At 71.0% G+C, this 57,341-nt stretch carries 50 protein-coding genes (1 of these 50 running past the window's edge); 26 read left to right on the plus strand and 24 right to left on the minus strand.

Annotated elements, in window-relative coordinates:
- The first annotated feature begins 73 nt into the window (after nt 1-73).
- Nucleotides 74-1,003, plus strand: a complete 930-nt coding sequence (locus BMY07_RS03025; protein WP_177215403.1) for a sensor histidine kinase — start codon at nt 74-76, stop codon at nt 1,001-1,003.
- A gap of 88 nt (nt 1,004-1,091) precedes the next feature.
- Here BMY07_RS03025 and BMY07_RS35820 read toward each other — a convergent pair whose 3' ends face one another.
- Nucleotides 1,092-2,279, minus strand: coding sequence for a cytochrome P450 (locus tag BMY07_RS35820; protein ID WP_092774965.1), 1,188 nt, complete (start codon nt 2,277-2,279; stop codon nt 1,092-1,094).
- 145 nt (nt 2,280-2,424) lie between these two features.
- On the opposite strand from BMY07_RS35820, the gene BMY07_RS03035 reads away from it, so the two are divergent.
- Genes BMY07_RS03035 through BMY07_RS03045 form a run of 3 tightly spaced genes read left to right on the plus strand, consistent with a single transcriptional unit; the run spans nt 2,425 to nt 5,400 of the window.
- Complete coding sequence (locus BMY07_RS03035) at nt 2,425-3,162, plus strand: class I SAM-dependent methyltransferase (protein WP_092774819.1); 738 nt, start codon at nt 2,425-2,427, stop codon at nt 3,160-3,162.
- Complete coding sequence (locus BMY07_RS03040) at nt 3,155-4,198, plus strand: cysteine synthase family protein (RefSeq protein ID WP_092774820.1); 1,044 nt, start codon at nt 3,155-3,157, stop codon at nt 4,196-4,198. The genes BMY07_RS03035 and BMY07_RS03040 overlap by 8 nt, the downstream gene beginning before the upstream one ends.
- Entirely contained in the window at nt 4,195-5,400 is a 1,206-nt protein-coding gene (locus tag BMY07_RS03045; RefSeq protein WP_092774821.1) for an ATP-grasp domain-containing protein, read from the plus strand. Before BMY07_RS03040 ends, BMY07_RS03045 begins: the two co-directional genes overlap by 4 nt.
- Here the strand turns inward: BMY07_RS03045 and BMY07_RS03050 are convergent.
- The 3 genes from BMY07_RS03050 to BMY07_RS03060 form a co-directional block, all read right to left on the minus strand.
- Nucleotides 5,387-6,487, minus strand: a complete 1,101-nt coding sequence (locus BMY07_RS03050; protein ID WP_245782161.1) for an ABC transporter substrate-binding protein — start codon at nt 6,485-6,487, stop codon at nt 5,387-5,389. The two genes, BMY07_RS03045 and BMY07_RS03050, sit on opposite strands and share 14 nt — an antisense overlap.
- An 86-nt stretch (nt 6,488-6,573) precedes the next feature.
- Complete coding sequence (locus BMY07_RS03055) at nt 6,574-7,578, minus strand: ABC transporter ATP-binding protein (protein WP_092774822.1); 1,005 nt, start codon at nt 7,576-7,578, stop codon at nt 6,574-6,576.
- Nucleotides 7,575-8,612 (minus strand): FecCD family ABC transporter permease, encoded by a 1,038-nt coding sequence (locus tag BMY07_RS03060; protein ID WP_245782162.1) that lies wholly within the window; start codon nt 8,610-8,612, stop codon nt 7,575-7,577. The genes BMY07_RS03055 and BMY07_RS03060 overlap by 4 nt, the downstream gene beginning before the upstream one ends.
- A 127-nt stretch (nt 8,613-8,739) precedes the next feature.
- Between BMY07_RS03060 and BMY07_RS03065 the strand changes: the two genes are divergently transcribed.
- Nucleotides 8,740-9,528, plus strand: a complete 789-nt coding sequence (locus BMY07_RS03065; RefSeq protein ID WP_092774824.1) for a class I SAM-dependent DNA methyltransferase — start codon at nt 8,740-8,742, stop codon at nt 9,526-9,528.
- Here BMY07_RS03065 and BMY07_RS03070 read toward each other — a convergent pair.
- Genes BMY07_RS03070 through BMY07_RS03085 form a run of 3 tightly spaced genes read right to left on the minus strand, consistent with a single transcriptional unit; the run spans nt 9,461 to nt 12,065 of the window.
- A complete protein-coding gene (locus BMY07_RS03070) occupies nt 9,461-10,576 on the minus strand; it encodes an MFS transporter (protein ID WP_092774825.1) in 1,116 nt (371 codons plus the stop codon). The genes BMY07_RS03065 and BMY07_RS03070 overlap by 68 nt on opposite strands.
- Before the next feature lie 36 nt (nt 10,577-10,612).
- Nucleotides 10,613-11,485 (minus strand): hypothetical protein, encoded by an 873-nt coding sequence (locus tag BMY07_RS03075; protein ID WP_143073320.1) that lies wholly within the window; start codon nt 11,483-11,485, stop codon nt 10,613-10,615.
- Nucleotides 11,478-12,065 carry an RNA polymerase sigma factor gene (locus tag BMY07_RS03085; RefSeq protein WP_218150570.1) on the minus strand — a complete coding sequence of 196 codons (588 nt, stop codon included), beginning with the start codon at nt 12,063-12,065 and terminating at the stop codon, nt 11,478-11,480. Before BMY07_RS03085 ends, BMY07_RS03075 begins: the two co-directional genes overlap by 8 nt.
- 137 nt (nt 12,066-12,202) lie before the next feature.
- Here BMY07_RS03085 and BMY07_RS03090 point away from each other — a divergent pair, with 137 nt between their 5' ends.
- On the plus strand, nt 12,203-12,409 hold the full coding sequence (locus BMY07_RS03090; protein ID WP_092774829.1) for a hypothetical protein: 207 nt from the start codon (nt 12,203-12,205) through the stop codon (nt 12,407-12,409).
- Between the two features lie 62 nt (nt 12,410-12,471).
- On the opposite strand, the gene BMY07_RS03095 is transcribed toward BMY07_RS03090, so the two are convergent.
- The 7 genes from BMY07_RS03095 to BMY07_RS03125 all read right to left on the minus strand — a co-directional run bounded on the left by BMY07_RS03095 (nt 12,472) and on the right by BMY07_RS03125 (nt 20,773).
- Nucleotides 12,472-13,191: an alpha/beta fold hydrolase gene (locus tag BMY07_RS03095; RefSeq protein ID WP_092774830.1), complete on the minus strand. Its 720-nt coding sequence runs from the start codon at nt 13,189-13,191 to the stop codon at nt 12,472-12,474.
- 559 nt (nt 13,192-13,750) lie between these two features.
- Nucleotides 13,751-14,341 carry a TetR/AcrR family transcriptional regulator gene (locus BMY07_RS03100; RefSeq protein WP_092774831.1) on the minus strand — a complete coding sequence of 197 codons (591 nt, stop codon included), beginning with the start codon at nt 14,339-14,341 and terminating at the stop codon, nt 13,751-13,753.
- 25 nt (nt 14,342-14,366) lie between these two features.
- Complete coding sequence (locus BMY07_RS03105; RefSeq protein ID WP_092774832.1) at nt 14,367-15,200, minus strand: ATP-binding cassette domain-containing protein; 834 nt, start codon at nt 15,198-15,200, stop codon at nt 14,367-14,369.
- On the minus strand, nt 15,197-17,014 hold the full coding sequence (locus tag BMY07_RS03110) for a dipeptide/oligopeptide/nickel ABC transporter permease/ATP-binding protein (protein WP_092774833.1): 1,818 nt from the start codon (nt 17,012-17,014) through the stop codon (nt 15,197-15,199). The genes BMY07_RS03105 and BMY07_RS03110 overlap by 4 nt, the downstream gene beginning before the upstream one ends.
- Nucleotides 17,011-17,952, minus strand: coding sequence for an ABC transporter permease (locus BMY07_RS03115; RefSeq protein ID WP_092774834.1), 942 nt, complete (start codon nt 17,950-17,952; stop codon nt 17,011-17,013). Before BMY07_RS03115 ends, BMY07_RS03110 begins: the two co-directional genes overlap by 4 nt.
- A gap of 61 nt (nt 17,953-18,013) precedes the next feature.
- On the minus strand, nt 18,014-19,564 hold the full coding sequence (locus BMY07_RS03120; RefSeq protein WP_092774835.1) for an ABC transporter substrate-binding protein: 1,551 nt from the start codon (nt 19,562-19,564) through the stop codon (nt 18,014-18,016).
- A 231-nt stretch (nt 19,565-19,795) separates the two neighbouring features.
- Nucleotides 19,796-20,773, minus strand: coding sequence for a methyltransferase family protein (locus BMY07_RS03125; protein ID WP_092774836.1), 978 nt, complete (start codon nt 20,771-20,773; stop codon nt 19,796-19,798).
- Nucleotides 20,774-21,054: 281 nt separating this feature from the next.
- Here BMY07_RS03125 and BMY07_RS03130 point away from each other — a divergent pair, with 281 nt between their 5' ends.
- From BMY07_RS03130 to BMY07_RS03155, 6 genes are all read left to right on the plus strand, one after another.
- Nucleotides 21,055-21,777, plus strand: coding sequence for an SDR family NAD(P)-dependent oxidoreductase (locus BMY07_RS03130; RefSeq protein WP_092774837.1), 723 nt, complete (start codon nt 21,055-21,057; stop codon nt 21,775-21,777).
- Between the two features lie 650 nt (nt 21,778-22,427).
- Entirely contained in the window at nt 22,428-23,534 is a 1,107-nt protein-coding gene (locus BMY07_RS03135; protein ID WP_092774838.1) for a zinc-binding dehydrogenase, read from the plus strand.
- Between the two features lie 19 nt (nt 23,535-23,553).
- Entirely contained in the window at nt 23,554-24,507 is a 954-nt protein-coding gene (locus tag BMY07_RS03140; protein WP_092774839.1) for an aldo/keto reductase, read from the plus strand.
- Nucleotides 24,508-24,596: 89 nt separating this feature from the next.
- Nucleotides 24,597-25,511, plus strand: a complete 915-nt coding sequence (locus BMY07_RS03145) for an alpha/beta hydrolase (RefSeq protein ID WP_425426222.1) — start codon at nt 24,597-24,599, stop codon at nt 25,509-25,511.
- Nucleotides 25,508-26,491 (plus strand): alpha/beta hydrolase, encoded by a 984-nt coding sequence (locus BMY07_RS03150; RefSeq protein ID WP_092774840.1) that lies wholly within the window; start codon nt 25,508-25,510, stop codon nt 26,489-26,491. The genes BMY07_RS03145 and BMY07_RS03150 overlap by 4 nt, the downstream gene beginning before the upstream one ends.
- A complete protein-coding gene (locus BMY07_RS03155) occupies nt 26,488-27,699 on the plus strand; it encodes a multidrug effflux MFS transporter (RefSeq protein WP_092774841.1) in 1,212 nt (403 codons plus the stop codon). Before BMY07_RS03150 ends, BMY07_RS03155 begins: the two co-directional genes overlap by 4 nt.
- Before the next feature lie 35 nt (nt 27,700-27,734).
- Here the strand turns inward: BMY07_RS03155 and BMY07_RS03160 are convergent, their stop codons facing one another.
- Nucleotides 27,735-28,679: an NAD(P)H-binding protein gene (locus tag BMY07_RS03160; RefSeq protein WP_092774842.1), complete on the minus strand. Its 945-nt coding sequence runs from the start codon at nt 28,677-28,679 to the stop codon at nt 27,735-27,737.
- Between the two features lie 94 nt (nt 28,680-28,773).
- Here BMY07_RS03160 and BMY07_RS03165 point away from each other — a divergent pair, with 94 nt between their 5' ends.
- Nucleotides 28,774-29,715, plus strand: a complete 942-nt coding sequence (locus BMY07_RS03165) for a helix-turn-helix domain-containing protein (protein ID WP_092774843.1) — start codon at nt 28,774-28,776, stop codon at nt 29,713-29,715.
- Between the two features lie 54 nt (nt 29,716-29,769).
- Here BMY07_RS03165 and eno read toward each other — a convergent pair whose 3' ends face one another.
- Together eno and BMY07_RS03175 are read right to left on the minus strand one after the other, a co-directional pair.
- Nucleotides 29,770-31,053: a phosphopyruvate hydratase gene (gene eno, locus BMY07_RS03170; protein WP_092774844.1), complete on the minus strand. Its 1,284-nt coding sequence runs from the start codon at nt 31,051-31,053 to the stop codon at nt 29,770-29,772.
- 83 nt (nt 31,054-31,136) lie between these two features.
- Complete coding sequence (locus BMY07_RS03175; protein ID WP_342741519.1) at nt 31,137-31,736, minus strand: hypothetical protein; 600 nt, start codon at nt 31,734-31,736, stop codon at nt 31,137-31,139.
- A gap of 658 nt (nt 31,737-32,394) precedes the next feature.
- Here BMY07_RS03175 and BMY07_RS03180 point away from each other — a divergent pair.
- The 3 genes from BMY07_RS03180 to BMY07_RS03190 all read left to right on the plus strand — a co-directional run bounded on the left by BMY07_RS03180 (nt 32,395) and on the right by BMY07_RS03190 (nt 35,337).
- Nucleotides 32,395-33,876 carry an alpha/beta hydrolase gene (locus BMY07_RS03180; RefSeq protein ID WP_092774846.1) on the plus strand — a complete coding sequence of 494 codons (1,482 nt, stop codon included), beginning with the start codon at nt 32,395-32,397 and terminating at the stop codon, nt 33,874-33,876.
- Nucleotides 33,873-34,130, plus strand: a complete 258-nt coding sequence (locus tag BMY07_RS03185; RefSeq protein WP_177215405.1) for a MarR family winged helix-turn-helix transcriptional regulator — start codon at nt 33,873-33,875, stop codon at nt 34,128-34,130. Before BMY07_RS03180 ends, BMY07_RS03185 begins: the two co-directional genes overlap by 4 nt.
- 112 nt (nt 34,131-34,242) lie before the next feature.
- On the plus strand, nt 34,243-35,337 hold the full coding sequence (locus BMY07_RS03190) for an AI-2E family transporter (RefSeq protein WP_092774847.1): 1,095 nt from the start codon (nt 34,243-34,245) through the stop codon (nt 35,335-35,337).
- A gap of 234 nt (nt 35,338-35,571) precedes the next feature.
- On the opposite strand, the gene BMY07_RS03195 is transcribed toward BMY07_RS03190, so the two are convergent.
- Nucleotides 35,572-36,243 (minus strand): ArsR/SmtB family transcription factor, encoded by a 672-nt coding sequence (locus BMY07_RS03195; RefSeq protein ID WP_092774848.1) that lies wholly within the window; start codon nt 36,241-36,243, stop codon nt 35,572-35,574.
- A gap of 77 nt (nt 36,244-36,320) precedes the next feature.
- Here BMY07_RS03195 and BMY07_RS03200 point away from each other — a divergent pair, with 77 nt between their 5' ends.
- Nucleotides 36,321-37,340: an NAD(P)/FAD-dependent oxidoreductase gene (locus BMY07_RS03200; RefSeq protein ID WP_092774849.1), complete on the plus strand. Its 1,020-nt coding sequence runs from the start codon at nt 36,321-36,323 to the stop codon at nt 37,338-37,340.
- Nucleotides 37,341-37,446: 106 nt separating this feature from the next.
- Entirely contained in the window at nt 37,447-38,436 is a 990-nt protein-coding gene (locus BMY07_RS03205) for a ParB/RepB/Spo0J family partition protein (RefSeq protein WP_218150571.1), read from the plus strand.
- Nucleotides 38,437-38,583: 147 nt separating this feature from the next.
- On the opposite strand, the gene BMY07_RS03210 is transcribed toward BMY07_RS03205, so the two are convergent.
- The gene (locus BMY07_RS03210; protein WP_092774850.1) at nt 38,584-39,150 is read right to left on the minus strand and encodes a flavoprotein; all 567 of its coding nucleotides are present in this window, start codon (nt 39,148-39,150) and stop codon (nt 38,584-38,586) included.
- 409 nt (nt 39,151-39,559) lie between these two features.
- On the opposite strand from BMY07_RS03210, the gene BMY07_RS03215 reads away from it, so the two are divergent.
- The 5 genes from BMY07_RS03215 to BMY07_RS03235 all read left to right on the plus strand — a co-directional run bounded on the left by BMY07_RS03215 (nt 39,560) and on the right by BMY07_RS03235 (nt 46,863).
- Nucleotides 39,560-42,814 carry a non-ribosomal peptide synthetase gene (locus tag BMY07_RS03215; protein ID WP_092774851.1) on the plus strand — a complete coding sequence of 1,085 codons (3,255 nt, stop codon included), beginning with the start codon at nt 39,560-39,562 and terminating at the stop codon, nt 42,812-42,814.
- 73 nt (nt 42,815-42,887) lie between these two features.
- A complete protein-coding gene (locus BMY07_RS03220; protein WP_092774852.1) occupies nt 42,888-44,468 on the plus strand; it encodes a GMC family oxidoreductase in 1,581 nt (526 codons plus the stop codon).
- Between the two features lie 3 nt (nt 44,469-44,471).
- A complete protein-coding gene (locus BMY07_RS03225; protein ID WP_092774853.1) occupies nt 44,472-45,215 on the plus strand; it encodes a thioesterase II family protein in 744 nt (247 codons plus the stop codon).
- Between the two features lie 13 nt (nt 45,216-45,228).
- Nucleotides 45,229-46,371: an acyl-CoA dehydrogenase family protein gene (locus BMY07_RS03230; protein WP_092774854.1), complete on the plus strand. Its 1,143-nt coding sequence runs from the start codon at nt 45,229-45,231 to the stop codon at nt 46,369-46,371.
- A 27-nt stretch (nt 46,372-46,398) separates the two neighbouring features.
- Nucleotides 46,399-46,863: a group II truncated hemoglobin gene (locus BMY07_RS03235; protein WP_092774855.1), complete on the plus strand. Its 465-nt coding sequence runs from the start codon at nt 46,399-46,401 to the stop codon at nt 46,861-46,863.
- 447 nt (nt 46,864-47,310) lie between these two features.
- On the opposite strand, the gene BMY07_RS03240 is transcribed toward BMY07_RS03235, so the two are convergent.
- Nucleotides 47,311-48,234, minus strand: coding sequence for an NAD(P)/FAD-dependent oxidoreductase (locus BMY07_RS03240; protein ID WP_218150572.1), 924 nt, complete (start codon nt 48,232-48,234; stop codon nt 47,311-47,313).
- A 93-nt stretch (nt 48,235-48,327) separates the two neighbouring features.
- Between BMY07_RS03240 and BMY07_RS03245 the strand changes: the two genes are divergently transcribed.
- Both BMY07_RS03245 and BMY07_RS03250 read left to right on the plus strand, forming a co-directional pair.
- Entirely contained in the window at nt 48,328-48,906 is a 579-nt protein-coding gene (locus BMY07_RS03245) for a helix-turn-helix domain-containing protein (RefSeq protein ID WP_092774857.1), read from the plus strand.
- 159 nt (nt 48,907-49,065) lie between these two features.
- Nucleotides 49,066-50,517, plus strand: coding sequence for an NAD(P)/FAD-dependent oxidoreductase (locus BMY07_RS03250; protein WP_092774858.1), 1,452 nt, complete (start codon nt 49,066-49,068; stop codon nt 50,515-50,517).
- A gap of 68 nt (nt 50,518-50,585) precedes the next feature.
- Here the strand turns inward: BMY07_RS03250 and BMY07_RS03255 are convergent, their stop codons facing one another.
- The 4 genes from BMY07_RS03255 to BMY07_RS03270 form a co-directional block, all read right to left on the minus strand.
- Nucleotides 50,586-50,993 (minus strand): RidA family protein, encoded by a 408-nt coding sequence (locus BMY07_RS03255; protein WP_092774859.1) that lies wholly within the window; start codon nt 50,991-50,993, stop codon nt 50,586-50,588.
- A 42-nt stretch (nt 50,994-51,035) separates the two neighbouring features.
- Nucleotides 51,036-51,785, minus strand: a complete 750-nt coding sequence (locus BMY07_RS03260) for a methyltransferase (protein ID WP_092774860.1) — start codon at nt 51,783-51,785, stop codon at nt 51,036-51,038.
- Nucleotides 51,786-52,029: 244 nt separating this feature from the next.
- Nucleotides 52,030-53,223: an MFS transporter gene (locus tag BMY07_RS03265; protein WP_092774861.1), complete on the minus strand. Its 1,194-nt coding sequence runs from the start codon at nt 53,221-53,223 to the stop codon at nt 52,030-52,032.
- 268 nt (nt 53,224-53,491) lie between these two features.
- The gene (locus BMY07_RS03270; RefSeq protein ID WP_143073321.1) at nt 53,492-54,697 is read right to left on the minus strand and encodes a hypothetical protein; all 1,206 of its coding nucleotides are present in this window, start codon (nt 54,695-54,697) and stop codon (nt 53,492-53,494) included.
- 1,159 nt (nt 54,698-55,856) lie between these two features.
- On the opposite strand from BMY07_RS03270, the gene BMY07_RS03275 reads away from it, so the two are divergent.
- Nucleotides 55,857-57,341, plus strand: the 5' portion of a protein-coding gene (locus BMY07_RS03275; RefSeq protein WP_245782164.1) for a tetratricopeptide repeat protein. The gene runs 573 nt beyond the window's last position; only the first 1,485 of its 2,058 coding nucleotides appear in the window; the start codon lies at nt 55,857-55,859; its stop codon lies beyond the right edge, outside the window.

Here is a 57,341-nt window from a genome sequence, read left to right on the forward strand (position 1 = left end):
TCCGGTCCGGAGGTGGCACTCCTGGACTGTGCGACGGTGATCCGGGTTCGGCGATCGTGAGGTGTGGGTCGAGGTGAGTGCGGACAGCGCGCCGGGCTACGTGCACACGGCGCTGTGCTACGCCAGCGACCGGGAACTGCTCGACAGCGCCGTCCCGTTCCTGGCCGAGGGCGTCGAGCGGGGCGACGCCGTGGTGATCGCGCTCGACCCCGCGCGTGCCGACCTGGTGCTCGCCGAGCTCGACCGCCCCGATGCCGTGACCACCTTGCCCGCGGGCGGCCAGTACGCGCGGCCCGCGCTGTCCATCAAGTCCTATTGCGACCTGTTCACCACGCTGCTCGACGGCGTCGGCGCGGTCCGGGTGCTCGGGGCGCTGCCGCCCGCCGCGATGGAGCAGGAGTGGGATGTGTGGTCGCGGTACGAGGCGGCCGTGAACCGCGCCTTCGACCGCTTCCCCGTCAGCACCATGTGCACCTACGACACCCGCGAGCTCGCCCCCGAGGTCGTCGCCGACGTGCTCAGCACCCACCCGCTGCTCGCCGACCCCCGCGGCGACCACCCCCGCAACCCGGCCTTCGTGGACCCGTCGTCGTTCCTGCGCCGCCCCCAGCGCGCCGAGCCGCTCCCGGTCCAGTTCACCGCGCCCGCGGTCGACCTGGTCGACCCGATGCCCGCCACCGCCCGCGCCGCCCTGCACGCCGTGCGCACCGTGGCGCCCGCCGCCCTCGACGACCTGGTGGTCTCGGTCAGCGAGGTCGTCACCAACGCCCACACCCACGGCACCGCCCCCATCCACCTGCGCGCCTGGACCGAACCCGCCCACATGGTCGTCACCGTCCACGACGCGGGCCCCGGCCCCACCGACCCCTTCGCCGGCCTCATCCCCACCCCCTCCCCCCGCGGCGGCGGCTACGGCCTCTGGATAGCCCACCAACTCTGCACCCACGTCCTGCACACCCACGACACCACCGGCTTCACCGTCCGCCTCAGCATCATCGGCTGACTGGTCTCACCCAGCTCCCGCTGACCGTGCTCGGCACGCCTGCCCAGGCGGTGGAGTCTGCTGGCCGACCAAGCCCCCGGCGGCGCGGTCACCAGGTGACCAGGAGGCGGTCCAGGCCGCGGACCATGCGGCCTTGGCGCCAGTGGAGGGTGGTGGGTTCGGCGGGGCGGAGTGTGGGGAAGCGGTGGAGTAGGGCGCCGAGGGCGATGCGGAGTTCCGCCTTGGCGAGTCGGGCGGCGACGCAGTAGTGGGGGCCGTGGCCGAAGGCCAGGTGGGGGTTGGGTCTGCGGGTCAGGTCGAGGTCGTCCGGGTGCGGGTACACGCCGGGGTCGCGGTTGGCGGCGTCGAGGTGGACCATGACCGCGTCGCCCGCGTGGATCACGACGTCGCCCAGGGGGACGTCCTCCAGGGCGATGCGGGTGAAACCGGCGGAGGTGACCGTGGGCGTGAGCCGCAGCAGCTCGTCCACCGCCGTGTCGAGCAGAGCGGGGTCGGCGCGCAGCCGGGCCAGCTCGGTGGGGTGCGCCAGCAGGGTGTGGACGAAGTTGCCGATGTGGTTGGACGTCGTCTCCAGGCCCGCGTAGAGCAGCGTCACCCCCAGCACCACCAGTTCGTCCTCGCTCAGCCCGCCGTCCTGGTCGCGGGCCACCACCAGCGCCCCGAGCAGGTCGTCCGCGGGCTCCCGCCGCCGCAGCGCGACCAGCGAAGCCAGGTACTCCTTGAGCGCCGCGAAAGCCGCGTGGATCTCCGCGGCCGGGAACGCCGTGGTGGCCAGGGCGACGTCCACCCACGAGGCGAACCGATCCCGGTCCGCCAGCGGCACGCCCAGCAGGTGGCAGATCACCGACACCGGCAGCGGCACCGCCAACCCCGCCACCAGGTCCGCGGGCGGCCCCTGCTCCGCCACCCGGTCGAGCAACTCCTCGGTCACCCGAGAAGCGTGCGAGGCCAACCGGTCGAGCTGACGCGGGCTGAACGCGCCGGACACCAAGCGGCGCAAGCGGTTGTGCTCCGGCGGGTCCATGGTGTGCAGCGTCGGGTCGGTCAGCCTGCGCGGCGAGGTGCGCGGCACGTCGCGGTCCAGCAGCGCCGCCCGGCTGAACCTCGGGTCGCCCAGCACCACCCGCACGTCCTCGTGCCGCACCACCAGCCACGCCTCACCCCCGTGCGGCAGCGAGATCCGGCTCACCGGCTCGTGCGCGCGCAGGTGGGCGTACTCGGGTTCCAGCTCCAGCGCGGTCGGCTCGCGGAACGGGTACTGGCGTGCGGGTCGCATCGGCGGTCCCCCGGTGGTCGCAGCGAACGGCGTCACCACCAGTGGTCGGCCCGGCACCGCGCGGAGTTCCGGTCGGTGGACCCCGGGAACCCGCCGCCGTGCGGCGACGACCTGTAGGGGACGGCCGAGCAGGCGGGGAGCGGACATGGGCTGGTACGAGGACGACGACGTCTGGGTGGGGTTCGCTGACGTGATGTTCCCGCCGCGGCGGGCCGCGGAGGCGCAACGGCTGGTGGCGACCTCGCCGCTGCTCAAGGTCGCCGGGGGTGACCGGGTGCTGGACCTGGCCTGCGGTCCGGCGACGCACGTGGTGCCGCTGGCCGCCCAGGGCGCGGAGGTCACCGGGGTCGACCTGAGCATGGCGATGCTCGCGCTGGCGCGGGCCGCCTGCGAGCGGGCCGGGGTGACCGCCCGGCTGGTGCGCGCCGACATGCGGGAGTTCGTCGAGCGCGACAGCTACGACCTGGTGGTCAACATGTACACCTCGTTCGGCTACTTCACCGACCCCGGCGACAACCTCGCCGTGCTGCGCAACGCCAACGCCAGCCTCGTGCCCGGCGGCAGGATGCTGGTCGACGTGCTGGGCAAGGAAGTCCTGGCCGGCTGGGTCGGCCGCCCGCAGGCCGTGGACGTCGACGGCGGCACGGTCTTCATGCGCGACACCATCCTCGAGGACTGGACCCGGCTGCGCACCGACTGGACTTACGTGCGGGGCACCGAGATCCGGCGCACGTCCATCCACTGCGTCCTCTACAGCGCGGCCGAGTTGCGGGCGCTGTTCCAGGCGGCCGGGTTCACCGAGGTCGAGTGCTTCGGCGACTTCGACGGGTCGCCCTACGACAACCACGCCCGGCGGCTGATCGTGCGGGGCACCCGTGCTTGACGTCCACGAGCACATCACCGACGCGGTCAAGACCCCAGCCCTGGTCCGCCTCGCGCCCAACGTCGTGCTGATCAGGTTCGAGACGCTCAAGGTCTACGCCGCCCTCGGCGCGTTGCGGCACCTGCTCGACACCGGCGCGATCCGGCCTGGCCAGACCGTTGTGGACAGTTCCAGCGGCATCTACGCCCTGGCGCTGGCGATGGCCTGCCACCGCTACGGCCTGCGCTGCCACATCGTCGCGTCCACCACCGTGGACGACGCGACCCGAGCCCAGTTGGAGATCCTCGGCGCCACAGTGGACCAGATGCCGCCATCGGACGACCTGCGGCTCGACCAGAACCGCCGCGTCGCCCGGGTCCGCGAGCTGCTGGCCCGGGAGCCAGGCCTGCACTGGATGCGGCAGTACCACGACCCGGTGCACCACCTCGGTTACGCCGAACTGGCCGAACTCCTGCGGCACGCCCTGCCCGGCGCCCGGCTCGCGGTGGTCGGCAGCGTCGGCACCGGGGCGTCCACCGGCGGCCTGATCCGCGCGCTGCGCCGCCACGACCCCGGGGTGCGGCTGGTCGGCGTCCAGCCCTTCGGCAGCGTGACGTTCGGCAGCGAGCGGTTCACCGACCCCGACGCCATCATCGCCGGGATCGGCAGCGCCATCCCGTTCGACAACGTCCACCACGACCTCTACGACCAGGTGCACTGGCTGGACTTCCAGCACGCCATGGCCGCCACCGTCGCCCTCGTGCGCGACCACGCCGTGTTCGCGGGCCTGTCCACCGGCGCCGCGCACCTGGTCGCCTCGTGGGAGGCGCGCAACACCCCCGACCGCACCCACCTGGTCATCGGCGCCGACACCGGCCACCGCTACACCCAGCGCGTCTTCACCCGCCACCGCGAGGCCCTCGACCCGACCGGTCTGGCACCGCTGGTGATCAGCGACCTCGGTGACCTGGCGATGCCGTGGTCCACTATGGAGTGGGCGCGGCGCGGTGTCCGGGTACCGGCGCAGGAACGTCGACGGAAGGACGCCGTGCTGTGACGGTCGTGTTGTTGGAGGCCTTGACGTTCGGGCTCGGCAGGTTGGCCGACGCCGCGGCTGCGGCCAAGCACGACCTGGTGCTGCTGACGGGGGACCGGTCGATCTACCGGCATGAACTGTCCACAGTGGGCTCCCGGGTGCGAGTGGTGGACATCGACACCACTGACGTGGCGGCGTGCGAGGCCGCGTTGCGGGACATCCCCGATCTCGCCGGGTTGATCAGCTCGACGGACACGTGGGCGATCCCCGGTGCCGAGCTGGCCGCCAGGTTGGTGCTGCCGGGTCCATCGGCTGACGCTGTGCGGGTGTTGCGGGACAAAGGTGCCGTGCGGGCTCGGCTGCACGAGCACGGGCTCAGCCGGGGCGGCCCGCTGGATCCCTTCACGGCAGGCGAGTTTCCTCTGGTGGTCAAGGATTCTGCGGGGACATCGTCGCGCGGGGTGTGGTTGGTGCGCACGCCGGACGAGCTGGCTGAGGCAGTGCGGCTCGCCGCTGGTACGCCGTTGAAGGGGCACCTCATCGCGGAGCCGTACTTCGAAGGGCCGCTCTACAGCGCGGAAACCATCACCTGGCGCGGCCGCACGAGGCTGCTCGGCGTGATGAGCAGGCAACTCTCGCCAGAACCGGTACGCCGCGAAGAGGCCGCCGCGTTCCCGGTCGCTTTCCCAGACGCCGAACTGGACGGACTGAGGCTGTGGATCGGCCGTGTGCTCGATGTCGCTGGTTTCGAGCAGGGCTTCGCGCACACCGAGTTCGTCCTCACCGCAGATGGGCCTGAGGTCGTGGAGATCAACCCCCGGATCGGCGGCGCTCTGGTCGGTGAGGCGCTGTGCCGGGCGCTCGACACCAACGTCTACCAGGACATGGTGGCGATGGCGCTGGGCGAGCACCCCGCGTTGCTCGACCGAGAGCCGCGACCGGTGCACCGCGCGACCGGGTTCGTGCTGCTGTACCCCTCAGCGCCAGGTGTTCTGGAGAGTTGGTCCGGTCTGGACAGATTGTCGAGACTGCCGGGCGCGCCGGAGTGGTACCCGACCGCGGAGCCCGGGCAGGCGGTCGAACACCTCGCCGACCAACGGTCCTGCACCGGGATCGTCCTCGCCGAGGGACCGACCGCGGAGATCGCGCTGCACCGCGCGTTGGCCGCGGCGGGCGGTGTCACCCCTGTGGTCACCGCCCGCCACGGGGTCATTGGCGGGTGAAGCAGGTGCCGCTCGCGCCGGGGAACAGCTCCGGCGCGAGGCCGATGGCGAGGTCGCGGATCAGCACGTCGACATCGAGGTAGGTCTTCGCGCGGCACTCCTCGAAGTTCTTGTCGACGCCCGCGATGAAGGTGCCTTCCCGGAACGGGCGGAACCGGGCCATCCTGGGGTCGGCCTTGAGGGTGTCGAGGGTCATCTTCATCGGGTCGTACACCGCGAAGAAGTCCGCGTCCGCACCCGCGCCGACGCCCGCCTCGAAGTCGTACGGCTTGCCGTTGGGGGCGCCGTTGTCGCGGGCGAAGACGTTGGTCACGCCGAGTTGGGTGAACAGCCTGCCGACGAGGGTCTCGGCGCCGTGGCCGTAGACGAACTCGCAGCCGCGCTCCGGGGTGACGCACAGGTAGCCGACCCGGCGGTTGTCGATCTTGCCGGAGACCGTGCGCACCACCTCGTCGTAGCGCGACTTGATCTTGTCGAACTCGGCGTTCGCGGCGGCCTCGGCGTTGTAGAAGGCGCCGACCATCTTGATCCACTCGGCGGAGGCCAGGGCGTGCCGCTCCATCCGGTTGGACACGCTGATCCCGGGCAACCCGGCCGCGCGGGCGTTCGAGATGTCGTCGAAGCCCTGGCCGAAACCGGACATGAGGATGGCCTGGGTCTTGCCGCCGAGCAGCGCCTCTTTGTCGAGGTCGGTGTACTCGCCGACGGACACCGGCTGCCCGGCGGACTTGACCACGCCGTCGTACCAGGGGTCCTTCTTGGCGTTGTCGAGCAACTGTCCACTGAGGCCGGTGATGCTGGCGCTCTTGCCGAGGCGGTCGACCATCGCCAGCGCGTTGAACGACGTCACCGCGACGTTCGTGACGGGAACCTGGACGAACAGGGCGCCTTCCAGGTCTCCGGCGGCCTTGGGCTGTGGGGTTCCGCACTGGTAGAGGACGTATGTGAGCTTGGTGCCGGTGGTGGTCTCGGTGTCGGTCAGGGTGATGGTCTTGTACGAGTTGTGGTAGCTGATGTCCCACAGCTCCGACTCGTCGACGGTGCTCTTGTCGGGGAAGTAGTCGCGGCCCTCGGCGTAGTCGGTCACGCAACCTTGCTGGGCGTCTCCGGTTGTTGTCGGTCCTGCTGTCGTGCAACCTGCGAGGGCTAGAGCCAGTAAGACGATGAGCTTCTTCACCGTGCGGTGCTCCCGGATTTCCTGAGGTGGGTGACGAGCGCGCCGAAGCCGACGCCCTCGGCGCCGTCGACCCACCAGCGGGCGTCCGGCTCGATCTTCAGGGTGAGGCTGGAGTCCCCTGTGGTGGGTGTGCACCCGGCCCGCCGGACGGCGTGCTCGGCCCAGTGCCGCAGTCGGCCCTCGGCGTCGACCCGCACGGTCGCGCCGGGGGTGCTGTTGTCGGCGACCACGACGGTGGCCGCGGCGTCGTCGAAGGTCATGTTCTCGCCCGCGAAGCAGTCGGCGATGGCGCCGCTGTACGCGAGGTCCTCGGGCGCGCTGGCGGTCACCGACTGCCCTCGCACGAGCCAGACCTGGTCGGCGCGGCGCAGGGCGAACCCGAGGTCGTGAGTGGACAGCACGATCGCCATCCCGCTGGTGGCCGCCAACCTGCTCAACACCGCCGCCAACTCGATCCGCCGCGCCACGTCCAGGAAGGCGGTCGGCTCGTCCAGCACCAGCACGGCGGGCTCCTGCGCCAACGCCCTGGCCAGCATCACCCGCTGCCGCTCCCCGTCCGACAGGTCGCTGAGCACCCGGTCCCGCAACGACCCGACCCCCGCGTCGACCAGCGCCCGGTCGACCACTTCCTGATCCCGCTCCCCCCGCCCACCCAGCCACGACCGGTACGGCAACCGCCCCAACGCCACCACGGCCTCGACGCTCATCAACCCCACGTCAACCGGCTCGGTCAACATCACCGCCACCCGCCGAGCCCGCTCCCTGGCCGAAAGCCCCCCAACATCCTCCCCACCGAGCAACACCCGCCCCGCCAACGCCCCCTGCGCCCCAACCACCGTCCGCAACAACGTCGACTTCCCCGCCCCATTCGGCCCCACCACCGCAACCAACTCACCTGCCCTGGCCGCCAACTCAACCCCCCGAAGCACCACAACCTCCCGCCCCCGCCGCCGATACCCCACAACCAACCCCTCCGTCGCCAACACCGGGCCCCCGCTCATCGCGCCTGCTTTCGGGATCGGCCGGAGAGCAGGACCCAGAGGATCACCGGGGCACCGACGAAGGCGGTGACGGAGTTGAGGGGGAGGGAGGTTCTGGTCAGGCCGTTGCCGCCTGCGATGTATTCGGCCACCAGGACGATCGCGGCGCCGATGAGGGCGCTGGCGGGGAGGATGAGGCGGTGGTCGGCGGTGCGGAGCAGGCCGCGGGCCAGGTGCGGGGCGGCCAGGCCGACGAAGCCGATGGCGCCGCAGTAGGCCGTGGTGATGCCGGAGAGGACGGCGACGCTGGCCAGGGACAGGAAGTGCACGCGGCGCACGTTCACGCCCAGGCTGCTCGCGTACCGCTCGCCCAGCAGCAGCGCGTTCAACGGCTGCGCCAGGTACACCGACAGCCCCAGCACCACCGCGCACGCGATCGAGATGATCTGGAGCTCGTCCCACGTCACGTTGCGCACCGAGCCGCGGGTGAACGTCGCCAGCGCCTGCAAGCGGTCGGGATCGGTGTAGTACACGAGCATGTCGACGATCGCGCCCGCCAGGTACCCCAGCATCACCCCCACCACGAGCACCACCACCGGGTCACCGACCCGCCTGGCGATGCCCAGCGCGATCAGCAGCACCGCGGCCGCCCCCGCCACCGCCGCCCCGGTCACCCCGAGCCGGCTCACCACGCCGAGCCCGGCCAGCCACCCCACCCCGCCGGTGCCCAGGATGACCACCGCGGCACCGAGGACGGCGCCGGAGCTGACGCCCAGCACGAACGGGTCGGCCAGCGGGTTGCGGAACAGCGTCTGCATCTGCGTCCCGCCCACCGCGAGCGCCGCCCCCGCCAGCAGCCCGGCGACGACCTTGGGCAGCCGGGCGTCCAGCACGATCGTCCTGGTGATCTCCGACTCCGCGCCGCGCCCGGTCAGCACCCGGACCACCTCGCCGAGCGGGATCGCCACCGACCCCTGCGTGATCAGCACTACCACCACGGCCAGCACCAGGACCACCAGCAGCGCGAACACCGCCGCCACCGCGCCCTTGCCCACGGTCCCTCCCTCCGGTGGATCGCCCACCCACGAGGAAGTCGGACGGCGACCGCGGCGGGTTCCCGGGAACTCCCGTGGCCCGCGCGCCGACTTGTGCCGTGGTTGCCGACGTTCGGGAGGGCGTTGCATGGAGCACTACGGCCCGGAGACCTACGGCGAGCTCAACGCCGACGTGTACGACGAGTGGCACGCGCACCTGGACCCGGCGGACGCGGTCCGGTGCCTGGCCGACCTCATCGCCACCGGCCCGCCGGGACCGGTGCTGGAGCTGGCGGTCGGCACCGGCCGGGTGACGATCCCGTTGGCGGCGCGCGGGATCGACCTGCGCGGGATCGACGCGTCGGCGGCCATGGTGGCGCGGCTGCGGGCCAAGCCGGGCGGCGAGCGGATCCCGGTCGCCATCGGGGACATGGCCGATGTCGACCCGGGCACCGACGACCGGTTCGCGATGGTGTTCGTCGTGTTCAGCACCTTCTTCTTCCTGATGACCCAGGACGAGCAGGTCCGCTGCTTCACCAACGTCGCCGACCGCCTGCTGCCCGGCGGCCGCTTCGTCCTGGAGTGCCCGGTGCCGGATGTCGCGCGCTACCAACGCAACCAGAGCGTGGACGTCCACGACGTGGGTCTGGACCACGTCCGCCTGGTCACCGTCCGCCACGACCCGCTCAACCAGCGCTTCGACGGCCACCACGTCCTCATCAGCGGCGCGGGCATCCGCCTGGCCCCGGTCTCCATGCGCTACGCCTGGCCCGCCGAACTCGACCTGATGGCGCGCATCGCGGGCCTGCGACCACGCCACCGCTGGTCCGGCTGGGAACGAGAACCCTTCCGCGGCGAGGGAATGTACGTCACCGTCTACGAGAAGCCCGCCCCAGCAACACCAACGGCGGAAGCACCGCGCACTGCGCCGCGATGACCAGCCAGAACCCCGGCAACCAGGCCACCGACTCGAAGACCCCATACACCGCACCGCCGACGACCCCGCTGAGGAACGCCCCGAACCCCGCCGCCAGCCGTTGTTGCCCGAAGGTCACCGTGGCCGACCGGGTCGACCGCGCCAGCGCCTCCAGGTCGTTCTTGAGGAACAGCACCGCCGTCCCGACGCTCATCGCCGCTGCCCCCACCGCGATGCTCCCCACCGTCCCACCGGCGAACGCCACCATTCCCAGTCCCACAAAGGAAAACCCGATCCCCAGTGCCACCGGGTACCGCGCCTGCCCAACCCGATCCGCGACCAGCGGCTGCACCACCGCCAACCCCAGCGAGTACCCCATCATCACCACGCCGTAGCCCGCGATCGGCAGCCGCCCGACCGCGAACACCGCCAGGTACTGGTAGAACTGCATGTAGACGTAATGCGTCACCACCGTCACCACGAACGGCGTCACCGCCAAACCGCGCAACACCCGCCGAAACGGCTCCACCACGGCGTTCTCGTGCTCGGGCCGCAGGAAAGCGTGCCCCACCAACAACACCGCGTACAGGACCGAAGTCATCGCGAACAACCGCCCCGGGTCGTCCAGGAACACCGCCCCCACCACCGGCCCGACCGCGATCCCCAGGTTCCCCGCCGCGTTCCCCGCCGACACCAACCGCGGCCGCTCGTCCGCAGACGCCGAGTGCGCGAGATACCCGCGATAGGCGGGGGAGTAGAGCGCACCCGCCGCGCAACTCAGGAACAGCCCCAACACCACTGGCCCACCCAGGTACATCACCGCACCCACGGCGTACAACGCGGTGGCGACCACCATCGCCCGCTTCAGCCCCACCCGCTCAGCCACCGCCGCCGTCACCGGCGCACTGGCGAACTGCACCAGCATGGCCGCCCCGAGCACCACCCCGACCTGCGCCATCCCCACCCCGAGCCGATCCCGCAACACCACGGCCAGGTACGGGTACACCGCGAAGGTCCCCACGTTGACCAGGAACCCGCCCACCAGCAGCAAAACCCGCGCCCCACCCATGGCCCACCGGTCGGCCGCCGGTCCCGGAAGGTTCCCTCAGTCGCCGAGGAACACGTTCGCCATGCTCAGTAGCACCTCTTCGCCGACCGGGCCGCTGATCGCGTAGGTGTAGCCGCCACTGGTCCAGGTGAGGCGGGAACCCTTGCAGATGACGACGCCCTCCAATGCTCGGCCGCCCTTGCTGGTGTAGACCACCGGGTAGGAGTTCGTCCGAGGGGCTCGTGTCCAGGTGGCCAGGTGTCGGCCGATGATCACGTCTTCCTCTGCCGTCGGGTGATCGGGCTCGGCGTACGGTCGGCCCACGGCGGGGGAGTAGCGCTCGACGACCACCCGCGCGCCGCCCACCTGGTACATCGCGGTCATCATCGCCGTATCGCCGAACCGCCAGTACACGCCCGTGAGCTCTCCCAGCGACGGGCTCGACGGCAACACCCACCCAACCGTCGCGGCGTCCGGAACCGGGACGAACTCGTCGATCGCCACTGCCTCGCACCCGTCCTCGGACGTGCTCTCGGGTGCGACGGCGATGGTCGGGCTCCCAGCGCCGACCACCTGCCCAGGTCGATCCACCACGCCCAACACCAGGGCGCTCGCCCCCACCGCCAGCACCGCCACCGCCGCGGCGACCGACCACACCCCTTTCCTGGCCCCGACCGGCACGCTCCCCACACGGGCCACCACGGCTCGACCCGGTTGCGGAGCGACGGTGAACCCGGACCGGGGTGATCCGGTGGGCGTCCTGGTCCTGGTCGGTCCGCTCGGCTTCCACGAGTGGGCCGCCTTGCCGGTGTTGCTCGATGTCCTCGCGGCGACCCGGGCCATGATCGCTGCCACCGCCGGGTCATTCGGGGGTTGGCGCAGGTGCTGTTCCGCCGTCGCCAGTTCGGTGATCAGGTCGTCGTCACGCATGGCCGCGCACCCCGTCGTCGAGCCGCTGGTCCAGTGACACCGGGACCACCGCCCGCAGCCGGGCCAGGGCCCGGAACGCGCGTGACTTCACCGAGCCGCGCGGCCAGCCCAGGACCTGCGCGGTCTCCGCCTCGGTCAGGCCGAGCAGGTAGCGGCACCCCAGCACCTGCCGGTCCTTCTCCGGCAGTCCGAGCAGCGCCGACCACAGCACCCGGCTCCGCTCCGCGGCCTCCGCCGTCCGGTGCGGGTCCCCGGACCCGACCACCTCGTCCACCGACTCCCGCAGCACCGCCACCCGCCCGGTCACCCGGTCCCGCCGCGTGCGCGTCCGGTGCAGGTTCCGCGCCTGGTTCACCACGATCCGCAGCAGCCACGGCCGGAACGGCTCCCCGACCCGGAACCCGGCCAGGTGGTCGAAGGCCCGCACGAACGCCTCCTGCACCACGTCCTCGCAGTCCGCCCCGGCCCCCGCCAACGCCGCCACCCGGCAGGCCACCCCGTGGTACCGCCGCACCAACACCTCGAACGCCCCCAACTCGCCCGCGACCGACCGCACGACCAACCCGCCATCGTCGTCCACGGCACCGCCCGCCCCTCGCCACAGCCACCACCCCGCCCTCCGGGTACACCGCAGGTCTCGGGATGGTTTCACGGCCGCGCCGCCGGGCACCGGCATTGCTCCGTACCAGGTACGCTGGCGCCTCGCCGGTGGGGCCTGTGACGGGAGCCTGGCGCTACCGATGGCGGTACAGCCGGCTGGTCGCCGACGACATCCAACCCCGGCGCGGCAAGGGTGTGGAGTCGGTGCCCGGTCCGGACTTCCGGGTCAGGCACCGGGTGCGGGTCGTCGCGGAGGGCACCTGGCTCACGGTGTCGGTGGACGGGGGACTCGGGCGGTCGTGGCAGGCGCTCGCGGAGGCCTGACGGTGAACGTTGACCGGGTCCAGCGGGGGTGACGCGCTCCCGTCGTCAGCTCCTGTCTGTCGTCAGAGCCCGAGGAAGGCTAGGACGGCGGCGCGGAAGTCGGGGCCTGCCAGGGCGCCGACGTGGTCGCCGGGGATGTGCTGGAGCTTGGCGTCGGGGACCTGGGCGGCGAGGTGGTCGATGCCCTGGGCCATCGGGTCCTCCTGGCCCGCGAGGAACAGGGTGGGGACCTGGGGGGCGCCCGCGGCGGGGTCGAACGGTTCGCGGGCGAGGCCCTCGACGAGGTTGAGCAGGGACGCGGTGTCCTGGCCGGGGGTGGTCACCAGGTGGGTGATGATCCCGGTCAGCATGTCCTGCGGCTGCGGCCCACCCGCGGCAGCGGCCCTGGCGACCGCGAGGTCTACCGCGGCGAACGGCTCCATCGGGCTCAGCCCACCGAGCACGAGCCTGCGCACCGGGATCGCCTTCGCGAGGTCCCACGCCAGCCGCGCCCCGAGCGAGTACCCGACCAGGTCGACCTCCCCGCCGCCGATCCCCTCGGCCAACCTCGCGATCAAGTGCGCGCTCGTCACCTCATCGGGCGACCCGACAGCAGGCCCGCCCGCGTGCCCGGGCAGGTGCACCACCACGGTCTCCCGCCCCGCCTCGGTGAGCACGTCGGCCCACCGCTCGGCAGGCCAGTCGATGTCCCCACTGCTCGCGAACCCGTGCACGAGCACGACAGGCGGGCCGGAAACCCCGGCGGTGGACGCGGTGCGGGTGGTCGGCAGTGCGTTGGTCATTCTACGAGCGTAGACACAAACGACGATCGTCTCAAGCGGCTGTTGCTTCCGGTGGGGTCCGCCGACGTTCACCCGTCCCAGCGACAGAAGTTATCCACATCTAGATCTTGTCGGGGCTGTTTTCAAGATCGCCTGTCGGGGGGTGCCGATAGACTGGCACTGGGACGCCCCCCGGAGAGGGTGGGGGCTGGGGCCGGACTGGCGTGCGCGCGCGAAGCGACTCGGAGTGGGACAGGAGGGCCGCTTTGGCGCAACAAGGCTGCATCGGCGTAACAGGGTCGCTTCGACACAACTGGGCCGCTTCGGCGTAACAAGACTGCTTCGGCGCTAGAGGGCCGCTGGAGTGTAAGAGGACCGCTGGAGTGCAAGAAGGCCGCTGGGGAGGAGGAAGGCCACTGAAGTGCAAGAGGGCCGCTGGGCAGTAGGCGTCTGAAGGCGAGTGGTTCCAGTGCGATCTTGCCAAAGGTGCGGATGGTGCGTGCGGTCAGCGTGCCAGGGGGACTCCGGCGCGTGAATGGCCCGCCGTGCCCGTGAGGGGGCACGGCGGGGCCAGGAAGGGCTATGCGGCGATGCGGGTCAGGACGCTGTCCACGTAGTCGCTGTAGCGGTCTATCAGGTCGCCCACGGGGTGCATGAGGCTGGCCACGTTGGCGCCGATGGTGACGGAGATGATCTCGTCGGCGAGGGTGCCCACGGTGGGCGACTCCGGGGTTCGGCCCTGGGTGCAGGCGGCGGCTATGCGGCGGGTCAGCTCGGCTCGCCAGGCGGTGAGGAGTTCTCGGTACTGCCTGGCGAGGTCCGGGTTGGCGACCGAGTGCTCCCACAGCACCAGCAGCACCCGCGCCGAGGTGATCCGGTGCTCGTCCAGCGGCATCGCCGCCTCGACGAAACCGCGCAGCGCGTCGGCCGGGCTGGCCGAGGGGTCCAGTGTGGACACCCGGGTGTCGGTCTCGCGCAGCACGCTCTCGAAGGTGGCCGCGATGATGCCGTCCTTGTTCGCGAAGTAGTGCTTGAGGGCGCCATTGGCGAAACCGGCCGCGGTGACGATGCTGCGCATCGTGGCTGCCTCGAAGCCGCCAGCGGCGATCAGCCGCTTGGCGACCTCGACGATCTCCCGGCGCCGCTGATCATGGTCGATGACCTTCGGCATGGTGGTGCTCCGGTTGAGCTCGGTGTCACGCCGACTCGCGAAGGCCGAGCCAGGCGGCCCGGCGTTCGGCTTGGCGTGCCGGGTCGGCGACGGGTGCTGCCAGCAGCAGCCGCCGCGTGTACGGGTGGGACGGTTCGTGGGTGACGGTGTGGGTCGGTCCCGACTCGACGATCTCGCCGTGGTACATCACCGACACGCGGTGGCACACCCGGCGGACGACCCCGAGGTCGTGCGAGACGAACAGGTACGACACCCCGGTCTCGCGCTGCAGGTCGATGAACAGCTCCAGGATCGTGGCCTGCGTCGTCAGGTCCAGCGCGCTCACCGGCTCGTCGCACACGATCAGCCGGGGGCGGCGCACCAGCGCCCGCGCGATGGCGATGCGCTGCCGCTGACCGCCGGAGAACTCGCTCGGGTACCGGTGCACCGAGTCCGAGGGCAGCCGCACCCGGTCCAGCATCTCGGCGACCGTGGCCCGGGCCTGGACCCGTGTCGTGCCTGCGACTTCCAGCGGCTGGGCCAGGACCTCGCCCACCGTCATCGTCGGATCCAGTGAGCCGTAAGGGTCCTGGAACACCACCTGGATGTCGTTGGCCAACCGCCGACGAGCCGCACCGCGCGCGTGCGTGATGTCCTGCCCGTCGAAGGTGATCCGACCCGACTCCACCGGGGTCAACCCCAGCAGCGCCCTGCCCAAAGTGGACTTGCCGGAACCGCTCTCCCCGACCAGTCCCACGCACTCCCCGGCCCCGACCGAGATCGAGACCCCCTTCAGCGCGCGGAACCGGACCTTGCGGGCGAGCCGGTAGTCGACAACCAGGTCCTGCACCGACAACAGCGGCGCGAAATCTGCGGTCATCGTGCGTCGTCCTCTCCGCCCGCGTGCGCGAGTGCGCGGTCCAGTTCGTCGCGTCCCTCGACGTCGTCGAGCGAGGCGCTGATCAGCTCGGCGGTGTACGGGTGCGCCGGGGCGCGGAAGATCTGCTCCACCCGCCCGGTCTCCACGATCCGACCGTCCTTCATCACCACGACCCGGTCGCAGATGTCGGCGACCACACCGAAGTTGTGCGTCACGATCACCAGCGCCATGCCGTACTCCTGCTGCAGCTCCCGCAGCAGCTCCAGCACCTCGGCCTGCACCGTCACGTCCAGCGCGGTGGTCGGCTCGTCGGCGACCAGCACAGACGGCCTGCCCGACACCGCCCCCGCGATCAGCACGCGCTGCGCCATGCCGCCGGAGATCTGGTGCGGGTACGACCCGAGCACCCGCTCCGGGTCCGTGATGCCCACCCGGACCAGCACCTCCCGAGCCCTGGCCCGCGCGTCGGCCTTGGACAGCCCGTGCACGTACCGCAGCGGCTCGACCAGCTGGTGCTCGATGGTGTAGCACGGGTCCAAGTTGGACAGCGGCTCCTGCGGGACGTACCCGATGGAGCGCCCCAGCAGGGCGGCCCGCTCGGCCGAGGACAGCTTGCTGACCTCGCGCCCGCTGATCCAGATCCCGTCCGCGACCGCCGTACCACCCGAGGGCAGCAGGTCGAGCACGGCGAAGCTGGTCTGCGTCTTGCCCGACCCCGACTCGCCCACGATCCCGAGCACCTCGCCGGGCGCCGCGTCCAGCGACACCCCGCGCACGACCTCCTTGACCCCGCTCTGGGTGGCGTACCCGACCCGCAGGTTCTCCACCCGCAGAGCGCAGTCCTCCAGCGCGTGCTCGTGCGACCCGCTCGCCACCCGGTCGGACAGCTCGGCCGCCGAGGGCGCCGCCAGCTCGTGCCGCACCCTGGCCCTGGACCGCTTGCTCGGCTGCTCGGCCCGGATGCTGATCAGGTCGGCCAGCGTCGACCCGATGAACGCCAGCGCCGCGATGGTGACGCCGAGGGCGATCGAGGGCCAGAGCAGGATCTTCGGGAAGGTGAGCATGGTGTTGAAGCCGTCGTTCATCATCTGGCCCCAGCTCGGCGTGGACGCCGAACCGATGCCGAGGAACTGCAGGCCCGCCTGCATGCCGATCGCGATGCCCGCGGTCAGCGCCGTCTGCACCACGATCGGCGCGTACACCGCGCGCATCATGTGCGTGCGCAGGATCCGCGGGTTGGTCACCCCGGCGACGCGGGCGGCGTCGATGTAGGGCTCCTTGCGCACCGCCATCGCCCGCGCCCGGCTGATCCGGTAGTAGCCGGGCGCCATGAACACGCCCAGGGCGACCATCAGGACCGGGAACGACTGGCCGGTGCCCGCCGCGACCACCAGCAGCACGATCATGCCGGGGATCGACTGGAGCGCGTCGCTGATCCACGAGCAGATCCGGTCGGTCACCCCGCCGAAGTAGCCCGCGCTCACGCCTGCCGGGACACCGAGCACCAGACCGGCGACACAGGTGATCACCGCGCCGTAGAGCGTGGTCCGCGCGCCGTAGAGCAGGCGGCTGAGGATGTCGCGGCCCGCGGAGTCGCCGCCGAGCAGGTGCCCGTTGCCCGGTTCGGCGTGCACGATCTTGAAGGTGACGAAGTTCGGGTCGAACGGCGCCAACCACGGCGCCAGGACCGCGGCGGCGACCACGAGCAGCAGCACCACCAGCGCGACCACGCCGAGCGGTCGGCGCAGGTAGCGGCGCAGCAGCGAGATCCGCCGCACGGGCGCCAGGGTGGCGGGGAACGGGGCTGTGGTCATCGCTCGCGCACCTTCGGGTTGACCCACCCGAGCACGAGGTCGAGCAGGAAGTTGACGAGGACGACGAACACCACGGTCACGGCGGTCAGCCCGAGCAGCACCGGGATGTCCCCGATCTGCGAGGCGGACTGGGTGAGACTGCCGATGCCGGGCAGGTTGAACACGATCTCCACGACGATGGCGCCGCCGAGCAGGCCGACGAACATCAGCGCCAGCACGGTGAGCGCGGACGGCGACGCGTTGCGCAGCACGTGCGTGGTGACCCGGCGCCTGGACAGCCCGCGCGCCCGCAGGGTCCGCACGAAGTCCTGGTTGTTGACCTGCAGGAAGCCGTTGCGCAGCTGCTCGCCGACCATGACGATCGCGCCGAGCGCCAGCGACACCGAGGGCAGCGTGATCGAGCTCAGCCACCCGCTGACCGACACCTCGGGGGAGACGTAGCCGATGGCGGGGAACCAGCGCAGCTCGATGGCGAACCAGGTGACCAGCACGAGGCTGACCCAGAAGCCGGGCAGCGCGAACAGCACCACCGAGGCCAGCTTGAGGCCGCGGTCGAGCAGGCCGCCCGGGCGCAGGCCGCAGGCGATGCCGACCGCGACGCCGATGACGGCCGCGAGCACGGTCGCGAACACGACCACCGACAGCGTCACCGGGACCCGCAGCGCGAGCTGGTCGCCCACGGGCTGGAAGCTGCGCCACGAGGTGCCGAAGTCACCGGTGGCGGCGTGCGAGACCCAGTCCCAGAACTGGGTCAGCAGCGGCCGGTCGTAGCCGATCTTGGCGCGCAGCGCCTCCTGCTGGGCGGCCGTGGCGCTGTTGCCGAGCAGCCCGGGGGTGGGGTCCCCGATGGCGACGTGCGCGAGGAAGAAGGTGCCGCTGCACACCACGATGAGCAGCAGGACGCCCGAGAGCAGGCGTTTGGCGATGAAGGAAAGCATTGTCTCGGCTCCTCACCGGCAGGTCCGTCCACTCGGGACGGACCTGCCGGGCACGGGCGCGTCAGCCGCGCTGGATGAACCGCAGGGTCGGGAACATCATGCCGGTGACCGGCTGCACCTTGATGCCCTTGACGCTGAAGTAGGTGTTGTCGGCCTGGTACCAGACGCTCCACCAGGCCAGGTCGACCAGCTTGGTGTTGAGCTTCTTGAGCAGCTCGGTCTGCGCCGCGCCCTCATCGGCCTTCTCCACCTCGTCGACCAGGGCCTTGACCTCGGGGAACTTGTCCACCGACGGGTTCGGGTTGTACCACTGCGCGGTGGTGACCTGGTCGCTGAGCGTCGCCATGTCGTTGCCGCTCATGGCGATCACGGCGAGGAACATCGGGTAGGTCGGGGCGTTCTTCTGGTAGTCCGGCATCGCCATGTCGACCCACTCGACCTTGATGCCCAGCTCGCCGAAGGTCTGGTTCGCCGCGGGCTGCCAGGCCTGGAAGATCGGCGACATCGGCATCTTGACGCTGAAGCCGTCCGGGTAGCCCGCCTCGGCCAGCAGCGACTTGGCCTTGGCCATGTCGGTCTTGTACTTGGTGTCCATCGACTTGTCGTAGACGCCGCCGTCGACCGGCCACAGCTGGTTGGTCGCGGTGCCCGACCCGTTGCCGACCGCCTGCAGGATGCCCGCGGAGTCGAACGCGTAGCTGATGGCCTGGCGCACCTTCTGCTCACCGAGCGCCTTGACCTGCGCGCCGGTGCGGTCGGCGAACTGCACGCCGACCCACGAGGACGGCTTGGAGGCGACGTTCCAGCCGTTCTCCTTGGCCTTGGCCAGGTTCGCCGCGTTGGCGAACTGCATGTTGAGCTGGCCGGAGAGCATCGCGTTGAAGCTCGCGGTCTGGTCGGTGATCGGGAACAGCTTCACCGAGGGGAACGGGTAGGTCGCGCTGTCCCAGTGGTTCGCCTTCTTGGTGAAAACGTACTGCGACTGCGGCGCGGAGTTGGCCTTGTCGAAGGTGTACGGGCCGGACCCGACCGGGCCGTTGGCCAGCGAACCGGCCTGGATCGCGGCGGGGGAGGCCATCCAGCTGCGGCCGAGACCCATGAAGTACAGCAGCGAGTCGTCGCGCTTGGTCAGCTTGATCTCGATGGTGTCCTCGTCCTTGGCGGTGGCGCCGGAGACGTTGAGGTAGGCCTGGCCGGAGCGCACGCCCTTCTTCAGGTGGTCGATGTTGGCCACCGCGGCGGCCGCGTCGAACTTCTGGCCGTCCTCGAAGGTGACGCCCGTGCGCAGGTCGGCGGTGAGGGTGAGCCGGTCGGCCGACCACTCCCACTTGGTGGCCAGCGCGGGCACCGGCTTGCCGCTGTTGTCCAGTGCGACCAGCGGGTCGTAGACGGCGGACATGTACGGGCCGTCGAAGCCGATGTCGGCGCTGGCCGGGTCCCAGGACGTGACGTCGAGGAAGACGCCCGCCTTGAGCTCGGTGATCTCCTGGCCGCCGCCGTTGCCGCCGGTCGTGCCGCCCGCGGTGCCGCCCGCGTTGCCGGTACAACCGGCGAGCGCGGTCGCCGCCGCGACGGCGATAGCGACCAGTGCCGCTGTCCGTGTCCTCGTCATGGAGCCTTCTCTCGGGTGGGGGGACTAGCTCACGGGGGTCCCGCGCCGCTGCCGCGAAGCCGTCCTCGCCTTGCGAAACATGCGGATCAAGAAGTGAGACCTGGCTCACTGTGGTGCGGGATAGTCTACGGTCGTCGGCAAATAAATCAATGGTCTACCGACGTTGAAAATTCTCGGGCTTTCCCGGCCGCTGGCGGTGGACAACTGCCGGGCCGGGCGGGTAACGCCTGGTCAGATCGCGTGGGCGACCAGTACGCGGGGGCTGCCTGGCAGCGCGATGACCTCGCGCGCCGCCCAGCCGGTCGCCGCCAGCCAGCCGCGGACCTCGGCCTCGGGGTAGACCACTGTTCCGTCGATGACGAAGTACTCGCCCGCGTGCAGGCCGTCGATCGCGCGCTGGCGCTCGTCGTCGTCGAGGAAGAAGTCGAGCAGCAGCAGGGTCGCGCCGTCGCTCGCGGCCGCGCGCGCGTTGGCCAGGATCGCCTGGTTCTGCTCGGCGGTGAACCGGTGGATGACGTGGTTGACCATGACGATGTCGTGGTCGCCGCCGGGTGCGGCGGTCTCGGTGGGGGCGGGCTCGACGCTCGCGCGGTCGGCGAAGCCCGCCGCGGCCACGGCGTCGACGATGGCCTGCTCGAAGTCGGGCGCGAAGACGAACTTGACGGTCAGCTCGGCGTTGGCCCGCAGCGCGCCCAGGGCGAACTCGGGGGACAGGCCGCCCAGGTCGAGCATCGACTTGTAGGGGGTGAAGTCGAAGCCGCGGGCCAGCATCGCCGCGTGCAGCGCGTTGTAGCGCATGACGCCCGCCATGAAGGTGCCCCAGCGGGCCTCGTCCATCTGCAGCTCGCCCGGCGTGGTGGTGTCGACGCTCTTGTCGAACTGCAGCCAGTGGCCGTAGCTGATGTCGTTGAGGAAGGTGAGGAACGGCGCGAGGTCGGTGTCGCCGCTACCGGCGAGGAACGCGGCGGAGTCGTCGGCCAGGGAGTACTTGCCGTCGACGCGGTCGAGCAGGCCCTTGCCGTTCATCGCGTCGGCCAGGATGCGGACCATCCGCTCGCTGACGCCGGTGGTCTCCGCCAGCTCCGCCGCGGTGCGCGGGCCGTCGGCCAGCGCCGGGAACAGCCCGATCCGCGACGCGGCGAACAACTGCTTGGCGCCCATGTAGCCGATCGCGATGTCGACGATGCGGTCAGGGGTGGGTGCGGTCATGGACTGCTCCTCGCAAAGGGGGTGGTGGGTTCGCCCGAGCCTGGTGCGCTGACGGGGAGAGTGGTTAGTCTATGTACGTAGACTAAAAACGCCAGCCCGGCAGTCAAGGGTCTTTGGTGCCCGGCGAGGTAACAAGATGTCAAGGTTGCGTAACGTCCCGGTCACGTGCGGAATATCGCCCGTTGGCGAACAACAGCCGGTAGTCGGTCCGGTACCGGCGTGACCGGGGCAAATGTCTACGCACGTATATTCATGGTCCGGTCAGTCGAGAGGAACCCACGATGACTTCTGCGCGCACCGTCCTGGTCACCGGGGGAGCGGGCGGCATCGGCCGCGCGATCGCCACCGCGTTCTCCGCCCTGGGTGATGACGTCGTCATCGCCGACCTCGCAGGCGTCGAGGAAGCCGCCGCCGACCTCGGCGTGCGCGGCGTGACCCTCGACATCACCGACGAGCCCTCGATCACCGCCGCCCTCGCCGAGGTCGGCGAGGTGGACGTGCTGGTCAACAACGCGGGCATCCTGACCGTGCACGGCGCCCTGCTGGAACTGCCTGCCGCCGACCTGCTCAAGATCCTCCAGGTCAACGTCCACGGCACCTTCCTCACCACCCAGCACGTTGCCCGCCGCATGGTCGCCAGGGGCCAGGGCGGCACCATCGTCAACCTGTCCTCCATCGGCGGCCGCCAACCCACCCCCGGCATGGGCGGCTACGAGAGCAGCAAGGCCGCTGTGGACGCGTTGACCAGGTGGGCGGCCATCGAACTGGCCCCGCACGGCATCCGGGTCAACGCGGTGGCCCCCGGGCCTGTGCTGACCCCGATGCTGGCCCTCGGCCTTCCGGAGGGTTCCCCTGCTCGTGAGGCCTGGGTGAGCCGCATCCCGCTCCGCCAGCTGGCGCCGGTTGAGCAGGTTGCCGCCGCTGCGGTCTTCCTGGCAGGGCCTTCTGCTGCCCACATCACGGGTGTCAGCCTGCCGGTGGACGGCGGCCAACTACTGGTGTAGACCCACCACCCCGAAGGCCCCAACAAGCCCCCTCGGGCGCGCCCCCAAACGACGTTGGCCAACCACCCGGCCCTCACAGACGTTGGCCCCAATGCACCCCTCACGGGCGTTGGCCGACAAACTGCCCCTCTCAGACGTTGGCCGAACCGCGCTCCTCGGAGTCGCTGGTGCCAAGCCGGCTCGATGGGGTGGACTTGTTTTGTGTGGGGGAGCAGTGCCCGTAGCGTCGTCCACGCGGCAGGGCCTGCTTTTCGGCCCCTGCTTTGTGGTTCTGCCACGGGTGCTGTCGGGGCCCCGCGCAAAACGAGTCCACCGCATCGAGCAAAGCTCGTAACTCGCGCCCGGGCCAATGCCGAAGGCGAGGTCTGTTCGTCGACGCCGCAGGCGAGACCGAGAGCCGGAACACCCTCAGCTCAAGATCAAACCCACCACGGCAGCCCCCGATACACAGCCTACCGAGATCCCCCCAAGCCTCTGAAGCCCCAACTCGCCCCCTGTGGATGGCTCACCCCCCTGTGGATGACCCCCGGCGACCGTTCACCCCGCTCCAAACCCGCTGTGGCGAGCCTCTCGACTTTTTTATCGACAGACGTAGACTAACCAGCACTGGGATGGCCGGTGTGCGCCTCCCGGGTATCGGAAGGAGTGCGATGACCGTCCCCACCTCCACCCGCGCGGCGGTGCTGATCGAGCACGGCAAGCCGCTGCACCTCACTGAACTTCCGCTGCCGTCAGAGGTGGAGCCGGGGGCCGCGTTGGTGCGGGTCTCGTGCGCCACCCTGTGCGGTACGGATGTGGAGATCTGGTCGGGGAAGATGAGCTTCCCCGGCATGCTGCCCATGGTGCTCGGCCACGAGATGGTCGGCGAGGTCGTCGCCGTTGGGGCGGGTACCCGGGACGCGCTGGGGCGGGAGATCGCCGTGGGGCAGCGGATCGGGTGGTCGGAGTCCACCTGCGGTGAGTGTTACGGCTGTGTCGTGCTGCGGGAGCCGGTTGCCTGCTCCAAGCGCGGTTACGGGTTCCTGCAGCGCTCCGACGTGCCCCCGTATGCCACCGCGGGCCTGTCCGAGTACGCCTACGTCGTCCCCCGCGCCGCCAAGTTGCTGCTCCCCGACGCCGTGCCCAGCACCTGGGCCGCGATGGCCGGGTGTGCGGCGAAGACCGTGCTCAGGGCGTTCACCTACGTCGGTGGACTTACCGGCAAGCAGGTCGTCGTGCAGGGATCCGGCGCGCTCGGGATCTTCGCCACCGCGGTCGCGCACATCTCCGGGGCGGCGAAGGTCATCACGGTCGGCGCGCCCGAGTCGCGGTTGACGCTCGCGGGGGAGTTCGGGGCCGACGCGGTCGTCGACATCTCGCTGGGGTCCGATGGCATCGTCGAGCGGGTCCGCGAGCTCACCGGCGGCCACGGCGCCGACCTGGTGCTCGACTTCGCGGGTGCCCCCACCGTCGGCCCCGAGGCGGTGGCGATGGCCGCGCAGCGCGGGCAGGTCGTCATCGTCGGCACCACCGGGCCGGTCTCCGCGCCGCTGCCGCTGGGCACCGTGATGGGCAAGGAGCTCACCATCTCCGGATCGCTCAACGGCGACATCTCCGACTACCACCGGGCGATCGAGTTCTTCGGCGCCTTCGCCGACCGGTTCCCCTGGGACCGGCTCTTCGGCACCCCGGTCGGCCTCTCGGCCGCCTCCGACCGGATCGAGGCCATGCACCGGCTCGACGAGGTCAAGGCCGTCATCGACCCCCGTCTCCCCTGACCCCGTAGGAGCACCCACCGTGTCCGTCCTCCCCCGCCGCCGCCTCGGGAACACCGAGCTGGAGGTCTCCGCCCTGTCCATCGGCTCCTGGCACACCTACGACCGGATGGACTTCGCCGACGCCGTCGCGATGGTCCGCACCGCCGTCGCCGCCGGGATCAACCTGTTCGACGTCGGCGTCTACGGCTTCCCCGGCATGCCGCCGGTGTTCACCGACGTCATCTGGAGCGCGATGATGCGCGCCTCCGGCATCCCCCGCGAGGAGTACCTCGTCTCGGCGAAGCTGTGGCTGGAGGGCTTCGGCGACGAGGGCTTCCGCCCACAGCTGGAGAACGCCTTCCTGCGCGGCGGCTTCGACGTCGCCGACCTGGTGATCCTCGGCGACATCCGGCGCGACGACATCGTCCTGGAAGACCTCGTCGACGACCTCGCCACCCTCAAGAAGGCCGGGCTCATCCGCGCCTGGGGCGTCAACAACTGGTCGGCGACCAACATCCGCCGCCTCCAGGAGATCGCCGCCGAGCGCGGGGTCGACGGCCCCGAGATCGCGCAGCTCAAGTACAGCATCGGCCGCCGGTCCATCCCGGACGGCGAGCCGTTCGCCGCGCTGTTCGACGACGGCTTCAGCATGCAGGCTTCCGACGTGCTGGAGGGCGGTCTGCTCGCCGGGTCGACCACCGGCCGCGAGGTCGGCCGCGACCCCGGCGGCGTCCAGGCCAAGATCCGCGACAACGCCCCCGCCGTCGCCGAGGTCGCAGCCAAGCTGGGCACCAGCGCCGCCCGCCTCGCCGTCGCCTTCACCCTGACCCACCCGGCCAACGTCACCACCCTGTTCGGCGCGACCAAGCAGTCGCAGCTCGCCGACAACCTGGCCGCCGTCGACCTCGTCGAGCAGGTCGGCCGCGAGGAGCTGCGCGCGCTCGTCGAGCCGTTCTGGTTCGACCGCGGCGTGGTGGACCCGGAGGGCCCGTGATCACCGACCCCACGAGCGAGGACTCCGCCGTGACCCACACCCCCGTCCCGTTCGACCCGGACATCGAGGGCGCGCTCGCCCGGATCGTCATGCCGGACGCCCCGCCGTTCACCCCGGAGACCATCCCCGGGATGCGCGCGGGGATGGCCGCGATGTTCCCGCCCGCCGCGGAGGCCGTCGGTGACGCCCCGGTCGACGTCGTCGAGCGCACCATCCCCGGCCCGGACGGCGCGCCGGACCTGGAGATCACCATCATCTCCCCGCGCGAGCTGGTCGGCACCGTGCCCGGCCTCTACAACATCCACGGCGGCGGCATGATGGTCGGCCACCGCAACATGGACGTCGGCAGGCTGCTGGCCCTCGTGCTGGAGCTGGGCGTCGTCGCCGTCAACGTCGAGTACCGGCTCGCCCCCGAGCACCCGCACCCCGCGCCGGTCGAGGACTGCTACGCCGGGCTCGTGTGGATGGCCGACAACGCCGCCGAGCTGGGCGTCGACCCCGACCGCATCGTCGTCATGGGCGGCAGCGCGGGCGGCGGCCTGTCCGCGGGCGTCGCCCTGCTTGCCCGCGACCGCGGCGGCCCCGCGCTCGCCGGTCAGCTGCTGCTGTGCCCGATGATCGACGACACCAACACCACCGTCGCCAGCCACCAGTACCGCGGCATCGGCACCTGGACCCGCGAGTCCAACCTGGCGGGCTGGCGGTCGCTGCTCGGCGACGCGGTCGGCACCGACGCGGTGTCCCCGTACGCCGCGCCCACCCGCGCCACCGACCTGTCCGGCCTGCCGCCCGCGTTCATCGAGGTGGGCAGCGCCGAGCCGTTCCGCGACGAGGACACCCAGTACGCGCTGCGCATCTGGGCGACAGGCGGCCAGGCCGAGCTGCACGTGTGGAGCGGCGCGTTCCACGGCTTCGACATGTACGTGCCCGACTGGCCGGTCAGCAAGGTCGCCCTGGAGACCCGCAACTCCTGGTTCCGCCGCGTGCTGGGGCTGGGCAGATGAGCGCCGAGAGCTACCAGCCGGTCCCGTACGACCCTGAGCTGGAGCCCGGCCTCGCCGCGTTCCTCGACATGGTCGAGCGGATCCCGCTGCGCGCCGACACCATCCTGGTCAACCGCGACCACTTCGCCACCATCCTCCCGCCGGTCGAGGTCATGGTCGGCGACCACCCGGTCGACCTGGAGGAACGCGTCGTGCCCGGCCCGGCCGGGGCGCCGGACATCGAGTTGACCATCGTGCGCCCGCGCGGCGGTGTGACCGGCGCGCCCGCGATCTACAGCATCCACGGCGGCGGCATGGTCCTGGGCAACCGGAGCTTCGGCATCGACGGCCTCATCGCCGACGTGCTGGCCTTCGGCGCGGTCGGGGTGTCGGTCGAGTACCGGCTGGCCCCCGAGCACCCGGCGCCCGCCGCCGTCGAGGACTGCTACGCGGGCCTGGTGTGGCTCGCCGAGCACGCCGACGAACTCGGCGTCGACCCCGACCGGATCATCGTCACCGGTGCCAGCGCGGGCGGCGGCCTCTCCGCCGGGGTCTCGCTGCTGGCCCGCGACCGCGGCGGGCCGCGCATCGCCGGTCAGGTGCTGCTGTGCCCGATGCTCGACGACCGCAACACCAGCGTGTCCACCCGCCAGTACGACGGGCGCGGCGCCTGGGACCGCAACAACAACGACACCGCCTGGGACGCCATCCTCGGCGCGAAGCGGTTCACCGACGAGGCGTCCCCGTACCAGGTCCCGGCCAGGATGGCGGACCTGTCGAACCTGCCGCCCGCGTTCATCGACGTCGGCGCCGCGGAGATCTTCCGCGACGAGGCGACCGAGTACGCGCTGCGGATCTGGGCCACCGGCGGGCAGGCCGAGCTGCACGTGTGGGCGGGCGGGTACCACGGCTTCTCCGGGTTCTCCCCGGACGCCGAGGTCTCCCGCGCCGCGGTCGCGGCCAGGCTGTCCTGGCTGCGGCGGATCCTGCGGTCGCCGTGAGCCTGCGCCGCGTCGCCGTCGTGCTGGGGCTGCTGGAGATGTTCGGTCCGATCTCGATGGACCTCTACATGCCCGCGCTGCCCCAGCTCGCGGTCGAGCTCGACACCAGCTCCAGCCTCGCCCAGGCCACCATGTCGGCGTGCATGCTCGGCCTGGCGCTCGGCCAGCTGGCGGTCGGGCCGCTCAGCGACCGGTTCGGCAGGCGCAGACCGCTGCTGATCGGCGTCGGGCTGTTCGCGGTGCTGTCGCTGGTGTGCGCGATCACCCCGTCGATCGAGCTGCTGCTGGCCGCCCGGTTCTTCCAGGGGCTGTGCGGGTCGGCGGGCATCGTCATCGCGCTCGCCGTCGCCCGTGACCTCACCGAGGGCGTCGACCTGGTGCGGCTGCTGGTGATGCTGACGACGGTCGGCGCGCTGGCACCGATCGTGGCCCCGGTGGTCGGCGGGCAACTGGCGCCGATCATGGGGTGGCGGGGGATCTTCGCCGTCCTCGCCGCGATCGGGGTCGCGCTGTTCGTGCTCGCGCTGACCGCTTTGCCGGAGAGCCTGCCACCGCAGGCACGACACGCTCCCGGCGCCGAGATGGGGTTCACCGTCCTCGTGCGGGACCGGCTGTTCCTCAGCTTCCTGGTCGTCGGCGCGTTCGGCGGCACGGCGTTCTTCACCTACCTGGCCTCGATCAGCTTCGTGCTGCAGGACAGCTACTCACTTTCCCCGCAGCTGTTCAGCGTCTGCTTCGCGGCGAACGCGGTCATGTCGGTGATCGGCGCGCAGATCAACCGGGTGGTGGTGCGTAAGGCCGGGCCCGCGCGGATGTACGTGATCTGCACCGTCGCCACGGCGGTCGCCGCGCTCGCCATGCTGGTCACGGTGCTGTTCGACGCGGGGATGGTCGCGCTGCTCGTCCCGCTGGCGCTGATGATGCTCGTCGGCGGCGGCACCCAGTCCAACGGGTCGGCGCTGGCGTTGGCCGACCACCGGGACCGGGCAGGCTCGGCGGCGGCGTTGCTGGGCACGTCCGGGTTCGCCATCGGTCCGCTGGTGGCGCCCCTGGTGTCGCTGGGCGGGACCACGCCGTTGTCGATGAGTCTCACCATCGCCGTGGCGTACGGGTGTTCGGCGGTTCTGGTGTGGCTGGTCGTGTTGCCGCGGTTGCGCCGCCAGCCGGTGGGGGTCACGGTCGCCGCGCCTGTGCCGCCTGGTGTGTGAAAGCCCGGCCGACCCGGTGGTCGGCCGGGCTTGTTCTATTCCAAGGTGATGCGGGGGGACAGGGCACGCAGGAAGTCGAGGGCGTCGAAGATCTTGCCGGGTGCGGCGACGCCGGTGGTCTTGGTCTGTCCAGTGAGGACACGGTGCGCGGCTTCCACGACGAGCGGGGCGCTGACGGCGTAGATGTCCTGTCCACTTGCGACAATGCGGCGCTCTTGCCTGCCCTTGCGCACTCTCACGTCGACCACGAAGGACTCCGCGGTCGTCCTCTCCTGTGCTGCTGACAGGTCCTGTGCCGCGGTCGTCGCCATGTGGGTGCGCACCTCGGGAATGGCCAGGTGGCTCGGGATGGTGACGATGTCGGCCATGCTGAACTCGCTGATCACCTCGCGCGGCCCCGCCGGGAACGGCCACAGCCGGGTCGACGGGGTGTCGTCGTGGTACTCGAGCCTGCCGCCGGTGTGGCGGACCCGGCGGCCGTCTCGTCGCTGCCGGGAGATCGCGCCCGCGGTGAGGGTGCCGGGGGTGGGGTGCCAGCCGGTGAGGCCGTAGGCGACGTCGACCTCGTCGGCGCTCGTCCAGTCGGCCATCGCGGCGGTGGCCAGCAGGTCGCCGAGACCGCCGAAGAAGGCCATCGCCGGGACGACCGTCGTGGTCGTGACCTGGGCGAACGTGTCGACGTTCGCCTCGATCTCGGCGGCGATGTCGAGGTAGGGGATGCCCGCGCGCTCTGCTGCTTCCATGACGGGTCTCGCGGTGAGGGCGAACGGGCCGGCGCAGTTGATCACCGCGGCAGCGCCGTCGAGGGCCCGGTCGAGTGCGGCGAGGTCGTCGATGGCGGCTTGGCGGGTGTGGGGGCCCAGCGTGGCCAGTTTGGCCGGATCGCGTCCGGAGGGGATCGGGTCATAGCCGCGTTCCCGCAGCTCGGCGACCACGAACCGGCCGGTGTGGCCGTACGCCCCGTACACCGCGACCTGCATCAACTCTCCCTCGGGTGATCCACTGTGGACATCCTGGGGGGTGCGCCTCGTTCGGACCAGTGTCCGGAACGACATGACGCGTACACTTTCGGACATGCCCACTGTCGCGCTGGCCGCCACCGACGGCATGCTGCACTTCGAGCTGGCCCTGGCGCACGAGGTCTTCGGCACCGCCGGGGTGGTCGAACCCTGGTACGACTTCGCGGTCTGCGGTGAGGGGCCGGTGCGGCTCGGGCGGTTCCACCTCGTGCCCGATCACGGCCTCGACCAGCTGGTCCACACCGACCTGGTGATCGTCCCCGGGTGGACCGATGTCGATGTCGAGCCGCCGGCGGCCCTGGTCGAGGCGGTGCGCGCGGCCCACGCGGCGGGTGCGCGGGTGGCGTCGCTGTGCACGGGGGCGTTCGTCCTGGCCGCCGCCGGTCTGCTGGACGGCCGCCGCGCCACGACCCACTGGGCGCACACGACCGAGCTGGCCGCCCGGTACCCTCGGGTGCAGGTCGACCCCGACGTCCTCTACGTCGACAACGGCACCGTCCTCACCTCAGCGGGCAAGGCCGCCGCGATGGACCTGTGCCTGCACCTGGTCCGCTCCGACTACGGCTCCGCGGTGGCCAACACCCTCGCCCGCCGCCTGGTCGTCCCACCCCACCGCGCGGGCGGCCAGGCCCAGTTCGTCACCACCCCGGTGCCCGCCAGCGACACCCACCCGCTCACCGCGCTGCTGCCCTGGATCACCGAACACCTCGACCACCCCTTCACCGTCGAGGACCTCGCCCGCCAGGCGAACCTCAGCACCCGCACCCTCACCCGCCACTTCCACGCCGCCACCGGAACCACGCCCCTCCAATGGCTGCTCACCCACCGCGTCCGCCTCGCCCAACACCTCCTCGAAACCACCGACAAAACCATCGAGTCCATAGCGGCGGCCACCGGCCTGGGCACCCCCACCACCCTGCGCCGCCACTTCACCCGCACCCTCGGCATCCCACCCGACACCTACCGCCGCACTTTCCGGCCGCGCCCAACAGCCTGACCTCGCGGGCGCTGCCGCGTCACGTGGAAGTCTTGTTCGGCGGCCGGGGGAGTGTCAGCGGTTGGTGCTCAGGGAACGGGCGCCCGCGTAGCCGGCCTGGGAGCCCAGATCCTCCTCGATCCGGATCAGCTGGTTGTACTTGGCGGTGCGGTCCGAACGCGACAGTGAGCCGGTCTTGATCTGGCCGCAGTTGGTGGCCACCGCCAGGTCGGCGATCGTGGTGTCCTCGGTCTCGCCGGAGCGGTGGGACATGACCACCGAGTACCCGGCCTTGAAGGCGGTGCCCGCGGTCAGCAGCATCTCGGTGAGGGTGCCGATCTGGTTGACCTTCACCAGGATCGAGTTCGCGATGCCGTCGTCGATGCCCTGGGCCAGCAGGGAAGCGTTGGTGCAGAACACATCGTCGCCGACGAGCTGGATGTGCGCGCCCAGCGCCTCGGTGACCAGCTTCCAGCCCGCGAGGTCGTCCTGCGCCATGGCGTCCTCAATGGACACGATGGGGAACCGGCGCACCAGGTCGGCCAGGTACTCGACGTGCTCCCCGACCGAGCGCTTGCGGCCCTCGCCGCGGTAGTCGTACACGCCGTCGGCGTAGAACTCCGACGCGGCCGGGTCGAGCAGCACCGCGACGTCCTCGCCCGGGGTGTGGCCGGAGCGCTCGATCGCGGCGACCACGAACTCCAGCGCCTCGTCCGCGGTACCCAGGTTCGGCGCGAACCCGCCCTCGTCGCCGACGTTGGTGTCGTGCCCGGCGTCCCGCAGCTGCTCGCGCAGGGTGTGGAAGACCTCCGACCCGACCCGCACCGCGTCGGCGAAGTCCTCCGCACCGACCGGGGCGATCATGAACTCCTGGAAGTCGAGCGCGTTGTCCGCGTGCGCGCCGCCGTTGATGATGTTCATCATCGGCATCGGCAACAGGTGCGCGTGGACGCCGCCGACGTAGCGGTACAACGGTTGCCGGTGCGCCGCCGCGGCCGCCTTGGCCACCGCCAGCGAGACCCCCAGGGTGGCGTTGGCGCCCAGCCGCGCCTTGTTCGGCGTGCCGTCCAACTCGACCATGACCCGGTCGACCTCGGACTGAGCCTCCGCGTCCAGGCCGGTGAGCGCGTCGGCGATCTCCCCGTTGACCGCGCCGACCGCCTTGCGCACGCCTTTGCCGTGGTAGCGCGACTTGTCACCGTCCCGCAGCTCGACGGCCTCGTTCGTCCCGGTCGACGCGCCGGAGGGCACCGCGGCCCTGCCCAGCGACCCGTCCGCCAGTTCGACGTCCACCTCGACGGTCGGGTTGCCCCGGCTGTCGAGCACCTGCCGCCCGACAACGCGCGCGATCGCGGTCAAGTCACTCCTCAACGCTGAGATGTGCCTGGTCGCCCCGATCCTGGCAGCGCCCACCCGCGTCTGGCCTGCTTGTGTGCGCAGGGCTACACCGGCCGTTCCCTCGGCACCACGAATGACGCGACCACGATCACATCCCAGAGGTCGACGGCGTTCTGCGGTACCAGTGCGGTGAACTCGTCCCAGCGGATCTTGCTGTTTCCGGCTATCAGCTCGCTGAGTCTGTCTTTTGCCTGTGCGCCTATTACCGGGGCCATCCGGTCGAGCGCGGCTTCGACGTCCAGGTCGTGCGCCGGGTATTCGGCCTCCAGGTCGGCGATTGTCGCGAGGACCTGCTCGGTGCGGTCCGCGCCTTCCCGGACGCTGTCGAGGAGTCGCCTCAGTTCGGGGCGGTCGAGGAAGATGGCCAACTCGCGCACGACATCGGCGGGCTCGTCGGCGACGTGCACGAAGTTGAGCACCCGGTTCGGCGGCCGGAGCACCGTCCGCAGGTGGTGCCACTCGTTCAGCGCGGGATCCGTGACCCCCTTCAACGCCCCCAACCGCACCGTCGCAGGCACCCCCGGCGTCGGCCGAACATCCCGCGCCACCACCAACACCACGTCATTGGCCGCGTACCACAACGACGAGAACCGCAACCGGTCGACCGGGTACACGTCCCAGTCGTACCGCCACACCTCCCGCACCGAATGCCTCGTATACCCGAACCGCGCCGCCCCCACCGGCACAAAACCATTCCCCACCAGATAATCCACCACCCGACGCCCCCGCCGCCCCACCACCGCATCCGGCTTCACCGTCAGCAGGGCCAACCCGCTCAACTCCTCAATCACACCCCCACCAAACACGTCGACGAACTCCGCCCACCCTTCACGGAAGTGGAGATCCCACCCGAACACCCGCGACTTCCCCGGGACGACGGTCAACCAGGACCACTCGTCCTCCGTGGGCACCCCATCGCGCCGCTCAACCGGATTCAATTCCCACACCATGCCCACGATCGTCCCACACCCAAGCATCCTCAGTGGACTCCCGCTCCCCGCTGGATATCTCCTCAGGAACCGACCACCACCGTCTTCAGATTCCCGGACTTATCCACAACCCTTCGAACCGGTGGACTGACGCCAGGTGGATGGCCGACTGGTACCGGTGTGAGCTGCGGAGAGTCTCGATGAGTGAGGCTTTTTGTGCCGCAATGGGGACTGACCATCCTTTCCGGACTGTTCGGTGCGCTCTGTGCAACGGGAATCGGGAAAAGTGGGCCATTGGGACGATTGTGCGCCGATTCGGACTGGTGAACACTTCCTGTGCCCGGGTGGGCATCGGCGGTGGAGGTGGCGGGCTGTGGGTTCGGTGTCCCGGGTGGTCGGCGGGTTGGTCGCGGTGGTTGGGCTTGTGGTGGGGGTGGGGCCGGTGGCCTCGGCGGCGCCCGGGGTGGTGGGTGGGGGTGTTGAGTGGCGGCCTTGCGCGGAACTGCCCGAGGTCGAGTGCGGAACCGTTCGGGTGCCGGTGGACTGGGGGAATCCGGGCGGGGCGAGGTTCGACCTGGCGCTGGCCAGGCGGAAGGCCGCGAAGCCGGACAAGCGGGTCGGGAGCCTGGTGATCCACCCGGGTGGGCCGGGGCCGTCCGGGGTGGAGTTCGCGTTCGCGGCGCCGTCGTGGTTCAGTCAGGACATCCGGGACCGGTTCGACATCATCGGGTTCGACCCGCGCGGTGTCGGGCGGAGTAGTCCGATTGTGTGCTCGTCGGACCTGCTCGCCGCCAGGCCGTCGACCTACCCGACCACGCAGGCCGGGTTCGACGCGATCGGGCGGTACAACCGGAAACTCGCCGCCGACTGCCGGGCGCGCAGCGGCCCGATCTACGACCACGCCGACTCCCTAGCCGTCGTCGACGACGTGGACGCGATCCGCCGGGCCCTCGGCGAGCGGAAGATCAGCTACTACGGCGTCTCCTACGGCACCCTCGTCGGCCAGCTCTACGCCGAGCGCTACGGCCGCAACCTGCGCGCGATGGTCAACGACTCCAACCTCGACCACAGCGTAGACGCCAAGAGCTTCGTCGAGACCACAGCGAGCGCGGGCGCAGACTCGTTCCGCGAATTCGAGAAATGGTGCACCGCCAACGAGAACTGCGCCCTACGCGGCCGCGACGTCGGCGCCTTCCTCGACAACCTGGTCGCCCGAGCCGATCGCGGCGAGATCACCGAACCCGGCGACCCCAGCCGCAAGGTGACCACGAGCCAGATCCTCCAGTACACCCTGTGGTCGCTCTACGATCCCAGTTGGACACAACTCTCCCACTGGCTGCTCGCCCTGTCCGGCACCACGGCGAAAGCGCTTGCCGCCAACGAGGTCGAGCCCAACCCGTTCCTCCCGGTCTTCTGCCAGGACTGGCAGATCCGGCCCCGGTCGCTGCGCGAGTACACCGCGCTGCTCGACCGGTCGCGGGAGCTGTCGCCGCACCTGTCCCGCGCGTTCCTCAGCCACGACATCGTGCACGGCTGCGTCGGCCTGCCGGACGCCACCAATCCGCAACGCCGTCCCCGCCTCGACGACGCGCCCACGATCCTGATGCTGAACAACCTGCACGACCCGTCCACCGGCTACGACTGGGCCCGGTCGTTCCACCGCAAGACCCGCGACAAGACCGTCCTGCTCACCTACGAGGGCTGGGGCCACATCTCCTACATCCGCACCGACTGCGTGCGCAAGGCTGCCGACCGGTACCTGATCACCCTGCGCGCCCCCGCCGACGGCACCCGGTGCGCGCCCGCCGAGTCGCCCGAACTCCCGATCCCCGCGGTGGCCGTCGCGGCCCGATGACCCCGGAAGCCCTCTCGCCCGCCGGGTGGGAGGGCTCCCGCGCGTCTGACCGCAGGCCCGACCCCACCGACGGTCGCTACACGCTGGCGACCCCCACCGACGAGGGCATGGCCGCCCTGGTCGACAGCGCCCCCGGCCACGTCGACACGGTCCGCCGCGTGGTGTTCGACAGCCTGACCAAGGCGCAGGTCCGCCAACTCCGCGACATCGCCCGCCGCGTCAACCAGGCCACGGGCGACAACACCCCCTGCTGACCTGGACCGGGGACCTGGCGCTCCGGTCGTCGGCGGGAGTTCAGCCGAGCATCACCCGAACACGGCGGAGTTGTTGCCTGCTGAACGGTGGGGCGGGTGCTTAGGTGGTCTCGTGGGTGACACCGTGAACGCGGGCAAGGCGAGGGCGGCGTTGCGCTCCTCCGCGCGGACCAGTCTCGACGTGCTGCTGGTGCTGCTGCTGTCGGGGGTGGTGCTGTGGCTGCTCGGCTGGATGTGGTCGGTCATCTGGCCGGTGGTGATCGCGCTGCTGATCACCACGCTCACCTGGCCGCTCGCCCGGTTCCTGCGGGTGCGCGGCTGGCACCCGGCGCTGGCGGCCTCGGCGGTGACCGTGCTGTTCCTGCTGGTCGCGGTCGGGACGGCGGCGCTGATCGCGATCCCGGTGGCCTCGCAGTCCGGTGACCTGGTCGACGGGGTGGTCAGCGGCATCCAGCAGCTGCGCGAGTGGGCGTCCGGCCCGCCGCTCAACATCCGCGACGACCAGGTGACCAGTGCGCTCGACGCGGGCGTCGCCCGGTTGCAGGGCAGCGTCGGGAGCATCGTCAACGCGACCGTGACCGGCGTCGGGACGGTCGCCAACGGGCTGGTGACCGCCGTGCTCGCGGTGTTCCTGATGTTCTACTTCCTCAAGGACGGCCCCCGCTTCCTGCCGTGGCTCGCCCGGCAACTGCCCGGCCGCCTCGCCCTGGACGTCCCGGTCGTGGCCACCCGCTGCTGGGACACCCTCGGCTCGTTCGTCCGCTCCCAGGCGTTCGTCGGCCTGCTCGACGCGGTGTTCATCGGCATCGGCCTGTGGATCATGGGCGTGCCGCTGGTGCTCCCGCTGGCGGTGCTGACCTTCGTCGCCGCCTTCGTCCCGATCGTCGGCGCCCTGTTCGCCGGCTTCGTCGCCGTGCTGATCGCCCTCGTCTCCAACGGCCCGACCGACGCCCTGATCGTCCTGGGCATCATCATCGCCGTGCAACAACTGGAGGGCAACGTCTTCCAGCCGATGCTCCAGAGCCGCAGCCTCGGCCTGCACGCCGCGGTCGTCCTCCTGGCGGTGACCCTCGGCGGCACCCTCGCGGGCATCGCGGGCAGCCTGCTGGCCGTCCCGGTGGCCGCCATCGCCGCCGTGATCTGGCGCCACCTGCGCGAACGCCTCACAGACCCGGCCCCTGAGCCCGTTGATCCCGAGACCGCCTGAGTGGCGCCTGCTGTCCACTATGGACACTTGATCGTTGGGCGCTGACCGGCAGACGAGACGCGGGCGGCCCACCAGGAGTGGCGTCTGTGACGGCAAGAAGTCACCAAAGGGTTGTGGACAACACCGCTTCGGTGAGGGCTGCGGGGGCGGGCCTGCTCTGGCGATCAGCTCGGGGGCGGAGTGGCCGGACCGCGTCGAGCAGGGGCGGAGCGGGCCGGGTGAGTCCAAACAGGACTAGTGAGTGGCCTCGTCGGTGGTGACCGGGTTGCCTGCGACCTGCCATTCGAGGATGCCGTCGGCTAGGCGGACGGCTCGGCGGCCGGTGGCGGTGAGGAGGCGGACGGCGTCGTGGGAGAAGGTGCAGTAGATGCCTCGGCAGTAGGCGACGACCTCGAGTTCTGAGGGGAGTTCGTCGAGGCGGGAGCGGAGTTCGTCGAGCGGGATGGACAGCGCGCCGGGGATGTGGCCCGCGGTGAACTCCATCGCGGGGCGGACGTCCACCACGATGGCCTCACCGGCGCGCACGCGGCGCAGCAGTTCGGTGCGGTCGATGGCCTCGGTGTCCTCAGGACCCAGGTAGCGGCGCGCGGCGATGTCCACATCGGCCAGTTGGGTGGCGGCCACCTCCAGCAGTTGGCTGTAGAGCGCGGCCACCCCGCCGCTGGCGATGCGGTAGCGGATCGTGGTGCCGTCGCGGTTGCCGGTGACCAGGCCCGCGTGCTTGAGCGTCTGCAGGTGCGCCGACGTCGTGGTGACGGTCAGGCCCGCTTCCCTGGCCAGTTCGACCACCCCGCGCGCGCCCTGGGCGAGCAGGTCGATGAGCTCCAGCCGCTTCCCGTTGCCCAGCGCCTTGCCGACGCGCGCCAGCTCCTCGAACAGGTCTGGCCTCGATTGGTTGTCTCGCAAGGCTTCACTCCAGTTCCCGTGTTCCTTGGAATACTGTAGTCTCCGGCTGGGAGGACGGCCAAGCACGAGGGGAAATCATGGGATCGGGTGACCGCGAGGTCCACGGTGTGGTAGAGCGGGACGTCCTCGTGCTCGGCGGCGGTGCCGCGGGGCTCAGCGGGGCGTTGCTGCTGGCCAGGGCCGGGCTGGCGGTGTCGGTGGTCGACGCGGGCGCGCCGCGCAACGCCTCCGCCGCGCACATGCACGGCTTCCTCACCAGGGACGGCATGCCGCCCGCCGAGCTGGTCGACCGCGGCCGCGCCGAGGTGACCGCGTACGGCGGCGAACTGGTCGACACGGCGGTCGAGGACGTGCGGCCCGGGTTCACGGTCCGCCGCGCGGACGGCGTCGAGATGAGCGCGCCACGGCTCCTGGTCACCACCGGCATGCACGACGAACTGCCGGAGGTCGCCGGTGTCGCGCAGCGCTGGGGCCGCGACGTCCTGCAGTGCCCGTACTGCCACGGCCACGAGGTGCGCGACCAGCCGCTCGGCGTCCTGGCCACCGGCCCCGGCTCGACCCATCAGGCGCTGATGGTCCGCCAGTGGTCCGACGACGTCGTGCTCTTCGAGCACACCTACGCGCTGCCCGACGACGAGCGGGAACAGTTGGCGGCCATGGGGATCCGCACGATGCCGGGCGCGGTGAGCGCGCTGGTCGTGGCCGACGACGTCCTGCGCGGCGTCGAGACCGCGGGCGGCAGCACACCCCGCTCGGCGGTGTTCGTCGCGCCGCGGTTCGTGCCCAACACCCGGGTGCTGGCCGCGCTCGGCTGCGACACCGACCCCAACGGCTTCCTCGTCGTCGACGGATCCGGTGCCACGAGCGTGCCGGGGATCTGGGCCGCGGGCAACGTCGTCAACCCGCGCGCGCAGGTCATCACCGCCGCGGGAATGGGCACCGCCGCCGCGATGGCCATTCACCAGAGCGTCGTGCTCGACCGGACCGGGTCCGCCGTCGCGGCCCACCGGAACCGGGCGCGCGCGAACGGGTTCACCGCGGAACTGGAACGCGAGGTCGCCGAGATCGTCCTCGGTGACCGCAGGCACGGATTCTGATCGCCCGGCGAGAAAAGCCGAATAGAGCGCGCACTGCCGAATCGATGTTGAACCGACCATCCTGGGGGTTGTTCAATTGGGGCACGGTGGCGAGAACTCTCAGCTGGTGGATTCCGGCGCGGACCGGGTCTTACCCGAGGACTGGTGGGAGCAGAGCCCGCCGGTGACCGTGCCGATCAGCGCGCTGCGGCCGTCGGACTCGCCGCGGCTGGCCGGTGAGGACAGCGACCACGTCCGGCTGCTCGCCGAGTCGGCCGACGTGCTGCCGCCGGTGCTGGTGCACCGGGCGACCATGCGGGTCATCGACGGCATGCACCGGCTGCGCGCCGCGGTGATCTGCGGCGAGGACACCGTCCGGGTGCGCTACTTCGACGGGGACGAGGCGGAGGCGTTCGTGCTCGGCGTGCGGGCCAACGTCGCGCACGGGCTGCCGCTCTCGCTCGCCGACCGCAGGGTCGCGGCCATGCGGATCATCGCCTCGCACCCGAGGTGGTCGGACCGGGCCATCGCCTCGGCGACCGGCCTGGCCGCCAGGACGGTCGCGGTGATCCGCCGGTGCGCGACTGCTGATGCCCCGCAGTCGCGCACCCGGATCGGCCGCGACGGCCGGGTCCGACCGCTGAGCAGCGCCGACGGCCGCCGGATGGCGTGCCTGATGCTGCGCGAGGACCCGTCGACGTCCCTGCGGCAGGTCGCCACCGCCTCCGGCATCTCGCTGAGCACCGTCCGCGACGTCCGCGACCGGCTGGCCAGGGGCGAGGACCCGGTCCCGCCCAAGCAGCGGCAGCGCGAGCAGTACCCGCCGAGCACCGCCCTGGTCGTCGACACCCTGCGCGACCCGCCGTCCGACCTGCTCTCGCGGCTGCGCCAGGACCCGTCGCTGCGCTTCAGCGAGATGGGCCGCGCGCTGATCCGCCTGCTCAGCATCCACGCCCTCACCGACCAGGACCGCTTGGGCTTGCTCGACGCCGTCCCCGAGCACTGCCGCGGCGTCGTCGCCGAACTCGCCCACGCCTGCGCCGAGACCTGGCAGGAACTCGCCGTCTGGTTCGACCAGGGCACCCCCAGCCGCCGCACCGACCAACTCGTGCCCTGACCCGGCGACTCGCGGCCTCGTCGCGGGCCCGGCCGGGTCCGCCCTGGTACCCGGGCGGCCTTGTCGATGGCGGCATGTCCGAGAATCCCCGCGGTTGCGCACCTCCGGCCGCGGCACCCGGAGGGGCTGTGCCGCGGCCGGGGGTGGTCAGGCCTGCTGGGACAGGAGCTCGCCGATGATCTTGGCTACGTCGGCGGGGGCGGGCATGGTCGGGTGGTGGGAGATGGACCTGGTGCCCACGTCGTAGGTGTCGTGCCACACGGGGTCGGGGATGTGGTGGCCGTCGGCGCGGAGTTGGGTGATGTTGCGGCGGACGGCGGGCTTGTCCCACATGGCGGCGCCCATGGAGGGGAAGAAGACGGTGGGGTGGCGGGCCGAGAGGATGACCGTGGCCAGCCGGTTGGGGGCTGAGCCGGTCGCGGCGGCGGCGAGGATGTGGGCGGTGGCGGGCAGCACGACGCACAGGTCGTGGTCGGCGGCCAGGCGTGAGGGCTTGTCGGTCGGCCAGTCGGCGGGGGACTCGCCGCTGATCACCCGGTCGGCGTGGATGGCCACCGTCGCGGCGGGCAGGAACGCGGTGGCGGTGTGCGTCATCAGCACCGTGTACGTGCCGCCGAGGTGGGCGCGCAGGGCGGCGAGGTAGCTGGGCAGCGTCGTCACCGCGATCGATCCGGTGGCGCCGATGAGGATCCGGGGCGGGGCAGTGTCGCTCATGGCCGCATCGTGCAGGCAATCCCGAATGCGTTCAACGCGGCCGAATCCGCCGCTCACTCGATTGGCCCAGGTCGGCCATCGCCATTTTCCCGGACCAGCGAAAAGCGGTGGTCTAGTGCCCCCGACCGCCATTGCCGAACCCGCCGAACAGCCGAATTCCCACGCGCGCAAGCGCACGTTCGCCGACTCGGGAGCCGCGGACCGGAAATCGGCGGAATAGGTGATCGCTTGACAACCGTCGCGAGCCGCTGGTCTTATGCGAAGCAGTCAATGACGGCCCGCTCCGGGCTGCCGATCGGACCGGTCCACCCGCGGTCCGGTCGCGCGAATCCCGTTCTCCCACCACCGTTCGGCTGCCCCAGCGGGGCGCGGGCGGTGGTGTGCCGCGCGAAGGAGAGGTGCGACCACAATGGATGATCACGTGTCCGACCTGCGCAACGTCGCGGACAGCCCGGCGGCGGCCCCCCGCTCCGACCTGCCCCGCGCCGAGCCGCGACCGGACCAGCGGCACCGGCCGTTCCCGCTCACCGACATCCAGTACGCGTACCTGATCGGCCGCAACCGGGGCCTGGAACTCGGCGGGGTGTCGAGCCACTTCAGCTTCGAGTTCGACAGCCAGGGCCTGGACCTGGCCCGGCTCACCGAGGCGCTCAACAAGGTCATCGCCCAGCACGACATGCTCCGCGCGGTGGTCGACACCGGCGGCGAACAGCGTGTCCTGGAACAGGTTCCGCACTACGCCATCCCCTGCACCGACCTGCGCGCCGAACCCCCGGCCGCCCGGTCCGCCGCCGTCGCCGCGATCCGCGCCGAGTTGGCCGACCAGGTGCTGCCGGTCGACCGGTGGCCGCTGTTCGACATCCGCGCCACCCGGCTCACCGAACGCGGGTTCCGGCTGCACGTGAGCATGGACCTGCTGTTCGTCGACGCCCGTGGGTTCTTCCAGATGCTGCGCCAGTGGCGCGAGCTCTACGACAACCCCACCGCCGAACCGCGGCCGCTCGACCTCTCCTTCCGCGATTACGTGCTGGCCGAACAAGAACTGGCCACCACGACGGCCGGGCGCTGGGCCGAGAAGTACTGGCTCTCGCGCCTCGACGAGATCCCCGCCGCCCCCGAACTCCCGTTGGCCACGGCGCCGGAACGCATTGGCAGGCCTGCTTTCGGCCGCCGCGCCACGGTGATCACGCGACCGCGGTGGGCCGCCATGACCGCGGCCGCCGAAAGCCGCGGCATCACCCCGTCCGCGCTGCTGCTCGCCGCCTACTGCGAGGTGCTGCGGACCTGGTCGAAGCGCCAGGAGTTCACCGTCGCGCTCAGCCGACTCGACCGGCACCCGCTGCACCCGGATGTCGACCACCTGCTCGGCGACTTCCTCTCGCCCAGCCTGTTCGCCGTGCGGGCGGGGGAGGGCACGACCTTCCACGAGCGCGCCGCCGCCGTGCAGCGCAGGTTGCGCGACGACCAGGCGAACGCGGCGTTCGGTGGCATCCGCGTGCTGCGCGAGCTGACCCGCAGGCAGGGCGACGGCCGGGCCGCGTCGATGCCGGTCGTGTTCTCCGACATGCTCGGCTGCGGCGCGGAGGCGTTGAGCGGCTTCGGCGAGGTCGTGCACAGCGCCAGCCAGACGCCGCAGATCTGGCTGGAGAACCAGGTCGTCGACCAGGGCGGCGGTGTGGCCGTCACCTGGAACTCGGTCACCGGCCTGTTCGCCCCCGGGGTCCTCGACGCGATGTTCCACGCCTACCGCACTCTCCTCGACCGCCTGGTCGACGACGCCGCGGCCTGGGACAGCACCGCGGCCGTGGTCCCGCTGCCCGCCGCGCAAGCCGACGAACGCGCCCGCGCCAACGCGACCGACACCGACATCCCCCCGGCCTTGCTGCACGACTTGGTCGCCGATGCCGCGCGCCGGACCCCCGACGCCGTCGCGGTGATCGCCGATGGTGCCGAGGTCACCTACCGGCACCTCACCGAACCCGCGCACCGACTGGCCCGCAGGCTGCGCGAGTGCTGTGGTGCGGAGCCGAACACGGTCATCGCGGTGTCGATGCGGCCCGGTCCCGACCTCGTGTCCGCGCTGCTCGGGGTGCTGCACTCCGGCGCGGCGTACGTGTCCATCGACCCGGACCTGCCCGAGCAGCGGCGGTTGGCCCTGCTGGAGCGCTGCCGGGTGCTCGCGGTCGTCACCGAACCCGACCTGCGCGACCGGTTGGCCTGGCCGGAGGGGGTCGAACTCGTCACGCTCGGCGACGAGGCCACCCTCCGGCACAGCGCGGATCCCGTTGGCAGCAGGCAGGACCACGACGACCTGGCGTACGTGATCTTCACCTCCGGCTCCACCGGCGAGCCCAAGGGCGTGATGATCTCCCACCGCAGCGCGGGCAACACCGTCCAGGACATCAACCGGCGCTTCGGCGTCAGCCGCGACGACAGAGTGCTCGCCTTGGCGCCCACCGGTTTCGACCTGTCGGTGTACGACATCTTCGGCGTCCTCGGTGCGGGCGGCGCCGTCGTGGTCCCCGCGCCGGAGCGGGCCAGCGACCTGACGCACTGGTCGGAGCTGATCGACCGGCACGGGGTGACGATCTGGAACAGCGTGCCCGCGCCGATGCGGATCTGGGTCGAGTCCCTCGGCGACACCACCCCCGCCAGCCGGCTGCGGCTGGCCCTGCTCAGCGGCGACTGGATCCCCACGACGCTGCCGGAGCAGGTCCACCGGCACTTCCCGGAGCTGAACCTGGTCAGCCTCGGCGGCGCCACCGAGGGGTCCATCTGGTCGGTGTTCAACCCGATCGGCGTGGTGCCGCCGGAGTGGCCGAGCATCCCGTACGGCAAGCCGCTGGCCAACCAGAGGCTGCACGTGCTGGACAAGCGGTTCGAGCCGTGCCCGACCTGGGTCGCGGGCGAGATCCACATCGGCGGGGTCGGCGTCGCGGACGGCTACTGGGCCGACCCGGTGCGCACCGCCGAGCGGTTCGTCCTGCACCCCGGCACCGGCGAACGGCTCTACCGCACCGGCGACCTCGGCCGCTACCTGCCCGGCGGCGACATCGAGATCCTCGGCCGCGACGACTTCCAGGTCAAGATCAACGGTTACCGGGTCGAACTCGGCGAGGTCGAGGCCGCGCTGAGCAGGCACCCCGGCGTCCGCCAGGCCCTGGTGGCCGCCCCGACGCACCCGCACAGCAAGCAGCGCCAACTCGCCGCGTACCTCGTGGTCGACGGCTCGGAGAGCACCGACCCGGCCGTGCTGCGCGCCGCGCTCGCCGAGCAACTGCCCAGCTACATGGTCCCCAACCACTTCGTGACCATCGCCGCGCTCCCGCTCACCCCCAACGGCAAGATCGACCACAAGGCCCTCCCCGCGCCGTGGCAGGACAGCCCATCGCCCGACGAGCGCGTGCAACCCCGCTCCGACGTGGAACGCGACCTGCTGGAGATCTGGTCGCGCCAACTCGGCCACAACGACTTCGGCGCCGAGGACGGCTTCTTCGACGTCGGCGGCGACTCCCTGCACGCGGTCGGCATCATCGGCCACCTCCGCACCGCCTTCAACATCAGCTCCGCCGCCGAGCAGGAGGTCATCGAGGCCCTCTTCACCAACGCCACCATCACCGACTTCGCCGCCGTCATCGGCTCCCTGCGCGACACCGCCTCATGACCACCGACCGGAAGTGTCGTCAGGGAGCCCGGGGTATCGGAGCGGGTTTGGGACTGCCCGGGAGGTGGGGTTCATGAGTGCCGAGTGGGAGCACGTGATCGTCGGCGCCGGGTCGGCGGGGGCGGTGGTGGCGGCGCGGTTGGCGGCGCGGGGGCATCGGGTGTTGTTGGTGGAGGCCGGGGTCGACCAGCCGGTGGACCGGGAGGTGGTCAACCCGTTGCGGGACGGGACGAGGTTGATCCTGGAGGGGTTCAACTGGGACTACCAGGCCAACCTGCGCGGGCGGGCCCGGGAGCACGCGACGGTCGGGGCAGGTGTGGCGCGGTCGCGGGCGTTGTGGGGGCGGTTCCCCTACCGGCTGGGCAAGGTGGTCGGGGGGTCCTCCGCGGTGAACGGGGCGGTCGCGATGCGGGCGTTGCCGGGGGACTTCGCGGACTGGGTGGCCATGGGGAACCCGGAGTGGTCGTGGGACCGGGTGCTGCCGTTCTACAAGATGGTCGAGCGCGACACCGACTTCCCCGGCGGCGACCACGGCGTCCGCGGCCCGATCCCGATCCGCCGACCCCGGCGCGACCAGCTGCACGAACTGGACCTCGCGTTCTGGGACGAGTGCCGCCGGATGGGCGTGCCCGACCTGCCGGACCTCAACGCCGGGGTGGACGTCGGGGTCGGGGCGGTCCCGGCCAACACGGTCGGCACCGAGCGGGTCGACACCGCGAGCGGCTACCTCGCCCCGGTGCGGGACCTGCCGAACCTGGAGATCAGGACCGGCTGCCGGGTGACCAGGCTGCTGCTCGACGGGCGGCGGGTGACCGGCGTGGAACTGCTGCAGGACAACAGGACCGTGCGGGTCACGGCCAGGAACGTGGTGCTCAGCGCTGGTGCCGTCGGCTCGCCCGCCGTCCTGCTGCGCTCCGGCATCGGACCGGCCGACACCTGCGCCGACCTCGGCGTCACCCCGGTCGTCGACCTGCCCGGCGTCGGCGAGAACCTCGTCGACCACCCGTCGGTCGTCATCTGGGCCAAGCCGCGCGACGGCCTGTGCAGGCCGGGGATCCCGTGGCGGCAGGTCGCGGCCAGGGTGTCCAGCGACGGCCAGGCGGCGGACCTGCAGGTCTGGCTGCTCAACAACGTGGAGACCGCGACGATCCCCGGGTTCGTCAACCGGCTCGGCTGGCCGATGGTGGTCGGCATCTCGGTGATGCTGCTGCGACCCGCCTCCCGCGGCCGGGTCCTGCTGCCCGACGCCGACCCCGGCGCCTCGCCGGTCATCGAACTGGGTTTCGGCTCGGTCGACGACGACGTCGACCGCCTCGCCCACGGTGTCCGCACGGCGTGGCGGATCCTGCGGTCGGAGCGGTTCGCCGCGCGGTTGACCGAGGTGCAGCTGTGGAACGACGCCATGGTCGCCGACGACACCGTGCTGCGCAGCGCCGTCCGCAACGTCATGAGCCCCGGGTGGCACGCGATCGGCTCGGCCAGGATGGGCCCGGCGAGCGACCCGATGTCCGTTGTGGACCAGCGGTGCCGGGTGCACGGGATCGGCAACCTGCGGGTCGTCGACGCCTCGGTGTTCCCGACCATGCCCAGCGCCCCGACGAACCTGACCACCATCATGCTGGCGGAGAAGATCGCCGGCGGACTGGGGGAGTGACCCGTGCCGCCGCAACCCGTGCGCCTGTACTGCGTGCCCTACGCGGGCGCGACCTCGTCGATCTACCGCTCGTGGCAAGCGTTCCAGACCGCGTCGGTGCGGGTCATCGGCATCGACCACCCGGGCCGCGGCACCCGCAACCGGGAGGCCAGGATCACCGACTACCGCGACCTGGTGGCGTCGATGGCCAACCACGTCGCCGCCGACCTGATGCAGGCGTGGGACCAGGTCAGCGACCTGCGCTACGGCACCTTCGGGCACAGCTTCGGCGCGATGCTGAGCCTGGCGGTCGCCGACGCGGTCGCCCGCGTCGTCGGTAGACCGCCGGTGCGGTCCATCGTCTCCGCCGCGCTGCCGCCCGCGCTGCAACCCCCGGGTGACGAGACGACCACGCTCACCGACGCCGAACTGCTCGACAAGATCCGCGCCGATGGCGGCACCGCGCCGGAACTGTTGGCCAACAAGGCGATGGCCGGGTACCTGGTGCGGCTGATGCGCGAGGACTACGCGATCCGGCGACAGTTCCACGTGGACGAATCGCTGGTGGTCGGGTTCCCGCTGACCACCATCGCCGCACGCGACGACGTCTACGTCACCCCCGAGCAGATGCGGCGGTGGGGCGCGCACAGCAGTGCGCAGAGCCGCCAGGTCGAGATCCCCGGCGGGCACTTCGCCGCCTTCGCCGACCCGGGCCACACCCTGCGGATCGCGCACCACCAGCTCAACGAACACCTCGTCCGGCGCTGAGGGAGGAACCGCGGTGGAGCACAACGTCTACGAGTCGGTGCACGAGGAGTTCCGCGACCTGTGCCGGGTCTTCCTCGCGAGGGAGGCGGTTCCGTACCACGACGAGTGGGAGCGGGACGGCGTCATCAGCCGGGAGGTGTGGCGCAAGGCGGGCAAGGCCGGGCTGTTGGGCCTCGGCGTGCCGGTGGAGCACGGCGGGGCGGGGGTGACGGACTTCCGGTACGTGGCGGTGTTCATCGAGGAGCTGGTCCGATCGCGGGTTACCGCGCCGGGGTTCGTCGCGCACAACGACATCATCGCGTCCTATTTGGCCACTCGGACCACCGCGGAGCAGCGGGACCGGTGGCTGCCCGGGGTGTGCGCCGGTGAGCTGGTCGCCGCGATCGCGATGACGGAACCCGACGCCGGGTCCGACCTGATGGGCATCCGCACGACCGCCGTGCGCGACGGGGACTGGTTCGTCCTCAACGGGCAGAAGACGTTCATCACCAACGGGGAGAACGCGGACCTCGTGATGGTGGCGGCGAAGACCCCGACCGCGCGCGGCGGGCAGGGGATCAGCCTGCTGGTGGTGGAGCGGGACACGCCGGGGTTCACCCGCGGCCGCAAGCTGGAGAAGCTGGGGTGGCAGGCCAGCGACACCAGCGAGCTGTTCTTCGACGACTGCCGCGTCCCGGCGGCGAACCTGATCGGCAAGGAGAACGCCGGGCAGGGGTACCTGATGGCGGGCATGCCCCGCGAGCGGTTGTGCATCGCCACGGTGGCGGTCGCGACCGCGGAGAAGATGCTCGCCGAGACCCTGGCGTACGCGACCACCCGCACGGCGTTCGGGCAGCCGATCGGCAGCTTCCAGCACAACCGGTTCCTGCTGGCCACCCTCGACACCGAGATCACCCTGGCCCGCGTCTTCCTCAACCACTGCGTGACCGAGCTCAACGCCCGCCGCCTCACGGTGACCGACGCCGCCAAGGTCAAGTGGTGGACCACCGAACTCCAGGTCCGCGTCGCCGACCGCTGCCTCCAGCTCTACGGCGGCAGCGGCTACCTGAAGGAAAGCCCCATCGCCAAGGAATGGGCCAACAGCCGCGTCCAGACCATCTACGGCGGCACCACCGAGATCATGAAGGAAATGATCGGCGTCTCCCTCGGTTTGTGAGCCACCCACCCAGGAAAGGGCACCCCGATGCCAGACCCCATCCCCACCCTCTACGAATGGGCAGGCGGCGCCGAGGCACTGGAACGCCTCACCGAGGCCTTCTACAAGAAGGTCCTCGCCGACGACCTGCTGGCCCCCATGTTCCGCCACATGACCGCCGACCACCCGAAGGACGTCGCCATCATGCTGGGCGAGGTCTTCGGCGGGCCCCGGCTCTACACCTCCGAGCACGGGGGGTTCCCGCGGTTGTTGTCCAAGCACCGGGGGCGCGATATCCAGCCTGAGCAGCGGGAGCGGTGGGTGCGGTTGATCCTGGAGGCGGCGGATGAGGTGGGGTTGCCTTCGGACCGGGCGTTTCGGTCGGCGTTTGTGGCTTATATGGAGTGGGGGTCGCGGGGGGCTATGGCTAATTCTCGGCGGGGGAGTCGGCCGCCGGAGAGGGAGTCGTTGAAGGTTTGGGGGTGGGGGGAGTCGCCGCCTGTGGAGGAGTGAGGGGGTTGTCCACAGGGTGCTTGGTCGCTCGGCCGGTTCTGTCGGTGCTTCCCGGTAGGCTGTGCATTGGGGGCTGCTTTGGGCGATTTGATCTTGGGCTGGGGGCGGTGGCTCTCGGTCTCGCCTGCGGCGTCGACGATCGACGGCTCGCCTTCGGCATCGCGGTGGGGCGCGAGTTTCGAGCTTTGCTCGATGCGGCGAACTCGTTTTGCGCGGGGCCCCTGAATAACCCGTGGCAGGACCGCAAAGCAGGGGCCGAAAAGCGTGGCCCTGTCCGCGAACGACGCTACGGGTCATTCTCCCCCACGCAAAACAAGTCCGCCCCATCGAGCCGGGTTGGCACCAGCGACTCCGAGGAGCGCGGGGTTGGCCAACGTTGTTCAGGGGTGCGTGGTGGCCAACGTTGTTGGGGGCCAACCTCGGCCCTGGTTGGGCGGAGTGTGTGGGTTAGGTGGCGTGGGCGGGGGTGGTGAGGGCGCTGGTGATGTCGTCCTGTACCAGGGCTATATTGATGGCGAAGCCTGCTGCGGAGCCCATTCCCGCCGCCGTGACTACTTGGGCGCGGGGGTCGATGACGTTCCCCGCTGCGAAGACCCCCGGTACGGTCGTCTGGCCCGCGCGGTCGACCACGATCCAGCCGTCAGGGCCTACGGTGCAGCCGAGGGCTCTGAGTAGCGAGTCGCGAGGCACCATTCGGGGCACTACGAACACGGTGGAGCGGGCGATCTGGGTGCCGTCGGTCAGTTCTACCCCGCGTACCGCGTCGTCGGTTACCACCACCGATCGGATGGGGCCGTCGATGACCTGGATTCCTCTGGCGTGGAGTTGTGCGCGGTCCTCGGCCGTCATGTCCAGGGTGTGGGCGAACAGCACCACGTCCGCGGACCACTGGCGCAGCATCTGGGCGTGGAAGACCGCGCCGGGGCTGGTGCCGAGGATGCCGAGGGGGCGGTCGCGGACTTCGTAGCCGTGGCAGTAGGGGCAGTGCACCACGTCGCGGCCCCAGCGTTCTCGGACGCCGGGGATGTCCGGTAGCTCGTCGCGTAGACCTGTTGCCACCACGAGGCTTCTGGCGCTCAATGTCTGCCCGGTGTCCAAAGTGGTCGTGAAGCCCTCGGTCACCTCCGACACCGACGCGTCGATCAGTGTGGCGCCGTAGCCGAGGACCTCGGCTCGGGCGACGTCCAGGAACACCGGGGGCGCGATGCCGTCCCTGGACAGGAATCCGTGCATGTGGGCGGCCGGGGCGTTGCGGGGGCGGCCGTTGTCCACCACCGCCACCCGGCGCCGGGCCCTGGCCAGCAGCAGGGCCGCGTTGAGCCCGGCCGCGCCAGCACCGATCACCACGGTGTCGTAGTCGTGCGTTGTCATCCCTGTGATCACCTCCGCCGCCATGGTGACCCGATCGGTGCGGGATGGGCAACGATAGTTGCCGTTTCCGGGACATGCTGGTCTCATGGCGGCATGGCCCCGATCGACGACATCGCCTTCGCGCTCGCCGGGGTCGGTCCCCGGCTCAAGCGGCTGCGGTCGCAGCGCGGGCTGAGCCTGTCCGCGCTCTCGGAGCTGACCGGGATCTCCAAGAGCACCCTGTCCCGGCTGGAGGTCGGGCAGCGCAGGCCGAGCCTGGAACTGCTGCTGCCCATCGTGCGGGCGTACCGGATCCCGCTCGACGAGCTGATCGGCGGCCCCGAGGTCGCCGACCCGCGCATCCGGCCGACACCGCGGCGGGTCGACGGAAGCGTGGTGCTCGCCCTCACCAGGCAGCCGAGCCCGCTGCACACCTTCAAGACCATCATCCCGCCCGACCGCAGCACCCCGGAACTGTGCACGCACGAGGGCTACGAATGGCTCTACGTCGTCTCCGGGCGGCTGCGGCTGGTGCTCGCCGAGCAGGACATGGTGCTGGAGGCGGGCGAGGCGGCCGAGTTCGACACCCGGTTGCCGCACTGGTTCGGCAGCACCGGCGACGGCGCGGTCGAGGTGCTCAACATCCTCGGCCCGCAGGGCGAGCGCATCCACATGCGGGTGAAACCGGAATAGCCGCCGAATAGCCGAGCGCGTTGCCGTTTCCGGGACGCGCATTGTCCGCTGTCCGCTTCGGTGCCATTATCTAGGGACCGCACGGAATGCGCGAGAACCCGCTGTGCGCCATTCCACCTATTCGCTGTGCGGTTTCCTTCGAAGAGGATGGGAACCCCCATGAGTTCCACCGGTGTGCCCAAGAAGAACTTTGACGTGATCGTCGTCGGGAACGGGGTGCTGGGACTGTCGCTCGGGCTGGAACTGGCCAGGCGCGGGCAGGACGTGGCCGTGCTCGGCGAACCGCACCGCCCCTACGCGGGCACCTCGGCGGCCGGGGCGATGCTCGGCTGCTTCGGCGAGGTGACCACGACGCTGGTGGCCGGCGACGCGGGTCGGACCAAGCTGGAACTGGGAATCCGCGCCACCGGGATGTGGCCGGAATGGCTCGACGGACTCGGTGACGGCGCGGCGGAGGAGGTCGTCACCGCGGACGGCACGACCGTCATCCTCAACGCGATCGGCATGGCGGAGATCGACGACACCAACTTCCGCGCCATCCGCGAGGAGTTGACCCGCTACGACCAGCCGTTCGAGGACGTCGACCCGCTCGACCTCGACTGGGTCGACGCCGAGCCGATCTCCCGCCCGCTGCGGGCCTTCCACATCCCCGGCGAGCACGCGGTGAACACCGTCGCGCTGGTCCTGCGGCTGCAGAACGCCTTCACCGCCGCGGGCGGCACGATCATCGGCAGCGAAGCCTCCACAGTGGACCACAGCGGCGACCGGGTGACCGGAGTGACGCTGACCGACGGCGAGAAGCTGACCGCGGGCCAGGTGACCCTCGCCGCGGGTTCGCGCACCCAGACCCTGCTCGACCAACTGCCCGTCGGCGACCGGATGCCGCCGCTGGTCAGCGGGTACGGCGTGTCCGTCCTCATGCGCACCTTCGACGGCACCGCCCCCAGCAGCGTCATCCGCACGCCCAACCGGTCCTTCGCCTGCGGCCTGCACCTGGTCCCGCGCGGCGACGGCGAGGTCTACATCGGAGCGACCAACGTCGTGTCCACCCGGCCGCGCGAGGTCGCCGACATGCGGGACCTGGTGTTCCTGCTGCAGTGCGCGCACCGCCAGATCCGGATGGGCCTGTGGGAGAGCCCGATCCAGAAGGTCCAGGTCGGCAACCGGCCCATCTCCGTGGACGGCTTCCCGCTGCTCGGCGCGGGCGGCATGGCGGGGCTGTGGATCATGACGGGCACCTACCGGGACGGCCTGCACCTCTCGCCGCTGGTGGCCACCGAGATGGCGGCCAGGATCCTCGGCGAGCCCACCGCGCACGACTTCGACCTGTTCACCCCGATCCGCAAACCGATCCAGTCGATGACCCGCGAGCAGATCGTCAGCAACACCTTCATCGAGCAGTTCGCCATCGGCCCCGAGCAGGACTGGACGCTGCCGGTCGACTGGCACCGCTGGATCGGGATGGACCTGCGGCCCGCGATCGAGGCCTGGGTCGCCGAGATCGACCCGGAGATCACCCCGCCCGCCGAACTGGTCTTCACCTCGCGGTTCGACCCGGACCTGCTCAAGCTGCTGCGGGAGTACTACGCGCGGACCCGCCGGCTCTGGTGAACCACCGCGTGAACGACGATGTCCTCGCCCGGGCCGGGGCGAGGACATCGTCGCTTGTGGAGGGTGGATCAGGTCAGCACCGCGGTCGCCTCGACCTCGATGAGGAACTCGGGCTCGGCCAGGGTCGCCACCCCGATCAGCGTCGTCGGCCGGACCAGGTCGATGCCCAGCCGGTCCGACGCCCGCTTCACCCCGGCGGTCACCTCGTCCCACTTGGATAGCGACCAGTCCACCGCGTAGATGTTGAGCCGCGCCACGTTGTCGAAGGTGCCGCCGACCGCGGCCAGCCCTCTGGCGACGTTGAGGTACGCCTGCTCGGTCTGCGCCGCCAGGTCACCCGGGCCGACCAGGTCGCCGCTCGGCGTGCGCGCGGTCTGTCCGCTGAGGAACACCAGCCTGGAGCCGGTGCCGACCGACAGCTGGCGCCAGCCGTAGGGCTCGGGCAGGTCCGGCGGGTCGAAGAACTCGACAGTCACTTCTCTCCCTCTCTCGGTGTCGCTCGTGCTGACGGGGGAAGGTCACCTCAGGTCGAACTCGTACATCGTGAAGTCCATCCCCATCATCCCGTGTTCGTTGGTGTTGGCCCTGACCGCCGCGGACTGGTCGAAGTCGGCCGCGGGCAGATCGACCGCCGCAGAGCGGTACACGCGACCCTCGAACCCGGCGTCGGTGGCAGCGCGCAGCATCTTCTCCGGATTGCCCATCACCTCACTGGTGCCCAGGTAGACCTTGCCGCCGTCGACCAGGTGCGCGCCCGCGTCGCGGAAGAACCGCCGCTGCAGGCCGTAGCCGGGGTCGAGGACGGCCCGCTCGATGTGCTTGCCGTACTGCCGGTCCTCCGGGGCCTCGATGAACGGGCTGTTCCAGAAGATCACGTCGAAGGTCTCGGTCGGCTCCAGCGCCTCGAACAGGTCGCTGGTCGCCGCGGTCACGCGGTCGTCGACCCCGTGCCGTTCGGCGTTGCGGGCGGCGTTCTTGGCCGCGGCGGGGTTGATGTCGAGCGCCACCACCTGCGAGCACCCGGCTTGGGCGGCGAGCACGGCGGACACGCCCGCGCCGCACCCCATCTCCAGGAACCGTTGTCCCGCGACATAGGGGACCCACGAGGCGAACAGCCCCGGCCCCGGGTCGGTGTACGGGGGGAACACCTCGGGCAGCAGGTCCCACTCCATCTCCAGCAAGGAGAAAGTGCTCTGCAGCGGGGTGTCGGGGTCCTCGATGCGCGACAGCGTCCAACTTCCCAGTTCATATCCGAGCTCGTTGAACATAGGCTCGTTCCTCCCTCGTGGGGACCAGCTGAGCGGGGTTCTCGCGGCAGGGGCCGCGGCGCACGGGTGAGCAGCGGGTGCGGCGGAGTCGTTGTGGCCGAACGGTTCTCGGCTGACTCCGGAATGGATCGTCACACGGGTGGTGGGGGGTGTCAATGATCGTCCCGGGAACGGCAACGGCCCCGGACACGCGAACACGGCCCGGACAGGGGGTCTCCGGGCCGTGCTCGCTCAGCCGACCGCGCTACGGCTGTCGACGCGTGATGGTCTGGTCCACCAGGATCGCCGGGATGGTCAGCACCGCCAGGCCCGCGCCGATCCACGGGATCACCGTCAGGCTCGCGCCCGCGCTCAGCGCCACGCCCGCGAGGATGGGCACCAGGCTGATGCCGAGCTGGAACATCGACACCGCCGTGGAACCGGCCAGCGTGGGCGCGGCATAGGCGAGGGTGAACACCCGCCCGTAGATGGCCGGGTTCAACACGAACCCGGCCACGCCCATCAGCGCCACGATCACGATGACCGCCAGGTCGTACTCCGCCAGCACCGCCAGCGCGACCGAGCACACCCCGATGCCGACCGCGCCGATCAGCAGCGCGTGGAACGGCCGCACGTCGGAGATCCGGCCGCCGATGGAGATGCCGACGAACGCGCCGATGCCGAACAGCGTCAGGATCGGCGGCACCCAGACCGAGTCGAGCCCGGTGACATCGGTCAGCAGCGGCGCGAGGTAGTTGTAGGTGATCATGTAGGCCGCGGTGCTCAGCAGGGTCGCGGCGTACACCGCGACCAGCCGGGTCTGCTTCATCGCCCGGAGTTCCTGCCGCACACTGGGTTCCGCCGCGGGTTTGGTCGCGGGAACGGCAGCGATGGTCAGCGCCGCGCCGATGAGGGTGAGCGCGAACACCGCCCAGAACCCGCCGCGCCAGCCGGTGAAGTGGCTCAGCAGGGCGCTGGCCGGGCCGCCCGCGATCATCGCGACGCTGAGCCCGCTGACCACGACGCCCGAGGCGCGCGCGGTCTTCTCCGGTGGCACCAGGCTGATCGCGGTGACCGCCGCGACCGCCCAGAACCCGGCGTAGGCGATGCCGCAGACGAAGCGCGCCACCAGGATCACCGCGTAGTTGTCGGTCAGCAGGCTGACCGCGACCGCGCCCGCGAACACCAGCTGCGTGATCACCAGCGTCGTCCGGCGCGGCCACCGCAGCGTCAGCACGGCCATCGGCGGCCCGCCGATCACCACCGCGATGGCGAACGCCGTGATCAGCGCGCCCGCCGCGGACAGCGAGATGCCCAGGTCGTCGGCGATCGCGGGCAGCACCCCGGCCACCAGGAACTCCGCGCTGCCCATGGCCAGCAGGCTGAACGCGAGCAGGTACACCCCGAGCGGCAGCCGCTTGCTCGCGACCTCGACGGGGGTCGTCGTGTCGGCGCTCATCGGCGGGCACCTCGACTCGGGGCGGGGACGTCGGTCGGGTGCGGGGTGGGGGACTCGTGGGGTGTCCGCGCGGCCACTTCGACGGCTCGTGTGCGCATTGGCGTTTCCTCGGATCGGTGCGGTGAGTGCGGCTTTCCCCGCGGGCCAACGGGATCCGTCGACCGGTAGGGGTGTGCCGGTCGCCGCCCGGCGTGCTGGGCGGCGCCGAGGCCCCAGTGTGGGGATGGCGCGCGAGGACCGACAAGTCTTGTTGCCAAAAGCGGGACGGCTAGCGCGGTTCGACAGCGCCGGACGCCGCGCCCGCGTCCACTTCGATCCGCCGGGGGCGCCGCGCCTGGGTGGACCACCAGTGCAGCGCGGCCGTGGTGGCCGACAGGGTGGTCGAGGTCCTGGCGGAGATCAGCGAGCCGTCGCGGAACGCGGCGACGACCGTGCCGTCTGGCGTCTTCGCGGTGGCCAGTCTGGCGCCGGGAAGACGGGAGAGCAAGGACCTGATGTGCTCGACGGCGTTTTCCCTGCTGTGGAAAGGGAAATCCGCCCAGATCGCGGAGGCGGACTCCAGGAGCGCGATGTCCGGGGTGGTGTCGGCGGCGCTGAGGGAGCCACCGGAGTCGCCGTGGCGCGCGGTGGTGCGCCGGATGGTGAGGCGGGCGTGGGCGGAGCTGGTGCGGGCGTCGCGGATGGTGGTGCGGTAGTGCGTGGGGTCGGTGAGTTCGACCTCTCCCGGGGGGATCGGCTCCGCGGGGCGGGGATCGGCGACGGGCAGGTCCATGATCCGGTAGAACAGGGCGTTCATGGTGGCGGCCGCGGTGCCGGGCCGGTGGAAGATCGTGGCCACGGTCGCCGGGTCGACCGGGGTGGGGATGGCGTCGGGGAGACCGTCCGGCGGGAGGCGGGGGAGCGAGGCCAGCAGGCGGGACAGGGGAGAGGCGATGACCTCGGGGCCGCCGTCCGCCGCTAAGAGGATCGGTTTGCCCGCCGCGGCGGCGTAGCTGGTCAGCGAGCCGTGGTCGGAGATGACGAGATCGGCCGCGACCATCGCCTGCCGCCAGTCGTGCCCCGGCGGGACCAACGCGAGCCCGGCGGCGAGGGCTTGGCGTAACCACGCGCGAACCTGGAGCGGACCGTGCCGCTGCCAGACGTTGGGGTGCAGCGTCATCGCGACGCGGTACTCGTCGGCGGGGAGGGTGGAGACCAGCCGTTCGGCTAGGCGGGGATCCGTCCCGAAGAGGGAGTGCGGACCCCAGGTCGAGCAGAGGAGCACCATGCGCCTGCCATCGGCGTCGAAAGCCCGGCGGTAGCGGTGACGGTGGGCGGCACTGGCCGTGATCCGGTCGAGGCAGGGGTCGGCGGTGAGTACGGCGTGCACGCGGGGGTCGACTGACTTGAGTGCTGCTACCTGCCGCTCGTGGGCGACCACGACTGTGTGCGGGACTACGCGGCCGTTCTTGACTAGTCCGGCTAGGCCTGACACCGCTGTTGGGTCTGCCGCCGCTCGCCGGTGATAACCCGCGCCGTGGGGCATAAGAACCAGTGGGGCGTTGAGGAGATGCAGCGCGCCGTTGTCACTAGCCGCCACCGCCAAGTCAAACTTCTCCCGGCAGGCCTGCCCCCACGGCACGACTACCGCCCCCGCCGCCTTGAGTCGACCCTCTAGTCCCCCCGCAAACACCGACCCCTCGTCGACGGTGAACACCACCTCGACCCTCAGATCCCCCAACAGCCCCGGCAACACATCCCCCAACCGCCCCCACGCCGCCGGAGTCCGCACCACCACCAAAACCCGCCGCTCCCCCCGAACCGTCTCCCACACGCCGGTCACTGTCCCCCACCAGCCCCATCCCCCACCGGTACGCCTTCCCCGCACCGTAGCAACCCCCGCCGCCCGACCTTCGGCTGCGTTCTCTGCCTCGGGCCACCTGACCTTCGACTGCGCTCACCGCCTCACACGCAGCAGAGCACCGCGCGGCTAAGGGCGCCCGTGGTTCGCGCCCTGCTCTTGCTCTCCCATGCCCTCTAGGCGCGGCCTACGCTCCCTGCCCACCATCGCCCTCTAAGCGCGACCTCCACCCCCTCCTCACCGTTACCCACTAGGCCCCGCCTCCGGCCCGCCGTCGCCCACTAGGCCTCGTCCCCTGCCCGCTGTCGCCTACGAGGCCCCGCCTTCGCCCCTACACACCGTCGCCCTCTCAACCCCGCCCCCGCCCGCCGTCCCCCTCTAAGCCGCGCCCTCAGCCTTACCCGCCGTCACCCTCTAACCCCCCACACCACCCGCTTCGCGCGCGGTCCCTACCCGGCCCAGCCCCCACCCTCACCGGGGGGCGTCCCAGGTCCCAGTCTACCGGCACCCCCCGACAGTGGATCTTGAAACAGGGGCTCCCAAGATCGACATGTGGACAACTTCTGTCGCTGAACCGGGTGATCCTCGCCGGGGTCTGGGCCACGTGGCCCGGGGAACCAAGAGACCCGGTCAAGTGCCGCGGGTCCCGGGGTTGCGAGTGCCGAGCCGGGAGCTCTCACGTGCGGCGGTGCTGGGTGTAGGGCCGTGCGAGGGGGAGGAGGTGTGATCTGAGCTAGTCGGGGAGGGGCGTGCAGTACCGTGAGGCTCCGGGTCGGGGCGTTGGGGGTGGGTTGTGGACGAGGTGCGGAATGTGCTGGGCGGGGTGGCCGGGCAGGTTGTGCAGGCTCGGGACATCGGGTCGGTGACCTTCTTGCCGGTGCAGTTGCCCGCGGCGGTTCCGGCGTTGGTGCCTGCCGGGCCCGCGGCGTTCGTCGACCGGGTCGAGCACCTGGCCGCGGTGCGGTCGTTGATCGGTGCGGAGCCGCGGCCGGGGCGGCCCGTCGTGGTGGCGGTTCGGGGGATGCCGGGCGTGGGCAAGACGGCGTTGGTGCGGCAGGTGGCCTCGGTGTTGGCGGCGGAGTTTCCCGATGGGGCGCTGCACGCGAGTTTCGGGGCGGAGGGGCAGTCGCCCGCGGAGGCGTTGGGGCGGTTGCTCAAGGCGCTGGGCGTGCCGGATCCGTTGATGCCGACCACTTTCCAGGAACGCCGCGACCTCTTCCAATCGTTGACGGCCAAGACGCGGCTCATCACGGTGCTGGACGATGTCACCGACGCTGGACAGGTCGAGGCGCTGCTGCCCAACTCCGCGGCGGGGCTGGTGCTGGTCGCCAGCAACACGACACTGGAGGACCTGCACGCCGATGGCGCGGTGCCGGTCCTGTTGGAACCGTTGGAGACTCCCGACGCGCTCGACCTGCTGCGCGGGGTGTGCGGAGACGGCCGGGTCGACCACGAGATCGACGCGGCGGTCGAGTTGGTCCAGCTGTGCGGCCTGCTTCCGCTTGCCGTGCGCGTGGTTGGTGCACGTCTCGCCGTGCATCCGAAGTGGACAGTGAAGCGACTCGTCGACGAACTCCGCGGTGCCGAAGCGGGTCGGGTGTTCGGTGGGGTCAATGCCGTGTTCGACGCGGTCTACGCCGATCTCTCCGACGACGCTCGGACCGTCTACAAAACACTCGGCCTGCTGGTGAGCCACGACTTCGGGCTGGAGGTGCTCGCCGCGATGGTCGAGTCGCCCGTGGCTCGGCTGCGGGACACGCTCGAACAACTCCACGCCGCCGCCCTGGTCGAAGAACGCTCCGACGACCGATATGCCATGCACCGCTTGGTTCGTGCGCACGCTCTGCGGGTCGCGGACGCCGAGACGTCCGATGTGGAACGTGAGACGCTTCTCCGCCGCGCTGTCGGCTGGTGGCAACTCGGTGCGACCGCCGCGGATGTCGCCGCTACGGGGCGCGAACGCTTGCGCGTGTACGACCCCGAGCTATTCCTCGACGGCGCCGACCTTCCGATGAGTCCCCGGTCCGCGCTCGCGTGGTTCGAACGTGAACACGGCAACATCGCCGCAGCCATGCGCGCCTGCGCCGAGAAGGGGTGGCACGCGATCGTGTGGCAGCTCTTCGAGGCGACCTTCGCGTACTACGACTCCCGTCGCCCGCTGGCGTCCTGGGTGGACGCTGGCCGTCTCGCCGTGGAGTCTGCCATAGTGGACGGTCACGTCGCCGCCGAGTCCCGCTGTCGGTGCCTGTTGGCCAAGGCGTACCAGGAACTCGAGCGC

This window comes from Actinokineospora terrae (assembly GCF_900111175.1).
GTDB lineage: Bacteria > Actinomycetota > Actinomycetes > Mycobacteriales > Pseudonocardiaceae > Actinokineospora > Actinokineospora terrae.

What these genes read in the sequence shown, in the direction of transcription:
- BMY07_RS35820 (WP_092774965.1), bottom strand. Translation starts at nt 2,279, where the DNA reads ATGCGACCCGCACGCCAGTACCCGTTCCGCGAGCCGACCGCGCTGGAG.
- BMY07_RS03035 (WP_092774819.1), top strand. Translation starts at nt 2,425, where the DNA reads ATGGGCTGGTACGAGGACGACGACGTCTGGGTGGGGTTCGCTGACGTG.
- BMY07_RS03055 (WP_092774822.1), bottom strand. Translation starts at nt 7,578, where the DNA reads ATGAGCGGGGGCCCGGTGTTGGCGACGGAGGGGTTGGTTGTGGGGTAT.
- BMY07_RS03065 (WP_092774824.1), top strand. Translation starts at nt 8,740, where the DNA reads ATGGAGCACTACGGCCCGGAGACCTACGGCGAGCTCAACGCCGACGTG.
- BMY07_RS03070 (WP_092774825.1), bottom strand. Translation starts at nt 10,576, where the DNA reads ATGGGTGGGGCGCGGGTTTTGCTGCTGGTGGGCGGGTTCCTGGTCAAC.
- BMY07_RS03075 (WP_143073320.1), bottom strand. Translation starts at nt 11,485, where the DNA reads ATGCGTGACGACGACCTGATCACCGAACTGGCGACGGCGGAACAGCAC.
- BMY07_RS03095 (WP_092774830.1), bottom strand. Translation starts at nt 13,191, where the DNA reads ATGACCAACGCACTGCCGACCACCCGCACCGCGTCCACCGCCGGGGTT.
- BMY07_RS03100 (WP_092774831.1), bottom strand. Translation starts at nt 14,341, where the DNA reads ATGCCGAAGGTCATCGACCATGATCAGCGGCGCCGGGAGATCGTCGAG.
- BMY07_RS03105 (WP_092774832.1), bottom strand. Translation starts at nt 15,200, where the DNA reads ATGACCGCAGATTTCGCGCCGCTGTTGTCGGTGCAGGACCTGGTTGTC.
- BMY07_RS03110 (WP_092774833.1), bottom strand. Translation starts at nt 17,014, where the DNA reads ATGACCACAGCCCCGTTCCCCGCCACCCTGGCGCCCGTGCGGCGGATC.
- BMY07_RS03115 (WP_092774834.1), bottom strand. Translation starts at nt 17,952, where the DNA reads ATGCTTTCCTTCATCGCCAAACGCCTGCTCTCGGGCGTCCTGCTGCTC.
- BMY07_RS03120 (WP_092774835.1), bottom strand. Translation starts at nt 19,564, where the DNA reads ATGACGAGGACACGGACAGCGGCACTGGTCGCTATCGCCGTCGCGGCG.
- BMY07_RS03125 (WP_092774836.1), bottom strand. Translation starts at nt 20,773, where the DNA reads ATGACCGCACCCACCCCTGACCGCATCGTCGACATCGCGATCGGCTAC.
- BMY07_RS03130 (WP_092774837.1), top strand. Translation starts at nt 21,055, where the DNA reads ATGACTTCTGCGCGCACCGTCCTGGTCACCGGGGGAGCGGGCGGCATC.
- BMY07_RS03135 (WP_092774838.1), top strand. Translation starts at nt 22,428, where the DNA reads ATGACCGTCCCCACCTCCACCCGCGCGGCGGTGCTGATCGAGCACGGC.
- BMY07_RS03145 (WP_425426222.1), top strand. Translation starts at nt 24,597, where the DNA reads ATGCCGGACGCCCCGCCGTTCACCCCGGAGACCATCCCCGGGATGCGC.
- BMY07_RS03150 (WP_092774840.1), top strand. Translation starts at nt 25,508, where the DNA reads ATGAGCGCCGAGAGCTACCAGCCGGTCCCGTACGACCCTGAGCTGGAG.
- BMY07_RS03160 (WP_092774842.1), bottom strand. Translation starts at nt 28,679, where the DNA reads ATGCAGGTCGCGGTGTACGGGGCGTACGGCCACACCGGCCGGTTCGTG.
- BMY07_RS03165 (WP_092774843.1), top strand. Translation starts at nt 28,774, where the DNA reads ATGCCCACTGTCGCGCTGGCCGCCACCGACGGCATGCTGCACTTCGAG.
- BMY07_RS03185 (WP_177215405.1), top strand. Translation starts at nt 33,873, where the DNA reads ATGACCCCGGAAGCCCTCTCGCCCGCCGGGTGGGAGGGCTCCCGCGCG.
- BMY07_RS03200 (WP_092774849.1), top strand. Translation starts at nt 36,321, where the DNA reads ATGGGATCGGGTGACCGCGAGGTCCACGGTGTGGTAGAGCGGGACGTC.
- BMY07_RS03210 (WP_092774850.1), bottom strand. Translation starts at nt 39,150, where the DNA reads ATGAGCGACACTGCCCCGCCCCGGATCCTCATCGGCGCCACCGGATCG.
- BMY07_RS03215 (WP_092774851.1), top strand. Translation starts at nt 39,560, where the DNA reads ATGGATGATCACGTGTCCGACCTGCGCAACGTCGCGGACAGCCCGGCG.
- BMY07_RS03220 (WP_092774852.1), top strand. Translation starts at nt 42,888, where the DNA reads ATGAGTGCCGAGTGGGAGCACGTGATCGTCGGCGCCGGGTCGGCGGGG.
- BMY07_RS03235 (WP_092774855.1), top strand. Translation starts at nt 46,399, where the DNA reads ATGCCAGACCCCATCCCCACCCTCTACGAATGGGCAGGCGGCGCCGAG.
- BMY07_RS03240 (WP_218150572.1), bottom strand. Translation starts at nt 48,234, where the DNA reads ATGACAACGCACGACTACGACACCGTGGTGATCGGTGCTGGCGCGGCC.
- BMY07_RS03245 (WP_092774857.1), top strand. Translation starts at nt 48,328, where the DNA reads ATGGCCCCGATCGACGACATCGCCTTCGCGCTCGCCGGGGTCGGTCCC.
- BMY07_RS03250 (WP_092774858.1), top strand. Translation starts at nt 49,066, where the DNA reads ATGAGTTCCACCGGTGTGCCCAAGAAGAACTTTGACGTGATCGTCGTC.
- BMY07_RS03260 (WP_092774860.1), bottom strand. Translation starts at nt 51,785, where the DNA reads ATGTTCAACGAGCTCGGATATGAACTGGGAAGTTGGACGCTGTCGCGC.
- BMY07_RS03265 (WP_092774861.1), bottom strand. Translation starts at nt 53,223, where the DNA reads ATGAGCGCCGACACGACGACCCCCGTCGAGGTCGCGAGCAAGCGGCTG.